The sequence below is a fragment of the Thermus sp. genome (assembly GCF_039793865.1).
GTDB lineage: Bacteria > Deinococcota > Deinococci > Deinococcales > Thermaceae > Thermus.
Window position 1 is genome coordinate 1 of the sequence record NZ_JBAMMI010000045.1, and the last position, 40725, is coordinate 40725.

Below are 40725 nucleotides of genomic sequence, written 5' to 3' on the forward strand. Positions count from 1 at the left end.
GGCTGGCCAGGGCCGCGTAGCTGGCCGTGGAGAGCTTTTACGACAGCCTCTTAGCACAAGGGTTTTTTCTCGGGAACCCCGGGGCGGCGGGGGTAGGCCTTGGGGGTGGGCGCCACCTTGGAGAGGACCACCAGGGCCCGCCCCTCCTCCAGGAAGGGCAGGCGCAGGGGGCGCACCTCCTCCAGGGTGCCCCCGAGGAGGCCCAGGGCCCGGGGAAGGGGCTTTAGCTCCTCCGCCACCCTAGGCCCCTTCTGAGCCACCATCCGCCCCCCCACCCGGAGGAAGGGGAGGGAGAGCTCGGAAAGGGCGCAGAGGGGGGCCACGGCCCGGGCCACCACCCGGTCGTAGGCCTCGCGATGCTCCGGGCGGTGGGCAAGCTCCTCCGCCCGGCCCCAAAGGGGGTAGGCCCCCCTCAGCCCCAGGGCCTGCACCGCCTCCCCCAGGAAAGCCACCTTCTTGCGAACCGCGTCCAGAAGGACCACCTCCAGCTCGGTCCGCACGATCTTCAAGGGAAGCCCGGGAAACCCCGCCCCCGTGCCCAGGTCCAGCACCCGCAAGGGCCCTTCCCAGAGGGGAAGCCGGAGGAGGGTGAGGGAGTCCAGGAAGTGCTTGACCACCACCTCCTCCTCGGTGCGGAGGGCGGTGAGGTTGACCCTCTGGTTGGCGGCCATGAGGAGCTGGTAAAGGAGGGAAAAGGCGGGAAGGTGGGGCCTCAGGTCCAGGCCCAGGGCCCGCCCCCCCTCCAAAAGAAGCCTCTCCCCTTCCTCCGTCAGGCCCATCCCGCCCCCTGTTTCCCGTGAAACACTACCCCCACCGCCTCAGGTGGACCAAGAGGGCGGTGAGATCGGAGTCCCGTAGCCCGGGGATCCGGGCGGCCTCGGCCAGGGTGCGGGGCCTTGCCCGGGAGAGCTTCTCCACCGCCTCCCGGGAAAGCCCCGGTATCCGAGGGAAGTCCAGGCCCTCGGGGATGCGGTGAGCCTCGAGGTCCCGCATCCTCTCCCGCAGGCGCTCCTGCCGCTCAATGTAGCCCGCGTATTTGGCCCGGATCTCCACCTGGTCCGCCTCCTCGGGGGAGAGGGGGGAAGGGGGCGGGAAGCGCTCGGCCAGGGCCCGGTAGGTGTTCTCGGGGCGCCTAAGCCACTGGAGGCCCGAAACCCCCTCCACCCGCAAGGCCTCGAGGCGCCTAAGCTCCTCCGCCACCCTCCGGTACTTGGCCTCCACCCGCTTGAGGTCCTCCCTGGACCTCAGGCCCCAGGACACGGCCAAGGGGGTGAGACGCTCGTCGGCGTTGTCCGCCCGGCAAAGGAGGCGGAGCTCCACCCGGGAGGTCATCATCCGGTAGGGCTCGTCCGTGCCCCGGCCCACCAGGTCGTCCACCAGGACCCCGATGTAGCCGCTTTCCCGGGGAAGGTGGACCTCGGGGAGCCCCAGGGCGAACCGGGCGGCGTTCAGGCCCGCCAGCACCCCTTGGGCCGCCGCCTCCTCGTAGCCGGAGGTGCCGTTCACCTGCCCGGCGCTGAAAAGCCCGGGGAGGAAGCGGGACTGGAGGCCCCGGGTGAGCTCCGTGGGGTCTAAGCTATCGTACTCCACGGCGTAGGCGTAGCGCTGAATCACCGCCCGCTCAAACCCGGGGAGGCTTCGCACCATCTCCTCCTGGAGCCCGGGGGGAAGGCTAGAGGAGAAGCCCTGGAGGTAGACCTCGCTGGTGGAAAGCCCGTCCGGCTCCACGAAGAGGAGGTGGCTCTCCTTGTCGGCGAAGCGCACCACCTTGTCCTCAATGGAGGGGCAGTACCGGGGGCCGACGCCCTGGATGTCCCCGGCGTAGAGGGGGGAGAGGTGGAGGTTCTCCCGGATGAGGCGGTGGGTCCTCTCGGTGGTGCGGGTCTGCCAGGTGGGAAGCCTCTCGGCATGGGGCCCCGGGCTTCCCGTGAAACTCCCGGGCGGCACCTCGGGCGGGACCACCTCGAGGCGCCCGAAGTCCACGCTGTCGGCCCGAATCCGGGGCGGGGTCCCCGTCTTGAAGCGCCTTAAGGTGTGGCCCACCGCCTTTAGGCTTTGGGAGAGGAAGCGGGCCGGGGGCTCCCCCTGGCGCCCGGCGGGGCGGCTCTTCCTTCCGTACCAGACCACGCCGGAAAGGAAGGTCCCCCCCGCCACCACCACCGCCTTGGCGGGGATTCCCCGCCCGTCCACGGTGCGGACGCCCAAAAGCCTCCCCCCCTCCACCCAGAGGGCCGCCACCTCGCCCCGGAGGACCTCCACGGGCCTTTCCGCGAGGATCTCCTGGGCCTTTAAGGCGTAGAGGTCCCGGTCCACCTGGACCCTGAGGCTTTGCACCGCCGGGCCCTTGGAGCGGTTCAGGACCCGGGTGTGGATGGCGGCGGCATCCGCCGCCCGGCCCATGAGCCCGCCCAGGGCCACCACCTCCGCCACCAGCTGGCTCTTCCCCGGCCCCCCCACGGCGGGGTTACAGGGCATCATGCCGATCCGGTCGGGGTTTACCGTGACTAGGGCCACCCGAACCCCCAAAGCGGCCGCCGCCCAGGCCGCCTCAATGCCCGCGTGGCCCCCACCCACCACCACCACGTCGTACCCCATCCCGCCCTCCACTTTACCCAAGCCCCTGGCGTAGAATGTTCCTCCGGACGACGGGGGTGGCCTTGACCCACGAGGCGGTTTGGCAACACGTCCTGGAGCACATCCGGCGCAACATCACCGAGGTGGAGTTCCACACCTGGTTTGAAAGGATCCGTCCCCTGGGCGTTCGGGACGGGGTGTTGGAGCTCGCCGTGCCCACCTCCTTCGCCCTGGACTGGATAAGGCGGCACTACGCCGAGCTCATCCAGGAAGCCCTAAGCCTCCTCGGGGCCCAGGCCCCCCGCTTTGAGCTCAAGGTGGTGCCGGGGGCCGTGGTCCAGGAGGACATCTTCCACGCCTCCCCCAAGCCGGAAAGCGAAAAGCCCAAGCTCAACCCCAAGTACACCTTTGAGAACTTCGTGGTGGGGCCCAACAACTCCATGGCCCACGCCGCCGCCGTGGCCGTGGCCGAGTCCCCGGGCCGGGCCTACAACCCCCTCTTCATCTACGGGGGGGTGGGGCTGGGGAAGACCCACCTGATGCACGCCGTGGGCCACTCCGTGGCCAAGCGCTTCCCCCACCTGAAGATCGAGTACGTCTCCACGGAGACCTTCACCAACGAGCTCATCAACGCCATCCGCGAGGACCGCATGGCCAAGTTCCGCGAGCGCTACCGCTCCGTGGACCTCCTCCTGGTGGACGATATCCAGTTCATCGCCGGCAAGGAGCGCACCCAGGAGGAGTTCTTCCACACCTTCAACGCCCTTTACGAGGCCCACAAGCAGATCATCCTCTCCTCCGACCGCCCCCCCAAGGACATCCTCACCCTCGAGGCCCGCCTCCGGAGCCGTTTTGAGTGGGGCCTCATCACCGACATCCAGCCCCCCGACCTGGAAACCCGCATCGCCATCCTCAAGATGAACGCCGAGCAAAGGGGCCTCCGCATCAGCGAGGACGTCCTGGAGTACATCGCCCGCCAGGTGACCTCCAACATCCGCGAGCTGGAGGGGGCCCTCATGCGCGCCATCGCCTACGCCTCCCTGAACGGGGTGGAGCTCACCCGAAGCGTGGCCGCCAAGGCCCTCTCCGACATCTTCGCCCTGCAGGAGGTGAAGGTAGACCCCAAGGAGATCGTACGCACGGTAGCCGAGCACTTCGCCCTCCGCCCCGAAGATCTCCTGGGAATCGGCCGAAGGAAGGAGGTGGTGCTTCCCCGCCAGATCGCCATGTACCTGGTGCGGGACCTGACCAGCTCCTCCCTCCCCGACATCGGCCAGCTCTTCGGGGGTCGGAACCACGCCACGGTCCTCTACGCCATTCAGAAGGTCCAGGAGCTTTCGGAAACCGACCGGGAGGTGCAAGCCCTGCTCCGGGCCCTCCGGGCGAAGCTGGGGTGAGGCCTGTGGATAACCTGTGGATAACCCTGTGGATAACCCACCCTTCCCTGTGGATAACCTTGTGGACAACCTGTGGACAACCCAGGGGGGTCGGGACCCTGTGGATAACCCGCCGGTTATCCACAGGTTATCCACAAGGGGGCCTGGGTTTTCCACAAGGGTTATCCACAAACCCTATGCCCTCCAGGAGCGGTTTTTCCCCCACTTATCCACATATCCACAGGCCCTACTACTACAGCTACGGATCTTTAAAATCTTTAAAAGCACTTGGTAGTAACAGTAAGGAGAGGAGCGAGAGATGAAGCTAGCCCTTCCAAAAAACCTCCTAGCCGAGCAGATCGCCCTTCTGGAGCGGGTCATTCCCTCTAGGAGCTCCAACCCCTTGCTTACCTACGCGGGCCTGGCCGCGGGGCCGGAAACGTTGGTCCTCTTCGGTTCCAACGGGGAGGTGGACTTGGAGATCCGCCTTCCCGCCCGGGTTCAGGGGGAGGGGGCTTACCTCGTTCCTTCCCAGCCCTTCTTCCAGCTGGTGCGGAGCCTCCCAGGGGAAGAGGCGGTCCTTTCCTTGGAGAGGGAGCTGGAGCTTTCCTCGGGGCGCTTCACCACCCGGCTGAGCCTGGCTCCCGTGGAGGGTTACCCCGAGCTTCTCTTCCCCGAACCCGAGGGGCCCAGCGAAGCCTTTCCCCTGCAGGCCCATATCCCCGCGGGCGACCTTCTCCGCCTCCTTACCCAGGTCCGCTACGCCGCCAGCAACGAGGAGTACCGGGCCATCTTCCGGGGGGTGCAGCTGGAGTTTTCCGAAGGGGGCTTGAGGGCGGTGGCCTCCGACGGCTACCGCTTGGCCCTTTCCGAGCTTCCCAAGCCCCAGCCCTTCGCCAAAAAGGCGGTGGTCCCCGCCCGGAGCGCCGATGAGGTGGTCCGGGTCCTAAAGGCCCTGGGGGAAGGGGAGGTGGCTTTAGCCCTGGGCCCCGGGACCTTGGGCCTGGCGGTGCGGGGGGAGGGTGCGGAGGTGCGGATGGCCGTGCGCCTCATGGAAGGGGAGTTTCCTGACTACGAAAAGGTGATTCCCAAAGACTTCCCCTTGAGGGTGCGCCTCGAGGTGGACCCCTTCCGCGAGGCCCTGCGCCGGGTGAGCGTGCTCTCGGACCGGCAGAACCACCGGGTGGACCTCCTCTTCCAGGAGGGCCGGGCGCTCCTTTCCGCCGAAGGGGACTACGGGAAGGGCCAGGAGGAGGTGGCGGTGGCCATGGAGGGCACCCCCATGGGCCTGGCCTACAACGCCCGCTACCTCCTGGAGGCCCTGGCTCCTCTGGAAGGCGAGGCCTTTCTGGAGATGAGTGGACCCACCAGCCCCAGCCTGGTGCGCCCTTCCGGGGAGGGGGGCTACCGGGCGGTGGTGGTGCCCCTGAGGGTGTAGGCTTGGAAAGGAGGGGCGTGAAGCGCTTCCATAGGAGGGATCCATGACCACGATTGTCAGCGTGAAGGCGCGGGAGGTGCTGGATTCCCGAGGCTTCCCCACGGTGGAGGCGGAGGTGGAGCTGGAAGGGGGGGTGCGGGGCCGGGCCCTGGTGCCCTCCGGGGCCTCCACGGGCGCCCATGAGGCCCTGGAGCTAAGGGATGGGGGCGGGCGCTACCTGGGCAAGGGGGTGCGCCGGGCGGTGGAGAACGTCAACGAGCGCATCGCCCCCGAGCTCATCGGCCGGGATGCCCTGGACCAGGAGGGGGTGGACCGGGCCATGCTGGAGCTGGACGGCACCCCCAACAAGGCGAACCTGGGGGCCAACGCCATCCTGGCCGTCTCCTTGGCCACGGCCCGGGCGGCGGCTTTGGCCTTGGGGCTACCCCTCTACCGCTACCTGGGTGGGGTTCAGGGAGTGGTCCTTCCCGTTCCCTTGATGAACGTCATCAATGGCGGTAAGCACGCCGACAACCGCCTGGACTTCCAGGAGTTCATGCTGGTGCCCGCCGGGGCGGAAAGCTTCTCCGAGGCTTTGCGCATCGGGGCCGAGGTCTTTCACGCCCTCAAGGGCGTGCTGAAGGAAAGGGGCTACAGCACCAACGTGGGGGACGAGGGGGGCTTCGCCCCGGACCTGAAGCAGAACGAGGAGGCGGTGGAGCTCCTCCTCCAGGCCATTGAGCGGGCGGGGTACACCCCTGGGGAGGAGGTCTCCCTGGCCCTGGACCCCGCGGCGAGCGAGTTTTACCGGGACGGGAAATACCACCTGGAGGGGGAGGGCAAGGTCCTGACCCCTGAGGAGATGGTGGCCTTCTGGGCGCGGTGGGTGGAGAAGTACCCCATCCGCTCCCTCGAGGACGGGATGGCCGAGGACGACTGGGAGGGGTGGAGGCTTCTCACCCAGGAACTCGGGGAGAAGGTGCAGCTGGTGGGGGACGACCTCTTCGTCACCAACCCGGAAAGGCTCCGCATGGGCGTTGAGCGGGGCGTGGCCAACGCCATCCTGGTCAAGGTGAACCAGATCGGCACCCTCTCCGAGACCCTCGAGGCCATCCGCTTGGCCCACCGGTCGGGCTACCGGGCGGTGATCAGCCACCGCTCCGGGGAGACGGAGGACCCCTTCATCGCCGACCTGGCCGTGGCGGTGAACGCCGGCCAGATCAAGACCGGCTCCCTTTCCCGCTCCGACCGCTTGGCCAAGTACAACCAGCTTTTGCGCATCGAGGAGGAGCTGGGCCAGGCGGCCCGCTTCCTGGGCTATGGGGCCTTTTAAGCGCACCAAGATCGTGGCCACCCTGGGCCCGGCCACGGACACCAAGGAAACCATCCGGGCCTTGGCCGAGGCAGGGGCCGATGTCTTCCGCTTGAACTTCAGCCACGGCACCCCTGAGGACCACAGGAGGCAGGCGGCCTGGGTACGGGAGGTGTCCCAAGAGCTTGGCAGGACCCTGGCCATTCTCCAAGACCTGCAGGGCCCCAAGATCCGCATCGGCCGCTTTCAGAAGGGCCGGGTGGAGCTCAAGCCGGGCCAACCCTTCGTTCTTACCCGGCTCCCCGTGGAGGGGAACGAGACCCGGGTTTCCCTCACCTACAAGGGGCTCCTCGAGGACGTGCGCCCTGGGCAGGTGCTCCTTTTGGACGATGGCCGGATCCGCCTCCGGGTGGAGAAGGTGGTGGGGGACGAGATCCACACCCTGGTGGAGGTGGGGGGCATCCTCTCCGACCACAAGGGCATCAACGTCCCGGGGGCCGACCTCTCCATCCCCGCCCTCTCGGAAAAGGACATCCAGGACCTGGCCCTGGGGGCGGAGATCGGGGTGGACTGGGTGGCGGTCTCCTTCGTGCGCACCCGGGACGACCTCCTCCTCGCCCGGCACTACCTCTCCCGCTACGGCTCCCGGGCCCGGCTCATGGCCAAGATAGAGAAGCCCTCGGCCGTGGCCCGCTTTGAGGAGATCCTGGAGGAGGCCGACGGCATCATGGTGGCCCGGGGGGACCTAGGGGTGGAGATGCCCCTGGAGGAGGTCCCCATCGTCCAGAAGCGCCTCATCCTCCGCTGCATCGCCGCGGGCAAGCCGGTGATCACCGCCACCCAGATGCTGGAGTCCATGGTGCAAAACCCCAGCCCCACCCGGGCCGAAGCCTCGGACGTGGCCAACGCCATCTTTGACGGCACGGACGCGGTGATGCTCTCGGCGGAGACCGCCGCCGGGGCCTACCCCGTGGAGGCGGTGGCCATGATGAGCAGGATCGCCAAGGCGGTGGAGACCTCCCCCGAGTTTGTGCAGAAGCTCAACGTCCTCAGGCCCTCTCCCACCCCCACCACCCAGGACGCCATCGCCCAGGCGGCCGACGACATCGTGGAGGCCGTGGGAGCCCGGGCCATCGTGGTCTTCACCGCCACGGGAAGCTCGGCCCGCAGGATCGCCCGCACCCGGCCCCAGGTACCCATCCTGGCCCTCACCCCTAGCCCCGAGGTGGAGCGCCAGCTGGCCTTGGTCTGGGGGGTGGTGCCCCACCTGGCCCCGGACCCCCAGGACACGGACGACATGGTGCGCATCGCCCTTAGGGAGGTGAAGGCTTTGGGCCTCGCCCAGGTGGGGGAGCGGGTGGTCATCGCCGCCGGGGTGCCCTTTGGGGTCCGGGGGACCACCAACCTCCTCCGGGTGGAGCGGGTGGCCTAGGGGAAGAGGGCCAAGGCGCTCACCACGGGCCTGGGGGAGCCCGGGTAAGGGCTTCTGAGCCGCCCCTTCACCCAGAGCTGGGCCGAGCCGCCCCCGTCCATGCGGAGGGCGTTCCAGGCGCCTAAGGAGAGGAGGGCCCGGGCCAGGACCCCGGGGGTGGTGGGCTCGGAGACGAGGAGCCAGAGCCTCCCCTCCTTGGTCCAGGCCACCGCCGCCTGGGGGGCCACGGCCTGGAGGGGCCTAGGGTCCTTGAAGTTCTCCTTGCTGGGGTCGTAGGCGTACCGCCCCTCCTTGAGGAGGAGAGGCCCCCCTTCCAGGGCGTAGCGGAAGGGGGGGTTGAGGGCGCCGTAGAGGGCGAGCCGGTCCCCCACCCCAAGGGGAAAAGGGGGAGCCTCCTTGGGGAAGGTGAGGGCCCAGGCTCCTGGGGGAAGCTCGGCCGGGGCGGGGAGGAGGGCCACCACCCGGTCCTCCCGCACCAAGGCCACCCCTTCCCCCTCCCGGCCTACGGGGCCCGGCACCGTGTGGGCGGTGTAGCGGGCGCGGGAGGCGTTCACCCCCACCCGGACCCGGTTTCCATCCGGCCCCACCGCCTCGGCGAGGAACCTAGGGTAGTCCAGGAAGAAGGCGAACCCGTCCCAAAGGAGGGCCACCCGGCCGTAGGGGTAGGAGAGGGTCACCCCGTCCTGCACCCAAAGCCCGATGGGGGTCCCGCTCTTGGGGTCAAAGTAGCCCCCGTTCAGGACGGCGAGGGCGCCCGGGGCCAGGTCCTGGGGAAGCGCCCTCTTCCCCGGAGTGCCCACGGGGAGGAGCCTTCCCCTTTCCGCCTCCACCAGGTAAAGCCTCAGGGGCTCGGGGGTGAAGGCGTAGACCTCCCGGTAGCGCACCCCCGGGGCCAAGGCCTCCTCCACCTCGGGGGCGAGGAGGTAGAGGTCCAGGACCAGGCGGGGGGGGTCCTCGAGGGGGAAGAGGCGGTAGTAGAGGCGGCCCTGCTCCGCCCTCAAGGCGAGCTCGGTGGCCTCGGGGAGGAGGCGCACTTGAGCCCTTAGGCCCGCGGGCCAGGGGGCCTCGAGGAGGTCCGGGGCGAGGTAAGGCAGGTGGAGGGTGGTCCCCGCCTTCCCCCGCTCCTCTTGGGGCTCGGCCGGGTAAGGAGCGGGCAGGTCCAGGACCACCCTCAGCCCCGAAGGCTTGTTCCCGAAACGCGCCCCCGCCTCGGGCACCCGGAAGTGGCCCAGGGATTTAAGGGCCTCCAGGGGAAAGCGGTCCCCCTGGGGCGGCGGGAGCTCCCCCCCCAAGGGCTCGGCCCAGCCCACCCCGGGGATGTAGGCGTAGCGCTTCCCAAATCCCTCGTACACCCAGGCCCCGGCCTCCTCCCGGAAGGTGAGGCCGAGGCTTTCCGCGGGAAGGAGGGTCTGGCCCAGGGCGAGGCCGCAAAAGAGGAGGAGGGCGAAGGACCTCATCCCCCACAGGAAACCAGGCCCGGGTGAGAAGCGGGTTATCCCTTCACCACGATGAGGGGCCTGAGGCGGGCCGCCTTTTTCCCGATCCCCGCCCCCTCCACCGCCTCCACCACCAAGGAGACGTCCTTGTAGGCCTCGGGCATCTCCTCGTCCACCGTGGCCCGGGTGGCGGCCCGGACCAGGATGCCCCTTTCTGCGAGCTCCTTCACCAGGTTCCGCTCCCGGGCCACCTTTTTGGCCTGGTGGCGGCTCATCTTCCGCCCGGCCCCGTGGCAGCTGCTTCCGAAGGAGACCGCCATGGCCTTCTCCGTGCCTGCGAGAACATAGGAGTAGCGCCCCATGTCCCCCGGCACCAGGACGGGCTGGCCCACCTCCCGGTACTCCTCGGGGATCTCCGGGTGGCCGGGGCCGAAGGCCCGCGTGGCCCCCTTGCGGTGGACCAGGACCCGCCTCCTTCCGTGCTCCTCAAACTTGGCGTTGTTGTGGGCGAGGTCGTAGAGGACCCTAAGGCCGTGGTCCTTGGGGTTAAAGCCCACCTTCTCAAAGGCCTCCCGCACGAAGTGGGCGATGAGCTGGCGGTTGGCGAAAGCGAAGTTGGCGGCGGCGGCCATGGCCTGGAGGTAGTCCTGGCCCTCGGGGCTCCCTATGGGGGCCGCGGCGAGCTGTTTGTCCACGAGCTCAATGCCGTACCGGGGGGCGGCTTTGAGGAAGCGCTCCACGTAGTCCTGGCAGACCTGGTGGCCGAGGCCCCGGCTTCCCGTGTGGATGAGGACGGTGATCTGCCCCTTGAAGAGGCCGAAGGCCCGGGCGGCCTCCTCGTGGTAGACCTCGTCCACGTACTGCACCTCCAGGAAGTGGTTCCCGCTCCCCAGGGTGCCGATCTGGGGGGCCCCCCGCTCAAAGGCCCTTTCCGAGACCTTTTCGGGGTTGGCCCAGGGGAGGCGGCCCTCGGACTCAATGAAGCGCAGGTCCTCGGGGTAGCCGAAGCCCCGCTTCACGAGCCAGCCCGCCCCCTCCTTGAGGATCTCCTTGAGCTCCTTTTTGCTGAAGCGCACGTCCCGCCGTTCGCTCCCCACCCCGGAGGGCACCAGGCGGTAGAGGGCGTCGGCGAGTTCCTTCTGCCGGGGCAGGAGGTCCTCCAGGGTGAGGTGGGAAAGAAGGAGGCGGACCCCACAATTTATATCAAAACCAACTCCGCCCGGGCTCACCACCCCGCCCTCCTCCGGGTCAAAGGCCGCCACCCCCCCGATGGGGAAGCCGTAGCCCCAGTGGATGTCGGGCATGGCCAGGGCGGGCTCCACGATGCCCGGGAGGGTGGCCACGTTCATGAGCTGCTGCAAGGAGGCGTATCCCTCGGCCTCGAGGTCCTTCAGAATCTCCTCCGAGGCGAAGAAGACCGCGTCCACCCGCATCTTCCCCTGCCGGAGGATGCGGTAGGTGAAGGGGGCGATCCTCTCAAAGCGCATGGCGCCCTCCCAAAAAAACCGCCGGGCTTTTGGGCCCGGGCTTACCTTCAGGCTACCCCGGTATGCGGTATGCGTCAAGGCTATGCGTCCGGGTGTAGGCTTAGGCCATGCGCGGCCTTCTCTTAAGGCTTCTTCTCAACACCCTGGCCCTTTGGTTGGTGAGCCTTTTCTACCCCGGGGTGGCCTTCGCTCCCGGGGCGGGGCTTTTGGACTACCTGGTGGCCGGAGCCATCTGGGGCCTGGCCAACGCCTTTCTCCGCCCCCTTTTCCTCTTCCTCGCCCTCCCCCTCAACCTTCTCACCCTGGGGCTTTTCACCTGGGTGGTGAACGGCGCCCTCCTTTACCTGGTGGCCCAGGCCACGGCCCTGGAGGTCCAGGGCTTCCTCGAGGCCCTCCTGGGAGCTTTCCTCCTTTCCCTGGTGAGCCTCTTCCTCAACTGGCTCTTCCGGGACTAGCGGTTTTCCATCACTTGGACCTTATCGGGCGGTGAGGACCGGCCCCACGGCGTGGCGGACCACGTATTCCGCCGTGCTTCCCAGGAGGAACCTCTGCACCGGGGCCCCCAGGACCAGGAGGTCCGTGGGGTTTTGCAGGGCCAGAAGGTGCTCGGCGGGGTCCCCGGAGAGGGCCAGGGCCTCCGCCTCGAGGCCTTGGTCCTTCAGGTAAGCCTCCGCCTCCAGGGCCCAGGAGCCCGCCTGCACGGGATCCTCGTGGACGCTCACCACCCGCACCCTAAGCCCCAGGGGCCTGGCCAGGGCGGCCAGGGTGTGCATGGCCCGCACGGCGCTCTCCGAGGCGTTGTACCCGAGGAGGGCCCCCTCCAGCGCCACGTAGTCCACGGGGGCCACCACCACGGGGATGGGGGAGGCCCGGAGCACCCGGTCCACGGTGCTCCCCAGGCCCAGGAAGCTTCCCCCGTGGGCCTCGCCGCTTCGGCCCAGGACCAGGAGGTCCGCCCCCCGGGCGTGGCGCAGGATGACCTCGTGGGGAAGGCCGGTTTCCATGAGGGTCTCGGTCTCTATGCCCGCCTCCCGGGCACTTTTTTGTAAGCTATCTATTATAGCCTCGCCCTTGAGGGTCAGGACCCTCTCCAGCTCCTGGCGGTAGACGGGGAGGGGGATGGTGAGGGCTCCCAGGTCCAAGGGCTCGAGGCCCCGCAAAAGGCGGACGTCTCGCACGTAGAGGAGAAGGAGCTTGGCCGAGAGCTTGTAGGCCAGCCACTCCGCCAGCACCTCCGCCCCCTTGGCCTGGGGCGAGCCGTCCGTGGCGAGGAGGATCCGCATGCTTCCATCTTACGCCGCCTTGCGCTCGGGTTCCCTCACCCCCCTGGCCAGCGCCCAAGCGGGCAGGATCAGGCTTCCCAGGGCCAAAAGGACGGGCATGACCCCCAGGGTTTCTATGAGGTGGCCGATGGGGGCGTAGAAAAGCCCGGCGAACCCCCAGGTGAAGTCCATGAGGAGCCCGGACACCGTGGCCGTCTGGGCCGGCTCCAGCTCCTGGGCCAGGGCCACGGCCACGGGAATCCCGGCGTTCATCAGGGCCCCGGTGGCGGCGAGGAGGAGCAGGTACAGGGGGTTTTCCGGCGGGAAGAGGAGGAGGCCGAGGTAAAGGGGAAGGCCAAAGGAGAGGGTGCTGAGGAGCACCGCCTTCCGCCCCAGCCGGTCCGAGAGGGTGCCCCCGAGGAAGGTGCCCAAGGTGGCGGAGAAGCTGTAGACGGAGAGGCTTAAGGCGGTGTAGGCGTCGGAGAGACCCCTCTGGGCGAACCAGTAGGGCAAGGTGGTGGAAAAGCTCATGAAGACCAGGCTCCTCAGGGTGGCCATGCCCCAAAGCCGGGCCACGTCCCCCCGGAAGACCCGGAGGAAGTCCTTCACCCCGGCGGGCTTGCCTCGGCGCCGCACCGGGGGAAGGCGGAGGAGGGCCAGGGCGGGAAGAAGGGCCAAGGGGGTGAGCCAAAGGAGTCCCCTAAGCCCCAGGGCCCCCACGGTGAAGAGGGCCACGATGGGGCCCAGGGAAAGCCCCAGGTAGCCCGCGGAGCCGAAGAAGGAAAGCCAAAACCCCCTGCGCTCCTTCGGGGCGAACTCCCCCACCAGGCTGGCCCCCGAGGCGTGAAAGAGGGCCGAGCCCAGGCCCGCCAGGCCGAGGGCCAAAAGCAGAAGCTCAAAGCGAGGCCAAAGGCCCATGGACCCCATCCCCAAGGCCACCAGGACCGGCCCCAAAGCCGAAAGGAGCCTCCGGTCCATCCGGTCGGCCACGAGGCCGGCGAAGGGCTGGAGGAGGCTTCCCGTGAGGGAGTAAACGGAGACCAAAAGCCCCGCCGTTCCCAGGCCCACGCCGAAGTGGGCCATGAGCTTGGGGAGGAGGGGGGTGAGGAAGTTCCCGAAGAGGTCGTTGACCGTGTGGAGCCAGGCGAGGAGGAGGGGCAGCACCCCTCCATGCTAAACCCGCTTCTCAGGAAGGGTGTGTTAGAATCCCCACGTGCTTGGGGCTTTCCGGAAGCCAAGGAAGGGCCAAAAGAAAATGGCGCGCCCGAGAGGACTCGAACCTCTGACCTTCGGCTCCGGAGGCCGACGCTCTGTCCAGCTGAGCTACGGGCGCACTCAAGCGGGAGTACTATAGCACGGGAAGAAGGAGGCGGTCAAGTGTTTGGCATCAACAAGAGGCTCGTCACCATCCTTTTCGGCTTGCTGGCCCTGGCCTTCGCCGTGGGGGCCATCCTCCTCTTTACCCCCAAGGCGGGGCAGACGGCCCGGGGCAAGCCCGTCCTTTGGGTCAACGGCAAGGCGGTCTACGAGCTGGACCTCCTCAGGCTCCAGGGCAATGACCCCCTCTACGCCGCCAACCCCCAGGGGCTTCTCAAGACCCTGGTGGACACCCACTTTCTGGAGCAGGTGATCCTCACCGAGGCCCTAAGGCAAGACGCCGCCCGCATCCGGGTGGGGAGCGCCGAGGTGCGCAAGGAGGTGGACCGCATCCGCGAGCAGTACGGCCTGAAGGACAAGAAGGCCTACGAGCAGTTCCTCAACCAGGTGGGCTACACCGACGCCGAGCTTCGCCAGGAGATCAAGGCCCAGCTCCAGATCCAGAAGCGCCTGGAGCAGATCCGCTCCGCCGCCAAGCCCACCCCGGAGGAGGCGCGCTTTTACTTTGAGGTCCACCGGGAAAACTACAAGACCGAGCCTCGAGTCCTGGCCCGGCAGATCGTGCTGGACGACAAGAAGCTGGCGGAGGAGCTCCTCGCCAAGCTGAAGGCGGGGGAGGACTTCGCCCTCTTGGCGAAGCAGCACTCCAAGGTGGGGGCCGAGCAAGGAGGGGCCCTAGGGGCGGGCCCCGGGGAGACGGAGCCCAAGCCCGTGACCCAGGTGGTCTTCCCGGAGGCGGTGGCCCAGGAGGTCTTCGCCCTCAGGGGCCCGGGCCTGGTGGGGCCCGTAGAGGCCGCGGGGCGGTACTACCTGGTGAAGGTGGAGGCCTACCTGCCCCCCAAGGTGCCCGCCTTTGAGGAGGTGAAGGACCGGGTGGAGAAGGACGCCCAGGAGGCCAAGGGGAACGGGGCCCTGGAGGCCTACCTGGAGGACCTGCGCAAGAAGGCCCAGGTGCGCTTCGCCGAGAACATCCCCTACGCCTACAAGAACCCGCCCGTGGCCAAGGTCAACGCCAAGGAGATCCTCCTCAGCGAGGTGCTCCAGCCCGTTTTCTCCAGCCAGCAGACCCAGGCCCTGGTTCAGCAGGGCCTGGGGGAGCTCGCCGTCCAGTTCTTTCTTCCCCAGACCCTGGAGAGCCTCATAGACCGGGAGCTTCTGGTGGAGGCGGCGGGGAAGAGTGGGAAGCCCTTCATCGGCACCAAGGACGCCATCGCCCAGGCTTACCTCCTCTACGAGACCCGAGACGCGACCGCCACGGAGGCCGAGGCCAAGAAGTTCTACGCCGAAAACCCCGCCCTCTTCACCCTTCCCGCCAGCGCCCGGGTGGTGGAGGTGGTCTTCAAGGAGGAGGCCAAGGCTAAGGCCTTCCGCGAAGCGGCCCTGAGGGCCCAGGACCTCGAGGCCCTGGCCAAGGCCCACGAGGGCAGCGTCACCGACCACGGCACCGTGAGCCCCAACCAGCTCCCGGCGGTGCTGGACCGCCTGGTCTTCAAGGTGAAGGAGGCCTTCCCCAAGGGTCCCCTGGGGGAGGTGAGCGAGGTGGTGAAGCTGGAGGACGGGACCTTCGCCGTTCTCCTCATCAAGGACCGCAAGCCGGAGGTCCTGAAGCCCTACGAGGCGGTCAAGGAGGAGGCCCTGGATAGGGTGGTGGCCAAGAAGCGCCAGGAAAAGGCCCAGGCCCTCCTCCAGGCCTTGCGCAAGGAGGCCAGGATAGAAAACCGCCTGAGCCAGGTGCTGGCGGAGCTCACCCCCAAGACGGAGGAGAAGCCTAAGGAGGCTCCAGGGGAAACCCCGGCGAAACCTTGAGCGTGGTGCGGTCAAGGCCCCGGGGGCTCCCCTTGGTTAGGATGGAGCCATGGAACCTAACGAACTCCTCCGGCTCCTCACCCTCTACTACGAGGCCCAGCTGGACCCGGAAAACCCCTTAGAGCGGGTGGCCTTCGGCACCAGCGGCCACCGAGGCACCAGCCTCAAGGCCACCTTCACCGAGGCCCACGTGCTGGCCATAGCCCAGGCCATCGCCGACCTAAGGGCAGGCTTTGGGGCCACCGGGCCCCTTTTCCTGGCCAAAGACACCCACGCCCTCTCCGAGCCCGCCTGGGCCACGGCCCTAGGCGTCTTCGCCGCCAACGGGATAGAGGTGCGGATAGAGGCGGAAGGGGGCTACACCCCCACCCCCTTGGTCTCCCTGGCCATCCTGGAACACAACGCCCACCACGGGGCCAAGGCCGACGGGGTCCTCCTCACCCCGAGCCACAACCCCCCGGAGGACGGGGGCTTCAAGTACAACCCCCCCACGGGGGGGCCGGCGGACACCCGCACCACCCGGGCCATAGAGGAAAGGGCCAACGCCCTCCTCAAGGAGGGCCTCAAGGGGGTGAAGCGCCTCTCCCTGAAGGAGGCCCTTTCCCGGGCCAAGCCCTTTGACTACGCCGGGCTTTACGTGGCGCGGGTAGGGGAGGCGGTGGACCTCGATGCCATCCGGGCCTCGGGCCTCCGGATCGGGGTAGACCCCTTGGGCGGGGCGAGCCTTAAGGTGTGGGAGCGTCTCGCCGAGGCCCACGGGCTCAACCTGGAGGTGGTGAACCCCACCCTGGACCCCACCTTCCGCTTCATGCCTCCTGACCACGACGGCAAAATCCGCATGGACTGCTCCAGCCCCCACGCCATGGCGGGCCTCCTTGCCCTAAGGGAGCGCTTTGACCTCGCCATCGGCAACGACCCCGACGCCGACCGCCACGGCATCGTCACCCCGCGGGGCCTGATGAACCCCAACCACTACCTGGCGGCGGCCCTTCATCACCTCTTTGCCACCCGGGCTTGGCCCAAGGCCAAGGCGGGCAAGACGGCGGTGACCAGCGCCCTCCTGGACCGGGTGGCCCAGGCCCTGGGGCGGGAGGTCTACGAGACCCCCGTGGGGTTCAAGTACTTCGTGGAGGGGCTTCTTGCGGGATGGCTTGGCTTTGGGGGGGAGGAGAGCGCCGGGGCGAGCTTTCTTCGCTTTGACGGCAGGCCCTTCTCCACCGACAAGGACGGGATTCTCATGGGGCTTCTCGCCGCCGAGCTCATGGCCAAGCGGGGAAAAGCCCCGGACGAGCTCTACGAGGACCTGGCCGAGGCCCTGGGCCGCCCTTACTACCTGCGCAAGGACCTTCCCCTCGCCCCCGAGGCCAAGGCCAGGCTCTCCCGCCTTACCCCGGAGGCGGTGCGGGCAAAGGAGCTCGCCGGGGAGCCCATTCTGGCGGTGCTCACCCGCGCTCCCGGAAACGGGGAGCCTCTTGGAGGCCTCAAGGTGGTGGCGGAAAACGCCTGGTTCGCCGTCCGGCCCAGCGGCACCGAGGACGTGGCCAAGGTCTACGCCGAAAGCTTCAAGGGGGAGGCCCACCTCCAGGAGGTCCTGGAGGCGGCCTTGGCCCTGGTGGTCCAGGCCCTCGCCTGAGTACCTGCGCCTTGGTTTCCAGCACGGGGCGCGTTGACAGCTCTACGCCCCCCGGGTAGGATAGGGCAGGTTTACACCGGGAGGTTAAAACATGCGTAGCCTGCTCGCCCTTTCCAGAGCTATAGACGCCCTGAACGAGGGCGTCGGTCGGTTCAACGTCTGGCTGGTCCTCATTGTAACTCTTCTCTCGGCCGGGAACGCCCTTATGCGCTACGCCTTCCGCTATAGCTCCAACGCCTACCTCGAGGCCCAGTGGTACCTCTTCGCCCTCATCTTCCTCTGGGGCGCGGGCTGGACCCTGAAGCACAACGGCCACGTGCGGGTGGACGTGATCTACAGCAAGCTCCCCAAACGGGCCCAGCTCTGGATAGACCTCCTGGGTACCCTCTTCTTTCTCCTGCCCATGGTGGGCCTCGTCCTCTGGCTCTCCTGGCCCATCGTGCTGGAGTCCTTGAAGATCCGGGAGATGTCCCCTGACGCCGGGGGCCTCCCCCGCTGGCCCATCAAGCTGGCGGTGCCCGTGGGCCTCGCCCTCCTGGGCCTCCAGGGGATCTCGGAGCTCATCAAGCGCATCGCCGCCCTCACGGGGCACCTGGAGCTCGCCGCCGAAGCCCAAGAGGAGGTGGTGTGATGTCCTTTGAGCTGATGGCCCCCCTGATGTTCTTGAGCCTGGTGGTGGTCCTCCTCCTGGGCTACCCCGTGGCCTTCTCCTTGGGGGCGGTGGGCCTTGGGTTCGCCTTCTTGGGCATGCACTACGGCTACCTCAACCTGGGCCTCCTGCAGAACATCCCCTTGCGCATCTTTGACACCATGCAGAACCAGCTCCTCCTGGCCATCCCCTTCTTCACCTTCATGGGGCTCATCCTGGAGCGGAGCGGCATGGCCGAGGAACTCCTGGACACCATCGGCCAGCTCTTCGGCTCCGTGCGGGGGGGGCTGGCCTACGCGGTCATCTTCGTGGGGGCCCTCCTCGCCGCCACCACGGGCATTGTGGCGGCGAGCGTCATCGCCATGGGGCTCATCTCCCTGCCCATCATGCTCCGCTACGGCTACTCCACCCGGCTCGCCACGGGGGTCATCGCCGCAAGCGGCACCCTGGCCCAGATCATCCCCCCAAGCCTGGTCCTCATCGTCATGGCCGACCAGCTTGGGGTTTCCGTGGGGGACATGTACAAAGCGGCCTTCGTTCCCGGCTTCATGCTCACGGGGCTTTACGTGCTCTACGTCTTCCTCACCACCCTCCTCAACCCCAAGGCCGCCCCGGCCCTGCCCCCGGAGGCCAGGCCCTTCGCCGGGTACGAGCGGGGCGCCCTCTTGGGGCTTCTCGGCTACCTGGTCCTGGCCCTGGTCCCCTGGGGGCTCTCCGCCTTCGGGGCCTCCCCTAGCCCCGGGCTAGACCTCTTCCTCCTCGCCCTGGCGGCCCTCCTCACCCTCTACCTCTACCGGACCAACCCCCTCTTCGCCCGGGTCTTCCGGGTGATGATCCCTCCCCTGGTCCTCATCTTTCTGGTGCTCGGCACCATCTTCCTGGGAATCGCCACCCCCACGGAGGGCGGGGCCATGGGGGCCGTGGGGGCCCTCCTCATGGCCCTAAGCCGCCGCCGCCTGAACCTCGAGCTCCTCACCCAGGCCCTCCGGGAAACCGCCAAGCTCACCAGCTTCGTGGTCTTCATCCTGGTGGGCTCCCGGATCTTCAGCCTGGTCTTCTACGGCATTGACGGGGACCTCTGGGTGGCCGAGCTCCTCAAGAACCTCCCGGGGGGCCAGCTCGGGTTCCTCCTCCTGGTGAACCTCTTCGTCTTCTTCCTGGCCTTCTTCCTGGACTACTTTGAGATCGCCTTCATCATCCTCCCCCTCCTCGCCCCGGCGGTCAAGGCCATGGACATCAACCTCATCTACTTCGGGGTGCTTCTTGGGGTCAACCTGCAGACCTCCTTCATGCACCCTCCCTTCGGCTTTGCCCTCTTCTACCTGAGGAGCGTGGCCCCAAAGAGCGTGAGCACCGTGGACATCTACTGGGGGGCCGTGCCCTTCATCCTCATTCAGTTCCTCATGGTCTTGATCCTCCTCCTCTTCCCCGGGATCGTCTACGCCTTCATCGGGTAGCGCCTCCGGGGTGGCGTAAAGAACCCCCTGGCCTTTAGGCCAGGGGGAGACCGCCTTCCTTAGGGCCTAGACCCCGGGGAAGGCGAACTGCTCGTAGCCCAGCTCGGCCACGGCGAACCAGCGGTACTGTTCCTCCCGGAACTTCTTCCAGGCCGTGTAGACCTTCTTGTAGGTGGCGTCCTTGGCCGCCTCCTCCTCGTACCAGTCAAAGGCTGCCTTCTGGGCCGCCTTCATCACCTCGGCGGGCCACTTGCGGAGCCTGACCCCGTTTTTGATGAGGCGCTGGAGGGCGGGGGCGTTCACCCGGTCGTACTTGGCCATCATCCACTGGTTGGCCTCGGCGGCGGCCACCTCAAAGGCCTGCTGGTACTCCTTGGGCAGCTTCTGCCACTCCTTGAGGTTCACGTAGAAGGAGAGCATGGGCCCGGGCTCGTGCCAGCCGGGGTAGTAGTAGAACTTGGCCACCTTGTAGAACCCCAGCTTCTCGTCGTCGTAGGGGCCCACCCACTCCGTGGCGTCAATGGTGCCCCGCTCCAGGGCCGGGTAGATGTCCCCGCCCGCCAGGACCTGGGGCACCACGCCGAGGCGGCTCATCACCTGCCCCCCGGGGCCGGGGATGCGCATCTTGAGGCCCTTGAGGTCGGCGAGGCTCTTGACCTCCTTCCGGAACCAGCCCCCCATCTGGACCCCGGTGTTGCCCCCCGGGAACTGGATGATGCCGAAGTCGGCGAAGATGGGGCGGAAAAGCTCGATCCCGCCCCCGTGGTACATCCAGGCGTTCTGCTGCCGGGCGGTGAGGCCGAAGGGCACCGCGGTGTCAAAGGCCAGGACCTGGGCCTTGCCCACGTAGTAGTAGCTCGCCGTGTGCCCCGCCTCCACCGTGCCCTGCTGCACGGCGTCCATCACCTGGAGGCCCGGCACGATCTCCCCCGCCTGGTAGGCGCGGATCTGGAACCTCCCCCCGGTGAGGGCGGAGACCCGCTCCGCCAGCACCTCCGCCGCCCCGTAGATGGTGTCCAGGCTCTTGGGGAAGCTAGAGGCCAGGCGCCAGCGCACCGTGGGGGACCCTTGGGCGAAGACCGGGCCGAAGGCCGCGCTCGCCGCTATGCCGATACCCGCCTTCTTCAGAAAGTCGCGCCGCTTCATTTTGACCTCCTTCGCGCTCCGGGGGGATTATACCCCGCCCCCCCGCTGGAAGCGCAAGACCCTTCCCAAGGCCTCGGGGCTAGCGCACATAAAAATACGTTTCCGCCACGTCGTAGCGCCGGGCCCCGGAGGCCTCGAGGTACACCCTTAGCCGGGCGTCCCAGTTGGTGTAGACCCCTTGGAGGCGCACCCCGGCTGGGGGGCTCTCCGTGTAAACGGCCCGCACCCGGTGGAGGCCCGGGGGCGGGGCCGTGGTGTAGCGGTAGGGCCCAGGGGGCAGAACGTGGGTGCCCCCCTCCAGGTAGAAGCGGTCCAGCTCGTAGGTGTAGCCGTCCGGGTCCTGCACCACCAGGCTCACCCAGCCGGGCTCGGCCAGGGTGAGGAGGAAGCGGACCTCCTCCCCGAGGAAATAGGTGGCCCCCGCGCCCCGGTCCGGCTCAAAGCGCAGGATGGCGGGGCTATAGCCAAAGCGGTAGGTGAGGGTGAGGCCCTCGAGGGTCACGGTGCAAGCGGAGAGGAACCCCGCAAGGAGCACCAAGAGGAAGCGCATGCCGACCTCCTCCCTTAGGGTACGCCCTCCTAGCCCTCCCCGCCTTCAGGAAACCTTAAGGGGGCCCGGGCCACGGGGGCGAAGCGCCTCCGGTGGACGGGAGAAGGCCCCAGGGCGAGGAGGGCTTCTTGGTGCTCGGGGGTGCCGTAGCCCTTGTGCCGGGCGAAGCCGTAGCCCGGGTAAAGGCGGTCCAGCTCGGCCATGATCCGGTCCCGGTGGACCTTGGCCAGGATGCTGGCCGCGGCCACCGTGGGGCTTTGCTCGTCCGCCTTGGGCGGGGCGAGGAGGGGAAGGGGGGTGGAAAGGGCGAGGTAGTCGGTGACCAGGGCCTCTGGGGGCGGCCTTAGCCCGGCGAGGGCCCGCCTTGCGGCGAGGAGGGTGGCCTCGAGGACCCCGAGCCGGTCCACCTCCTCCACCTCCGCCACCCCCAGGGCGAAGCCCAGGGCCACCTCCTTGACCTTTTCCGCCAGGCGCTCCCTCTCCTTGGGGGAGAGGAGCTTGGAGTCCCGGAAGGGGTAGGCCCCGGGGAGGAGGACCACCGCCCCCACCACGATGGGCCCGGCCCAGGCCCCCCGGCCCGCCTCGTCCAGGCCCGCCACCTTGAGGCCCTGGGCCCAAAACCCCGCTTCCAGGGGAGCCAAGCCCTCCACGGGGGGATTATACGTTCGGGGCCTATAGAATGAATCCATGCGCCTTGCCCCCATTTTCCTCCTCGGAAGCCTGGGCCTGGCCCAGGGCTTCCTGGCCGCCACCGGGAACCTCCAGGCCATGCCCTTCCTGGTTAGTTAAAGCGCACATTTCTGTACGCCGACCCCCCACCAGGATGGGGGCCTAGGCTTCCCTTCCACCTCTCCCACGGTCCCAGAGTCGGTGGAGCTAGGTTCAGGACGGGCTTGAGGGGAGAGAGGTCTCTCGGCACCTCGCGCCCGAGGAGAGGAAGGAAAAGGGCCTCCCTCAGGACCCGCCAGGGATTGGCGCCAGGGGGGTTCCTTCCAACGGTTGACCCCCTTAGGCTCCCTGGAGAACCCCGAAAGGCAGAAAGAAGGGAAAGCGCTCGGCGGGCCTTCCCCATCTCCCGGGAAAGCCTCCGCCTGAGGTAGCGGTTCTTCTCCGCCTCTTTCAGGGTAGCGAGTTCTTGGAGGCGGCTTGGGTAGAACCCCTCGGCGTGGGCGAGGAAGGATGGGTCGCGGAGAAGGGCTTCGTACCCTTTGGGAAGCTTCTCGGCAAAGCCCAAGGCCCGCCTCCCAATGACGAAGGCGGCGGCGACGTCTTTGGACAGGGAAAGCTGAGGGGCGTACTTGAGCATCCCGATGGTGGAGGTGTCCTGAGGATTCACCTCCACCACCTCCACGCCCCGCTTACGGGCCAGGGAGTGAATCTTCTCCAAGAGGGAACGGTGGGCGAAGCGGTGCTGCTTCCTGCGGAACCAACGACCGGAACCGTCGCCCCTCCGGGACTTCCTGAGATGCTTCAGCCTCTCCGTGGCGATGGCCGTGCCCTCCTCCTCCGCCACCGCCACCAGCTGGTGGGCGATCTTCCAGAGGAGCAGCTCCTTGGCCCCCTTGTTGGGGGCGGCGTCTACTTCTTCCAGAGAGATCGTCAGGTAGCGCTTCAGGTTCCCGTCGGGGGAGACCACGGCGAGGGCGAGGTGGTAGGGGTCGCTGTTCACGTCCATCCCCAGGACCCCGTTCTCCTTCGTGTGGACGGGAGGGGGAAGGGCTTCGCCCCAGGAGAGGTGGGCGTAGACCTTGCCGTCCCGCAAGGAGAGCTCCACGTTGTAGGGCAAGGAGGCGTAGACCCTCTCCAGGAGGAGGTTCAGGTGGGGGTGGCCCGTCTTCACCAGGGCATAGGCATGGCTCCCGTCCCCCAGGTTGACCCGGAGCCACAGGGCCCCATCTTTAGGGAGAAGCCTCAGGTTGAGGTTGCCTCCCTTGGTCCCGTCCCCTCGGGAGTAGAGGGTACCTTGGCGCTTCTCCTTCCACCTGCGCTTGAGGTGTTCCAGGGGCCTCCCCGAGAGGTGCTTACGCTTCAGTTGCTCAAAGAGTCCCCTCCCCCCGAAGACCACCTTGCGGGGGTCGTTTCCGAGCTCCTCCGCCGAAGCGAGGAGGGCCTTGGCCTTCTCTATCGCCCCGTCGGCGTAGCGGGTGTTCAAGCGGAAGAGGGTGCAGAGGGGCCGGTCCGCCCGTTTGAGCTCTTTCCGGTCCTTTCCTTCAAGGAGGCGGTTGTAGGCGAACCTCACCGCGCTGGAGAAGCGGCGCATCAGGTCCAGGACCGCCTTCTCGTCTTCGGGGTCGGGGAAAACCAGGCGGGCGTGGATACCTAGAAAGAGCTTTGGGGCTTCGCCCTTGCGCATTCCTGGCCTCATTTTACCCCTCTCCGCCTCAAGATAGCTTCGCTGATCAAGATAGCTTCGCTGACCTTTTGCCGACCTCCGTGAGCTTTTGCGCTTCTGAACGAAGCGAGCGTGGAGGAGAGGAAGTATGCGGTTTTGTGGGATATTTTTCAACTGTTTGCACCTCCCCCTCTTCCTCGGGGAGAAGGCCCGGGAGGAGGCGGAGCACCTGGGCCGGAAGATGCGCCGCTACTGGACGGCCTTCGCCCGGGAGGGGGAGCCCGGGGGGTGGCCCCGCTGGCCCCTCTACCGGGAGGGCCAGGTCCTGCGGCTGGACGTCCCCGTGGGCCTCCTCCCCGACCCCTACGGGGAGCGGTGCCGCACCCTCGAGGCCCTTGGGCTACTCTAGGGGCATGAAGGGAAGGGCCACCTGCCCCCTGGACTGCCCGGACGCCTGTAGCCTCCTCCTCACCCTGGAGGAGGGCAGGCTGGCGAAGGTGGAGGGCGACCCCCGCCACCCCGTCACCCGGGGCTTCGCCTGCGCCAAGACCTACCGCTACCCGGAGAGGGTGCGGGAAAGGCTCCTCTACCCCATGCGCCGGGTGGGAAGGAAGGGCGAGGGGAGGTTCGTGCGGGTCTCCTGGGAGGAGGCCCTGGAGGAGATCGCCCTAAGGCTCAAGGAGGTCCTGGACCGGGAGGGGGGCGAGGCCGTCCTCCCCTACCACTACGCCGGGACCATGGGCCTCATAGAGAACCAGCACCCCCTGGCCTTCTTCCGGGCCATCGGGGCCTCGGAGCTCTTGGAGACCATCTGTTCTTCTGCGGGAAGCGCCGCCTGGGAGATGACCTACGGCCCCCGCCTCAGCCCCGACCCCGAGGAGGTCCCCGAGGCCCGCTACCTCCTCCTTTGGGGCATCAACAGCCTCTCCACCCATAGCCACCTCACCCCCTTCCTCAAGGAGGCGAGGAGGCGGGGGGCCAAGGTGGTCCACATAGACCCCTACGAAAACCTCACCTCCCGCTTCGCCGACCTCCACCTCAAGCTCCGCCCCGGCACGGACGCCGCCCTGGCCTACGCCTTGGCTCACGTCCTCTTCCGGGAGGGCCTGGTGGACTGGGACTACCTGGAAAGGGTGGCGGTGGGCTTGGAAGAGTACCAGAAAGCGGCGGAAAAGTGGACCCCAGAGAGGGCGAGCGCCCTCACCGGGGTGCCCGAGGAGGCCATCCTGCGCCTGGCCCGGGAGATGGGGGAGGCCAAGCGGGTTTTCTTGCGGGTGGGCTACGGCATGACCCGCCACCCGGGAGGGGGGAACGCCCTAAGGGCGGTGATCCTCCTCCCCACCCTCCTCGGGGCCTGGCGCTACCCGGGGTGCGGGGCCATGCTCTCCACCAGCGGGGCCTTTCCCCTAAACCGCCGCTTCCTCGGGGGGCGGCACCTCCTCGAGGGGGACCACCCCCACGAGGGCTACTTCCGGCCGAACCCCAAGGCCCGGGCCGTGAACATGAACGGGCTCGGCACCGCCCTCACCGAGCTCAAGCCCCCCATAAGGGTCCTCTTCGTCTTCAACAGCAACCCCCTGGTGGTGGCCCCCAATACGGGGAAGGTGAGGGCGGGGCTGGAGCGGGAGGACCTCTTCACCGTGGTCCTGGAGCAGGTGATGACCGAGACCGCCCGCTTCGCCGACTACCTCCTCCCCGCCACCCTCTTCTACGAGCACCCCGACCTCTACACGAGCTACGGCCACTACTACCTCTCCTGGAACGAGCCCTTAAGCCCCCCGGAAGGGGAGGCCCGCCCCAACACCTGGGTCTTCCGGGAGCTGGCGAAGAGGCTTGGCCTGAAGGAGTCCACCCTCTACTGGACGGCCGAGGAGGTGGCGAAAAGCCTCCTCGCCTCGGACCACCCCTACCTGGAGGGGATCACCCTGGAGAGGCTCAAGCGGGAGGGCTTCGTGAAGCTCCACCTCCCCAAGCCCTTCCTCCCCTTCGCCCAAGGGAAGGTGCGCTTCAGCCCTCCCCCTGAGGTGATCCCCACCGAGCCCCTGCCGGACTACCCCCTGATCCTCCTCACCCCCCCGGCCCACCGCTTCCTGAACACCACCTACGGGAACGTGGAGGCCCTGGTGGAGGCGGAGGGCGGAGAGCCCAGGCTTCTCCTCCACCCCGAGGACGCCCGGGCGCGGGGGATCCAAAGCGGCATGCTGGTCCACATCCTTTCCCCTTGGGGGAGGATCACGAGAAAGGCGGTGGTGAGCGAGGCCCCCATCCCGGGAACGGCGGTCCTGGAGGGCACCTGGTGGGAGAAGTGGGCCCCGGACGGCAAGGGCGTGAACCACCTCACCTCGGAAAGGCTCACCGACCTGGGCGGGGGGAGCACCTTCCACGCCACCCCCGTGGAGGTGGAGCCCCTCAGGCTGGCCTAGGGGAGATTTGCGCCTGGGCTACAATCCTGCTACCTTGAGGGGGTGCGCGAGGCTCCAAGAAAGCGCTCCCTGGCCCTGGCCGCCTGGGGGGAGGAGGGGCTTCTTCTGGTCCTTCGCCCCCAGGACGACCCCGAGTTCGCCGGAGCCTGGGGCCTGCCGGCGGTGAGCCTAAAACCAGAAGAGGCCCTGGAGGAGGCCGCCCAAAGGGTGGCGCGGGAGAAGCTTGGGACCGAGGTGGCCCTCCGCTTCCCCGTGGCCTTTGGCCGGGAGGAGCGAAAGGCCTACACCCTGGAGCTTTGGGTGTACGAGGCCGAGCTTCTCGCCCCTATTCGCCTCCCCAAGCCCAAGCCCGGCAAGACCTACTACACCGCCTTCCGCTTCGCAAGCCTCGAGGACCTGCGGGAGGCCGCCCGGCGGGGCTCTTTGTGCAGCCGGCTCTTCCTCGCGGTCAAGGGGCTTTGCCCTTAGAAAAGACGCATGGAAACCCTGCTTCTCGTCCGACTCTTCCACGAGCTCGCCCTCAAGGGGAAGAACCGCCCCTTCTTCCTCAAGCGGGCCAAGGCCCACGTGGGGCGGGCCCTAAGGGGCCTGGGGGCGGCCCTCGAGGCCGAGTGGCCCATGGCCCTCCTCTTCCGCCTCCCGGGGGAGGCCTGGCCCGAGGCCAGGGCCCGCCTCCGGGAAACCCTCGGGGTGGAGGGCTTCGCCCGGGTCTTGAGGACCTTCCCGGACCTCGAGGCCCTGAAGGCCGCCCTGGAGAAGGCCCTGGAGGGCGAGGCCTTCCTTAGCTTCCGCATCACCGCCAAGCGCACCGACAAACGCTTCCCCCTCACCTCCCCGGAGATGGAGCGCCTCCTCGGGGCTTTCGTGAAGGAAAGGACGGGAGCCCAGGTGCGGCTTAAGGGGGCGGAGCGGGAGTTCGTGGTGCGCCTCCTCCCCGGGGCGGCCCTTTTGGAGGTGGAGCGCCACCCGGGCCCCGGGGGCCTTCCCCCCGGGGTCTCGGGGCGGGTGGTGGCCCTCCTCTCCGGGGGGATGGACTCCCCCGTGGCCGCCTACCGCCTCATGCGCCGGGGGGCGGAGGTGGTCCTCGTCCACTTCCACCCCTTCCCCCTCCTCTCGGGGGCGAGCCGGGAGAAGGCGAGGGCCCTCGCCGAGCGCCTCTCCCGCTTCCAGCACCGCCTGAGGCTCCACCTCGTCCCCTTCAGCGAGGTCCAGCGGCACATCCTCGCCGAGGCCCCTCCGGCCTACCGGGTGGTCCTCTACCGCCGCTACATGCTGAGGATCGCCGAGGCCATCGCCAGGGAGGAAGGGGCCCTCGCCCTTTGCACCGGGGACAGCCTGGGCCAGGTGGCCTCCCAGACCCTGGAAAACCTCCACGCCGTGAACCAGGCGGCCACCCTCCCCGTTCTAAGGCCCCTCATCGGTTGGGACAAGCAGGAGATCGTGGCCGAGGCCAAGAGGATCGGCACCTACGAGACCTCCATCCTCCCCGACGAGGAGTGCTGCACCCTCTTCGCCCCCAAGCACCCCGTGACCCGGGCGAGGCTCGAGGTGGTCCTGAAGGCCGAGGCCCGCCTGCCCACGGAGGACCTCCTCGCCCTGGCCCTAAAGGAGCGGGAGGTCCTCACCTACGTCTGGCCCGGAAAGCCCCTACCCAAGGAGCCGGAAGGCGCGCTTATAATGGAGCATGGACCTGCTTGAAGCGAAGCGGCTTCTGGAGACCGGGGCCACCACCCCCCTCGCCCTCCTGGAGGAGGCCTTGGAGCGGGCCAAGGCCTTCCAGGACCGGAACGCCCTCGCCTACCTGGACGAGGAGGCCGCCAGAAAGGAGGCCCTCGCCCTCACCGAGGAGCTCAAGCGGGGCCAGGTGCGGGGGCCCCTCCACGGCCTTCCCCTCACGGTGAAGGACCTCTTCCCCGTGAAGGGCATGCCCACCCGGGCGGGGACGAAGGCCCCCCTTCCCCCCCTTCCCGAGGAGGCCCGGGCGGTGCGGCGCCTAAAGGAGGCGGGGGCCCTCCTCTTCGCCAAGACCAACATGCACGAGATCGCCCTGGGGATCACCGGGGAGAACCCCTGGACGGGCCCCGTGCGGAACGCCATAGACCCCACCCGCCAGGCCGGGGGGTCTAGCGGCGGGAGCGCCGTGGCCGTGGCCCTGGGGATCGGCCTCGCCTCTTTGGGCACGGACACCGGGGGGTCCATCCGGATCCCCGCGGGCTTCAACGGGGTGGTGGGCTTCAAGCCCTCCTACGGCCGGGTGAGCCTGGAAGGGGCCCTCCCCCTCTCCCGCTCCACGGACCACGCCGGGCCCCTCGCGAGGAGCGTGCGGGACGCCCACTTTCTCGCGGAGATCCTGGCGGGGGAGAGCCTCCCCCTGGAGGGCCCCCAGAACCCCACCTTCGGGGTGCCCCTGGACTTCCTGGAGGGGAGGCTTGGGGTGGGGGTGCGGAAGGCCTTCACGAGGCTTCTGGAAGACCTTCCCGCCCTCCGGGCCAAGGTGCGGGAGGTCTCCTTGCCCCTTAGGGGGGTCTACGAGGTCTACACCCGGCTCGTGCGCTACGAGGCGGCCCGCATCCACGAGAAGGCCCTGAAGGAGCATCCTGAAGGCTTTTCTCCCCAGGTGCGGGAAGCCCTCCTCGCGGGCCTTGCCCTCACGGAGAAGGACTACCGGGACGCCGTGGCCGAGCGGGAGGCCCTGAGGCTGGAGCTGGTGAAGGCCCTAAGGGGGGTGGACGCCCTCCTCCTCCCCGTCCAGCCCCTCCCCGCGCCTCCCCTGGGCACGGAGGAGGTGGAGCTGGAATCGGGGAAGAGGAGCCACCGGGAAGCCTTCATCACCCTCACCCTCCCCTTCAGCCTCCTCGGGGTGCCCACCCTAGCCCTCCCCTTCGCCAAGGTGGAGGGGATGCCCGTGGGCCTCCAGGTGGTGGGGCCCTATGCCGAGGACGGGAGGGTGCTCGCCATCGGGGGCTGGCTCGAGGCCCGGCTCACCTGAGCCAGAGGTAAAGGAGCGCCAGGGAAGCGAGGGTGAGGGGTAGGCCTAGGCGGAGGTGCTCCAGGAGCCCCACCCGCACCCCCTCCCGCCCCGCCCCCTCGGCCACGATGAGGTTGGCCACGCTGGCGAGCAGGGTGAGGTTCCCCGCCAGGGTGCTCCCCCCGGCGAGGAGGAGCCACTCCTCGGGGGTCTTGGCCAGGGGGGCGAGGAGGAGGACCGCGGGCACATTGGAGAGGAGGAGGGAGAGGAAGAGGGCGGCGAGGAGGAGGCCAAGGGGGCTTCCCGCCAGGGGCAGGAGGGCTTTGGCGAGCCCCAGGCGGCGCACCCCTTCCGTGAGGACGAAAAGCCCGCCGAACATCACGAGGAGCTCCCAGTCCACCCTCTGGAAGTAGCGCTCCGAGCGGAGCCTCCGGGTAAAGAGGAGAAGTCCCGCCGCCACCAGGGCCCCCTGGGCCATGGGGTAGCCCAGGAGGAAGGCGAGAAGGAGCCCCGAGGCCACGAGAAGCCCCTTGCGGAGAAGCCCGGGGTGGAGGCGGTAGCGCAAGGGGGGAAGGGGCGGGAGGGGCTTTAGGGAGCGGACCTCGGGGTAGAGGAGGGCGAGGAGCGCCACCTGGAGGGCAAGCCCCAGGAGGGCCACGGGGAAAAGGGCCCGGAGGAAGTCCAGGTAAGCCATCCCCGAAAGGCTCGCCACCAGGATGTTCTGGGGGTTGCCCGTGGGGGTCATGAGGCTTCCCGTGTTCACCGCGGCCATGAGGGCGAGGAGGTAGGGCACGGGGTTCAGGCCCAGGCCCCGGGCGAGGCGCAGGACGAGGGGGGTGAGGAGGAGGGCCATGGTGTCGTTGAGGAAGAGGGCGGAAAGCCCTCCCGCCCCGAAGGAGAGGAGGACGAGGAGGGAAAAGGGGGTGCGGGCGAAGCGGAGAAGGCCCTGGGTGGCGAGGCCGAAGAAGCCCGCGTAGCCCAGGTGGGCGTTCAGGACCATGACCCCGAAGAGGAAGACCAGGGTGGGGGCGTCCATGGCCTGCCAAGCCTCCTGGAGGTCCATCCCGCCAAGAAGCACCAGGAGGCTCGCCCCCACCAGGGCCACCCCCGCCCGGTTCATGCGGTAGCCGGGGAGGCCCCCCAGGGCGAGGCCCAGGTAGGCGAGGAGGAGGACGAGGAGGCTAAGGGCTTCCCGGAGCGCCATAGAGCCTTTCCTGAAGCCCCTTCTTTACCTGGGGCCACTCCTCCCGGAGGATGCTGTAGACCACGTCGTCGCGGAAAGTGCCATCGGAAAGCCTCCGGTTTCTCCGCAACACCCCTTCCCGCACCGCCCCCAGAGCCTCCAGGGCCTTCTGGCTCCTTTCGTTCCTCAGGTCCACCTTGAACTGGACCCTTTCCGCCAAGAGAACCTCAAAGGCGTGGCGGAGGAGAAGGTACTTGGCCTCCTTGTTGGCGGGGCTTCCCCAGAAGGGCTTGAAGAGCATGGTGCCGATCTCAAGCCTTCCGTGCTCGGGCTCGGGGGCGATGACGGAGATCCGCCCCGCAACCTCCTCGCCGAGGAGGATGGCCCAGTTCACCCGCCCGGGTTCCCCGAGGAGCCCCTCCAGGTGGGCCTGTAGGGCCTCTTCCGGGGGCTCCCCGGCCCTTGGGGCGCGGCTTAGGAAGCGGTAGACCTCGGGGTCAAAGTGGCGGAGGAAGTGGGGAAGGTGGGCGAGGCCGAGGGGCTCCAGGCGCACGTACTGCCCGGTGAGGACCTCGGGGAAGGTCCACATGGGGCCATTATCCTGGAAGGGTGGACCTCCTGGAAGAGGTGTTGGCCCTCCTCAAGCTCCCCCACCGGGGAAGCGCCACCCCCCTCGAGGCCGCCCGAAAGACCCCGGGGGCGTGGCCCCTGCGCTACCGCCTGGCCTACTTTGACGCCCTGCCCATAGCGCAAAAGGGCTTCCCCGCCCTCACCCTGGTCCGCCTGGAAGGGGGCGTCCCCCCGGACTGGCACTGGCCCACGGACACCTTCGCCCGGCTGGACAGGAAGGCCCTTCAAGAAACCCGGGCCTACGCCAAGGCCCTGCTTTCCGCCCTCTTCCAGGGCTCCCAAGGGCCTGTGGTACCTTAAGGGCAATGTTCCGCGTGGGCATCCTCACGGTTTCCGACAAGGGCTTCCGCGGGGAGCGGGAGGACACCACCCACCTGGCCATCCGCGAGGCCCTGAAGGGGGGGCCCTTTGAGGTGGCGGCCTACGAGATCGTCCCCGACGAGCCCCCCATGATCAAGAAGGTCCTCAGGCTCTGGGCCGACCGCGAGGGCCTGGACCTGGTCCTCACCAACGGGGGCACGGGGCTCGCCCCCCGGGACCGGACCCCCGAGGCCACCCGGGAGATGGTGGAGCGGGAGGTCCCGGGCCTCGCCGAGCTCATGCGCTTGGTAGGCCTCCGGAAGACCCCCATGGCCGCCCTCTCCCGGGGCATCGCCGGGGTGCGGGGCAAGACCCTCATCCTGAACCTCCCGGGAAGCCCCAAGGGGGCGAGAGAGTCCTTGGAGGCGGTGCTTCCCGTTCTGCCCCACGCCCTCTCCCTGGTGACGGGCAAGCCCTGGAAGGAGGGGCACCATGAGTAGGGTCCCGGAGCCCTCGGTCTTCCTGGTGGTGGACGAGGCCAAGCGGAAGGCCCGGGAGAGGGGGGTGAGGCTCATAGACCTCTCCATCGGCTCCACCGACCTCCCGCCCCCCGAGGCCCCCCTAAGGGCCCTCGCCGAGGCCCTGAAGGACCCCGCCACCTACGGCTACTGCCTGAGAAGTTGCACCCTCCCCTTCCTGGAGGAGGCGGCCCGCTGGTACGAGGGGCGCTACGGGGTAAGCCTTGACCCCAGGCGGGAGGCCCTGGCCCTCATCGGGAGCCAGGAGGGCCTGGCCCACCTCCTCCTCGCCCTCACGGAGCCTGGTGACCTCCTCCTCCTTCCCGAGGTGGCCTACCCGAGCTACTTCGGGGCGGCCCGGGTGGCCTCTCTAAGGACCTTTTTGATTCCCCTAAGGGAAGACGGCCTGGCCGAACTGAAGGCGGTGCCGGAGGGCGCGTGGGGGGAGGCCAAGGTCCTCCTCCTCAACTACCCCAACAACCCCACGGGGGCCGTGGCCGACTGGGCCTACTTTGAGGAGGCCCTGGCCCTCGCCCGGAGGCACGGCCTCTGGCTGGTCCACGACAACCCCTACGTGGACCAGGTCTATGACGGAGAGGCCCCCTCCCCCCTGGCCCTTCCCGGGGCCAGGGAGCGGGTGGTGGAGCTCTTCTCCCTCTCCAAGAGCTACAACCTGGCGGGCTTCCGTCTGGGCTTCGCCCTGGGGAGCGAGGAGGCCATAGCGCGCCTGGAGCGGGTCAAGGGGGTCATAGACTTCAACGCCTACGCGGGGATCCTCCGCATGGGGGTGGAGGCCCTGAAGACCCCCCGGGAGACTACCCGGGGCTACGCCCGGGTCTACCGGGAGAGGGCCTTGGGGATGGCCGAGGCCCTTCGGGGGGCCCTAAGCCTCCTTCCCCCCAGGGCCACCATGTACCTCTGGGGGAGGCTTCCTGAGGGGGTGGACGACCTGGAGTTCGCCCTAAACCTCGTGGAACAGGGGGTGGCCCTCGCCCCCGGGCGGGGGTTCGGGCCCGGGGGCGTGGGATGGGTGCGCATCGCCTTGGTAAGGCCTCTAGAAGAGCTTTTGCGGGCGGCGGAGACCCTCCGGGAAGCGCTGAAGCTTGGACGGCCTTAGCCCGCCCGCAGGCCCAGGAAGAACCCCCCCACGAAGCTCGCCCCGAAGGGGAGGTTGTAGGTCAGGGTGGAAAGGAGCCTCTCCCAGAGGCGAAAGATGGGCTCCACGTCTTTCTGGATGCGGTTCCAGTCCACCTGGACGTAGCCTCCCTGGGCCAGAAGCTGGAGGGCCATGAAGGAGAGGCCGAGGAGCAGGGCCAAAAGGCGGCCCACCTTTTTGAAGACGTAGCCCACGGCGTAGCCGGCGAGGCCGCCGAAGGTCATCTGCCCGAGGTAGGGGGTGAGGTCGGGGAACTCCACGGCTTTCACCCTAGCGCGGGTAGGGCGGCGGGGCAAGCGCCCCGGACGCTATGCGCCCTCCAGGCCGAGGAGTCGGGCCTCCTTCTTCATGGCCTCGAGGACGAAGGCCATGTGCTCCTCCAGGGCAACCCCCAGTTCCTCGGCCCCCAGGCGGATCTCCTCCCGGTTCACCCCCTTGGCGAAGGCCTTGTCCTTGAACTTCTTCTTGAGGCTGGGAAGCTCCAGGCCGAGGATGGATCGGTCGGGCCGCACGTACACCGCGGCGGTGATGAGGCCCGTGAGCTCGTCCACGGCGAAGAGGGCCTTGGCCATGAGGCTTTCCCGGGGGACCCCGGTGTAGCTGGCGTGGCCCAGGATGGCCTTCAGCACCTCCTCGGGGTAGCCCAGGCGCTTTAGCTCCTCCACCCCCCGATAGGGGTGAAGCTCGGGGTACTTCTCGTAGTCCATGTCGTGGAGCACCCCGGCGATGGCCCAAAGCTCCTCGTCCTCCCCGAAGCGCCTCGCGTAGGCCCGCATGGCCACCTCCACCGCCCGCATGTGCCGCCTTAGGGACTCGCTTTCCGTCCAGGCCTCCATGAGGGCCAGGGCTTCCTCAAAGCTCGGCATGCCCTAAAGTATACCCATGCGCATTGGCTACGGCGAGGACAGCCACCGCCTGGAGGAGGGAAAGCCCCTTTACCTCTGCGGCCTCCCCATCCCAAGCCCCGTGGGGGCCCTGGCCCACTCCGACGGGGACGCCGCCCTCCACGCCCTCACCGACGCCCTCCTTTCCGCCTACGGCCTCGGGGACATCGGCCTCCTCTTCCCCGACACCGACCCCCGCTGGCGCGGGGCGCGGAGCGAGGTCTTCCTGAGGGAGGCCCTGCGCCTGGTGGCCGAGCGGGGGGGGCGGCTTTTGCAGGCGAGCCTGGTCCTCACCCTGGACCGGCCCAAGCTCGCCCCCCACCGGGAGGCCCTGGTGGGGAGCCTGGCCCGGCTTTTGGGCCTCCCGGTGGACCGCGTGGGCCTCGCCTTCAAGACCTCCGAGGGCCTGGCGCCCTCCCACGTCCAGGCCCGGGCGGTGGTGCTTCTGGATGGTTGAGGCCCTGGTCTGGCTCGGCACCCTGGTCTTCGCGGCCACGGGGGCCCTGAAGGGGGTGGAGAAGGGGTTTGACCTCCTCGGGGTCCTGGTCCTGGCCACGGTGACGGCCGTGGGGGGCGGGTCCATCCGGGACGTCCTGGTGGGCACCCTGCCCCCCACGGCCCTCAGGAACGAGCCCCTCCTTTGGGGTGTGGTCCTCACCGGGCTTCTCGTCTTCCGCTTCCACCCCCGGGTGCAGGCCCTGGGGCCTTTGATCTACTACCTGGACACCCTGGGCCTAGGCCTCTTCGCCGCCTTGGGGGCGGAGAGGGGTCTTCAGGCGGGCCTCGGTCCCTTTGGCGTGGCCCTGGCGGGCACCCTCTCGGGGGTGGGGGGTGGGGTGCTCCGGGACGTGCTCTCGGGGGAGGTGCCGGGCATCCTCTACCGGGCGGGGGACCTCTACGCCTCGGCGGCGTTGGTGGGGGCCTTGGTGGTCTACGCCCTCCACGGAAGCCACCCGGAGGGGGCCCTCTTCCTGGGGGCCTTGACCACGGTCCTCCTCCGGGTCTTCGGGCGGAGGCTCGGCCTCCGCCTCCCCACCCCCAGGTGAGGCCTACCTCAGCTTGGCGAGCTCCTGGCGGGCCCTCTCCTGGTCGTAGCGGTCGGCGGCGGTTCTGGCGGGAAGGGAGAGGGCCACTTCCAGCTGCTTTCTGGCCTCCTCCGTCTTCCCCCAGGCGGAAAGCACCCGGGCGTACTCCACCCGGTGGATGATGCCCTCGGGCTCCAGCTCAATGGCCCGCCGCATGAGGGGCTCCACCTTGCCCCCATCGGCCCCCTGGGTGGCGGCCACCAGCCAGCCCTTCTGCACCAGCTCAAAGTGCCATAGGGCCAGGGCCACCATGGCCCCGGCGTGGTCCGGCTTGAGCTTGAGGGTCTTTTCCAGGTCGCCCCGGATCCTTGGGGCGAGGCCCTCGGCCAGGGCCTCGAGGATCCCCTTGTACTGGGAAAGCCTTCCCAAGGCTCGGGCCCGCTCAAAGTAGCCCTCCGGGTAGTCGGGGGCCTTGGCGATGGCCTGGGAGGCGGCCTTCTCCGCCCGCTCAAACCAGGCGCGCTTCTCGGCGTCCTTGGCCTGGTACATGGCGTAGAAGCTGGCCCCCTTGGCCGCCAAGGCCAGGGCCTCGGGGGTGGCGAGCTTGAGGCCCAGCTCATAGGCCTCCTGGAACCGCCCGGCGTCCAGGAGGGCCTCCACCTGGGAGGCTTGGGCCAGGGCCAAGGGAAAAAGGCTCGTCAAAAGCAGGACAAGGGAACGCTTCATGGGCTTCACCCCGGGGGATTATACCCGGTCCAAAGCCTGGGGCAAGGGGCGGGCGTAAACTGGAGGACATGAGGCTTATCCTGGGGCTTGCGTGGGTATTGGGCCTCCTGGGCCTGGCCCAGGGGGCGGGGGAGTATTACGCCCGTTGCGAGCGCCTTTACCAACAAGGCGCCCTGGAAAGCGCCCAGGCCACCTGTGAGCTGGCCTTGGTGGCCGATCCCGAGTACCGGCCCGCCCTGCGCCTGCTGGCCCGCATCCACCTGGAGAGGAAGGACGCGGCCCAGGCCGCCGCCTACCTGGAGCGCCTGGGGGAGGACCCGAAGGCCCTTCCCCTTCGGGCGCGGCTTCTCCTCCTGGAGGGGAAACCGGAAGAGGTCCTTAGGCTTTCCCTTCCCGAAACCCCGGAGGGGCGGCTCCTTCGGGCTTTGGCCCTCGAGGCCCAAGGCCGCCTCGAGGAAGCCCTCCAGGAGGCCCGGGGCCTTCCCCCCACCCCGGAGGTGCGCCTTCTTCTGGCCCGGCTCCACCTGGCCTTGGGCAGGCCCGAGGAGGGGCTTGCCGTTTTGGGGTCCACCCTGGAGGAGCGCCTGGAGCGGGGCCGCCTCCTCTTCCTTTCGGGAAGGCCTAGGGAGGCGGTGGCCCTTTTGGAGGGGGTCCTGCCGGACCTTTCCGGCCGGCCCGACCTCCAGCGGGAGGCCCTTTCCACCCTGGTCCTGGCCTACTTCGGCCAGGGGGACTGGGCCCGGGGGCAGGCGGCCTTGGGGCAGCTTTCGGGGCTTCTGAACCTTCCCGGGCTTCTCCTCGCCCGGGTGTGGCCCTGGCTCCTGGCCCTTTTGGCCTTTTTGGTTCTGGTGATCCTCGGGGAAAGCCGCATTGAGCCCCTGCGCACGGTGGAGGTGGTGGAAAACCCCCTCCCGGGGCCGGGGAGCCTCTACCTTCTGGTCCTCCTGGCCTTGGCCTTGGCCCTGGGGGTGGCCCTTTTTCTGGGCAAGGCCCTCTTCGCCAACCTCCTGGCCCTCTTCACCCCGTACCAGAAGGTCCAGGTCCTCCCGAGCTTCTTTTTCGCGTACGGCTTCTTTCTTTTGGTGGGGCTTCTCCTCTGGCAGAGGCGGCGCCTTCCCCAGGTGCTGGGGCCCCTCGAGGGCTGGGTGGAAGGGTTCTGGGTGGGGCCTTTCCTGGTCCTGGTCCTCTTCGCCTACGGGCTGGTGCGGCCCTTCTTGGGGCTTTCCACCTTGCCCCTTCACCTCCTGGCCTTCTTGGGCCTCGCCCTCATGGAGCCCTTCTTCCGGGGCTTAGTTCCTTGGGTGTTTAGGGAGCGCTACCGGGACCTGGCCCCCCATCTCTCCACCCTCTTCTTCGCCCTGGCGGTGCCCGGCCCCACCTTTCTTCTCCTCCTCTTGGGGGCCGGCCTCCTTTGGGCCAGGGAGCGTACGGGGGGCGTCTTGGGGGTGGCCTTGGGCTGGGTGGTGGCGGGGGTGGTCCTGGCCCTCTTCCCCCCGGCCTGGTTGCGAAAGTTCTAGATGAGACCGGTCTTCTTCCTCTCCGACTTCGGCCTGGAAGACCCCTACGTGGGGGTGGTCAAGGCGGTGCTCCGGGAGCGGGCCCCAGGGGTTGCCGTGGTGGACCTGGCCCACGACCTCCCTCCCCAGGACCTCCGGCGGGCCGCCTACGCCCTCTTTGAAGCGGTTTCCTACCTGCCGGAGGGGGCCGTGGTCCTGGCGGTGGTGGACCCCGGGGTGGGAACCTCCCGGCGGGCCGTGGCCGTCCGGGGGAGGCGGTGGTACGTGGGCCCGGACAACGGCCTCTTCACCCTGGCCTGGCTCCTGGACCCGCCCCAGAGGGCCTTCCTCCTGGAGCGGGTAACCCCGCCCAGGCCCAGGGGCGTGGAGCCCCTCCTTGGCTGGGCCCCGGGGGCGTACACCTTCCACGGCCGCGACCGCTTCGCCCCCGCCGCGGCCCACCTGGCCCTGGGGCTTTCCCCTGAGGCCCTGGGGCCGGAGGTGGCCCCGGAAGGCCTTCTCCGCCTGCCCCTGGCCCTGAGCCACGGCCCCAGGGGGGAGATCCTCACCTTTGACCGCTTCGGCAACGCCATCACCACCTTGCTCTGGGCTCCCTTGGGCGGCTTCGTGGAGGTGGCGGAAAGGCGGCTTCCCGTCCGGCGCACCTTCGGCGAGGCGGCTTGGGGAGAGGCTCTGGCCTACCTGGGGAGCGCCGGCCTTTTGGAGATAGCCCTTCACGGGGGAAGCGCCCGTGAGGCCCTCGGCCTAAAGGAGGGGATGCCCGTAGCGCTCCTAGAGGTCCTGGACTAGGCGGGCCAGCTCTGGGAGGAAGTCGCTGGCGGTGAAGTCCAGGCTCACCGGGGTAAGGGAGATGTACCCCCGGCGCACCGCCCAAAGGTCCGTTCCCTCCTCTTCCTCGCCCACGGGGGTGCCCGCGATCCAGTAGTAGGGCCTGCCCTCCGGGTCCAGCCGCTCCACCACGGTGCCCTCAAAGTGGTGGGTGGAAAGCCGGGTCACCCGGAGGCCTCGAGGAGCCCCGGCGGGGAAGTTCACGTTGAGGAGCACCCCCTTGGGAAGGCCCCGCTCCGCCACCCTCCCGGCGATGCGCACCGCCCACTCCGCCGCGTGGGCGAAGTTCAGCTCTTCTCCCGAGGTGTCCAGGCTGAAGGCGATGGAGGGGATGCCCAAGGAGGTGCCCTCCAGAGCCGCCGCCACCGTGCCCGAGTGGGTGAGGTCCAGGCCCAGGTTCACCCCGAGGTTGATGCCGGAGACCAGAAGGTCCGGCTGCCCCAGGAGGTGCACCCCCAGGACCACGCAGTCCGCCGGGGTGCCGTCCACCCGGTAGGCGGGGATCTCCCCGAAGCCAGCGCTTTGGGTGTGCTTGAATCGCAAGGGCCGGCGGACGGTGATGCCGTGGCCCACCGCCGACTGCTCCACGTCGGGGGCCACCACGTACACTTCTCCCAAGGCCCGCATGGCCAGGCCCAAGGCCTTGATGCCGGGGGAAAAGATGCCGTCGTCGTTGGAAACGAGGATGCGCATGCCCTAAGCCTAAAAGAAAAGGCCCCCCTCTGAGAGGCCTTTCCGAGCCGCCTTTTAGATGCGGCGGACCCTCTTGGCCTGGGGGCCCTTGCCGCCCCGGCCGGGCTCCTCCTCAAACTCCACCCGCTCCCCTTCCCTGGAGCGAGGCCTCCGTCTCGCGGTAGGTGAGGCGGAAGAAGGTGCGGTAGTCTAACGGAGAAGAAAGCGCCCTGCGCCCCTTCACGGGCCCCCGGCGAGAAGAGGGGCCAGGGTCTCCTTGAGGGCCAGACGGCGGGGGTAGGCCTTGAGGAAGTTCTGGGCCATGGCCCGGGCCGCCTTGGGGTCCAGGCGAGAGGCCTTCGCAAGAAGCCTCGCCGCTTCCTGGTAGGCCCTCCGGGTGCCCTTCTCCACCTCCCGCCCCGCCGCCTCCAGGTAAAGCCGCACCGCCTCCTCGGGAAGCCTCGCCTCCAGGGCCTCGGCCAGGGCGGGGTAGGCCTCCGGGGAAGCCCGCTTGAGGAGGCGGTCCAGGGCCTTCCAGTCCTCCTCCAGGAGGTAGATGCGGGCGAGGAGGGCGGGGTCTTGCACCTGGCGAAGGAGGCGGGGTCTTTCCTCGGCGAAGGCCCGGCCCAGCTTGGCCTTGAGGGCCAGGTAGTCCTCGAGGTTGGGCCTTAGGAGAAAGCGGGCCCGGTGGTCCTCCGGGCTTCCCCGGTGGGCGGCGAGGAGGTCCAAGAGGGGAAGAAGCCTCGGGTCCTTGCCGAACCAGGCCACCGCCTCCTCGGCGTACCTCAGGGCCTCCTCCCTCCTGCCCAGGCGCAAGAGGCGCTCCACGAAGGCCAGGTAGTCCTCCACCCCATGGAGGCCCTCCCGGAGAAGGGCGAGGGCCTCCTCCTCCCTCCCGAGGGCGAAGAGGAGCTCGGCCCGGAGGGCGCGAGCGATGGGGGAGCGCTCCTTCTCCAGGAGGGGAAGAAGGGCCTCGGGGCGCTCCTTCCCCAGGGCGAGGAGGGCCTCCTCCAGGGAAGGGGAAGGGGCCTTGAGGTAGAGGCGGAGGAGAGGAGCGGGGTCCCCCCCGAGCTCCAGGTAGCGGGCGAGGGCCACCCGGAGGTAAGGCTCGGGGTCAAAGGGGGCCTCGAGGAGGACCTCTATAAAGCGCCCCACCTCCCTTTCCCCCGCCTGAGGGAGCCGCAAAAGGAGCCCCTTGGCCTCCTCCTCTCCCCCGCCCAGGCGAAAGGCCTGCCTGAGGCGCAGCACCCCTTCCGCAAAGGCCTCCTCGGGGAAAAGGGCCTCCTTGAGGAGGAAGGCCACCTCGGGAAGCCCGGAAAGCCTCAGGAGAAGCCCCTTGGCCTCCTCGGGGGAAAGGGCCTCGAGGCGGGGCCTCAGGTCCTCGGGGCGCCTTTCCAGGTAGGCGTAGAGGAGGGCGGCGGCGTGCTTGCAGGGAAAGAAGGGGTAGGGGCAGGTGCAGCTCCCCACAAGCCCGGGCCCCACCCCCACCCGGTAGGGCCTGGGCTCCGAGCCCTGGACCTCGCCCAAGAGCCTCTCCCCCACCCGGAAGACCCTCTTGACCCGGCCCTCCTTGGCGTAGGCGAGCCCCCGGGCCAGGATCTCCTCGGGGAAAAGGGGGGCGAAGTCCTCCTCCTTCTCCGGGGGAAAAGGGACCACGGCCCCAGTTTGCTACAATGAGGCCAGCGGTATCAAATGCTCGCCGCCACCCTGAGGGAAGCCGATCTCTTCCGCCCCTTTCCCAAGGGCTTTGTGCCAGTGTGAAACCTGCTTAACTACCACAGAGCCCAACCCCCGGGAGCGCCCTTGAGAAACGCTCAAGCCGGGGGTCAGAAACCTTACTTGCTGCAAGACTAAGGAACTTGGTAGGAACCCCCCACACCCGCCCCTTTGCGGTCTAGATTGGGGGTGTTCGTCCTGATAATCCCTATGCTCCCGCTCACGGCAAGTATTTCGGCAACGCTTTGGGCTGAGAAGGTCGCACCAGCGGAGTAAGAAGCGTTTAATCCAGAAGAAGGCCTAGCCGCAGAAAAGCCAAGCGATGACAAATCGGGGAGGTTATAGGCATCTTGGGAACCCAGCCATTTGGCAGAAGCGAAGGCATTCACGCTTTGCCAAACGTTCTTGCTTGGGTCTGGTTTCCAGGATACGCTAACGAAGTAACCAATCAAGTTGACACCTGTAGCCCTAAGCCCAGAAACCCTAGGCAAGGCCGAAGAAACGTCCACGCTCGGGCTGAAAGGGGCAGCGAGCGTCGGAGTAAAGGAGCTTCCGCTGAACGCCTTTGCTGTGAGGAGAAAATGTTTTTGATCGTCTTCCAGCCATACCCAAGCTACATATTGTCCTTGAATGCCCGGCGGCACAAGCGGATAGAAAAGGCGGTTTCCGAAATCAGCATAGCGCGGCTCAAACACGTAGGCACCCAAGGGGGTAACGAATAAGAGATTGGTGTAGCCTGCGGAGAAACCGGTAGGGGCAACAGGAGGCTCAACAACCCCCTGACCAGAGAAGCGGTCCTGGCCCGTAAAACTAAAGGTCAGCTTCATGCCGTCCTTGACCTCCTGGTTGTAGAGCACCTTCGCGGCTAGGGGGTTATTGTTAACCCAAGTTGCTACCTATCCCTGGGCCTGAAAAAATAGTGGCCGCTATGCT

Annotated in this window: 37 protein-coding genes, 1 tRNA gene and 3 pseudogenes; 21 read left to right on the forward strand and 20 right to left on the reverse strand. The window is 68.3% G+C overall.

Going from position 1 to position 40725, the window contains the following annotated elements; genetic code table 11:
• Window positions 1-50: 50 nt before the first annotated feature.
• On the reverse strand, window positions 51-779 hold the full coding sequence (rsmG, locus tag ABJK26_RS04230) for a 16S rRNA (guanine(527)-N(7))-methyltransferase RsmG (RefSeq protein WP_347240995.1): 729 nt from the start codon (window positions 777-779) through the stop codon (window positions 51-53).
• Between the two features lie 25 nt (window positions 780-804).
• Entirely contained in the window at window positions 805-2595 is a 1791-nt protein-coding gene (gene mnmG, locus ABJK26_RS04235; RefSeq protein ID WP_347240996.1) for a tRNA uridine-5-carboxymethylaminomethyl(34) synthesis enzyme MnmG, read from the reverse strand.
• 62 nt (window positions 2596-2657) lie between these two features.
• On the opposite strand from mnmG, the gene dnaA reads away from it, so the two are divergent.
• The 4 genes from dnaA (at window position 2658) to pyk (ending at window position 8111) form a co-directional block, all read left to right on the forward strand.
• The gene (gene dnaA, locus ABJK26_RS04240; protein ID WP_347241037.1) at window positions 2658-3971 is read left to right on the forward strand and encodes a chromosomal replication initiator protein DnaA; all 1314 of its coding nucleotides are present in this window, start codon (window positions 2658-2660) and stop codon (window positions 3969-3971) included.
• 298 nt (window positions 3972-4269) lie between these two features.
• On the forward strand, window positions 4270-5388 hold the full coding sequence (gene dnaN, locus ABJK26_RS04245) for a DNA polymerase III subunit beta (RefSeq protein ID WP_347240997.1): 1119 nt from the start codon (window positions 4270-4272) through the stop codon (window positions 5386-5388).
• A gap of 43 nt (window positions 5389-5431) precedes the next feature.
• On the forward strand, window positions 5432-6700 hold the full coding sequence (gene eno, locus ABJK26_RS04250; protein WP_347240999.1) for a phosphopyruvate hydratase: 1269 nt from the start codon (window positions 5432-5434) through the stop codon (window positions 6698-6700).
• Complete coding sequence (gene pyk, locus ABJK26_RS04255) at window positions 6687-8111, forward strand: pyruvate kinase (RefSeq protein ID WP_347241001.1); 1425 nt, start codon at window positions 6687-6689, stop codon at window positions 8109-8111. Before eno ends, pyk begins: the two co-directional genes overlap by 14 nt.
• Here pyk and ABJK26_RS04260 read toward each other — a convergent pair.
• Both ABJK26_RS04260 and rtcB read right to left on the reverse strand, forming a co-directional pair.
• Complete coding sequence (locus ABJK26_RS04260) at window positions 8108-9568, reverse strand: phosphodiester glycosidase family protein (RefSeq protein WP_347241002.1); 1461 nt, start codon at window positions 9566-9568, stop codon at window positions 8108-8110. The genes pyk and ABJK26_RS04260 overlap by 4 nt on opposite strands.
• Window positions 9569-9603: 35 nt before the next feature.
• Entirely contained in the window at window positions 9604-11034 is a 1431-nt protein-coding gene (gene rtcB, locus ABJK26_RS04265; protein ID WP_347241003.1) for an RNA ligase RtcB, read from the reverse strand.
• Between the two features lie 107 nt (window positions 11035-11141).
• On the opposite strand from rtcB, the gene ABJK26_RS04270 reads away from it, so the two are divergent.
• Window positions 11142-11489, forward strand: a complete 348-nt coding sequence (locus ABJK26_RS04270) for a phage holin family protein (protein ID WP_347241004.1) — start codon at window positions 11142-11144, stop codon at window positions 11487-11489.
• A 21-nt stretch (window positions 11490-11510) separates the two neighbouring features.
• Here the strand turns inward: ABJK26_RS04270 and ABJK26_RS04275 are convergent, their stop codons facing one another.
• From ABJK26_RS04275 to ABJK26_RS04285, 3 genes are all read right to left on the reverse strand, one after another.
• Window positions 11511-12317, reverse strand: coding sequence for a universal stress protein (locus tag ABJK26_RS04275; protein ID WP_347241005.1), 807 nt, complete (start codon window positions 12315-12317; stop codon window positions 11511-11513).
• A gap of 9 nt (window positions 12318-12326) precedes the next feature.
• Window positions 12327-13460 (reverse strand): MFS transporter, encoded by a 1134-nt coding sequence (locus ABJK26_RS04280; protein ID WP_347241006.1) that lies wholly within the window; start codon window positions 13458-13460, stop codon window positions 12327-12329.
• 92 nt (window positions 13461-13552) lie between these two features.
• A tRNA-Arg gene (locus ABJK26_RS04285) sits at window positions 13553-13629 on the reverse strand.
• 44 nt (window positions 13630-13673) lie between these two features.
• Between ABJK26_RS04285 and ABJK26_RS04290 the strand changes: the two genes are divergently transcribed.
• The 4 genes from ABJK26_RS04290 (at window position 13674) to ABJK26_RS04305 (ending at window position 19218) form a co-directional block, all read left to right on the forward strand.
• A complete protein-coding gene (locus ABJK26_RS04290) occupies window positions 13674-15479 on the forward strand; it encodes a peptidyl-prolyl cis-trans isomerase (protein WP_347241007.1) in 1806 nt (601 codons plus the stop codon).
• Between the two features lie 49 nt (window positions 15480-15528).
• Window positions 15529-17112 (forward strand): phosphoglucomutase, encoded by a 1584-nt coding sequence (locus ABJK26_RS04295; RefSeq protein WP_347241008.1) that lies wholly within the window; start codon window positions 15529-15531, stop codon window positions 17110-17112.
• A gap of 91 nt (window positions 17113-17203) precedes the next feature.
• Window positions 17204-17743, forward strand: a complete 540-nt coding sequence (locus tag ABJK26_RS04300) for a TRAP transporter small permease subunit (RefSeq protein WP_347241009.1) — start codon at window positions 17204-17206, stop codon at window positions 17741-17743.
• Complete coding sequence (locus ABJK26_RS04305) at window positions 17743-19218, forward strand: TRAP transporter large permease subunit (protein ID WP_347241010.1); 1476 nt, start codon at window positions 17743-17745, stop codon at window positions 19216-19218. The genes ABJK26_RS04300 and ABJK26_RS04305 overlap by 1 nt, the downstream gene beginning before the upstream one ends.
• Window positions 19219-19284: 66 nt before the next feature.
• On the opposite strand, the gene ABJK26_RS04310 is transcribed toward ABJK26_RS04305, so the two are convergent.
• From ABJK26_RS04310 to ABJK26_RS04325, 4 genes are all read right to left on the reverse strand, one after another.
• Window positions 19285-20364: a TRAP transporter substrate-binding protein gene (locus tag ABJK26_RS04310; RefSeq protein ID WP_347241011.1), complete on the reverse strand. Its 1080-nt coding sequence runs from the start codon at window positions 20362-20364 to the stop codon at window positions 19285-19287.
• Window positions 20365-20443: 79 nt separating this feature from the next.
• Window positions 20444-20914, reverse strand: a complete 471-nt coding sequence (locus tag ABJK26_RS04315) for a DUF4384 domain-containing protein (protein WP_347241013.1) — start codon at window positions 20912-20914, stop codon at window positions 20444-20446.
• A gap of 29 nt (window positions 20915-20943) precedes the next feature.
• Window positions 20944-21564: a ribonuclease HII gene (locus ABJK26_RS04320; RefSeq protein ID WP_347241014.1), complete on the reverse strand. Its 621-nt coding sequence runs from the start codon at window positions 21562-21564 to the stop codon at window positions 20944-20946.
• Between the two features lie 131 nt (window positions 21565-21695).
• Window positions 21696-23279 carry an IS200/IS605 family accessory protein TnpB-related protein gene (locus ABJK26_RS04325; RefSeq protein ID WP_347241015.1) on the reverse strand — a complete coding sequence of 528 codons (1584 nt, stop codon included), beginning with the start codon at window positions 23277-23279 and terminating at the stop codon, window positions 21696-21698.
• Window positions 23280-23430: 151 nt separating this feature from the next.
• Between ABJK26_RS04325 and ABJK26_RS04330 the strand changes: the two are divergent.
• The 5 genes and pseudogenes from ABJK26_RS04330 to ABJK26_RS04350 form a co-directional block, all read left to right on the forward strand.
• A pseudogene (locus tag ABJK26_RS04330) lies at window positions 23431-23655 on the forward strand (carboxylesterase/lipase family protein); the annotation flags it as partial.
• A 4-nt stretch (window positions 23656-23659) separates the two neighbouring features.
• Complete coding sequence (locus tag ABJK26_RS04335; protein ID WP_347241017.1) at window positions 23660-25669, forward strand: molybdopterin oxidoreductase family protein; 2010 nt, start codon at window positions 23660-23662, stop codon at window positions 25667-25669.
• A 42-nt stretch (window positions 25670-25711) separates the two neighbouring features.
• The gene (locus ABJK26_RS04340; RefSeq protein ID WP_347241018.1) at window positions 25712-26137 is read left to right on the forward strand and encodes an NUDIX domain-containing protein; all 426 of its coding nucleotides are present in this window, start codon (window positions 25712-25714) and stop codon (window positions 26135-26137) included.
• Window positions 26138-26146: 9 nt separating this feature from the next.
• On the forward strand, window positions 26147-27367 hold the full coding sequence (gene thiI, locus ABJK26_RS04345) for a tRNA uracil 4-sulfurtransferase ThiI (protein ID WP_347241019.1): 1221 nt from the start codon (window positions 26147-26149) through the stop codon (window positions 27365-27367).
• Window positions 27354-28658, forward strand: coding sequence for an amidase (locus ABJK26_RS04350; protein ID WP_347241021.1), 1305 nt, complete (start codon window positions 27354-27356; stop codon window positions 28656-28658). The genes thiI and ABJK26_RS04350 overlap by 14 nt, the downstream gene beginning before the upstream one ends.
• Here ABJK26_RS04350 and ABJK26_RS04355 read toward each other — a convergent pair.
• Together ABJK26_RS04355 and ABJK26_RS04360 are read right to left on the reverse strand one after the other, a co-directional pair.
• A complete protein-coding gene (locus ABJK26_RS04355) occupies window positions 28651-29841 on the reverse strand; it encodes an anion transporter (protein ID WP_347241023.1) in 1191 nt (396 codons plus the stop codon). The two genes, ABJK26_RS04350 and ABJK26_RS04355, sit on opposite strands and share 8 nt — an antisense overlap.
• Window positions 29819-30409, reverse strand: a complete 591-nt coding sequence (locus ABJK26_RS04360; RefSeq protein ID WP_347241024.1) for a GNAT family protein — start codon at window positions 30407-30409, stop codon at window positions 29819-29821. The genes ABJK26_RS04355 and ABJK26_RS04360 overlap by 23 nt, the downstream gene beginning before the upstream one ends.
• A gap of 56 nt (window positions 30410-30465) precedes the next feature.
• Here ABJK26_RS04360 and ABJK26_RS04365 point away from each other — a divergent pair.
• From ABJK26_RS04365 to ABJK26_RS04375, 3 genes and pseudogenes are all read left to right on the forward strand, one after another.
• A pseudogene (locus ABJK26_RS04365) lies at window positions 30466-30750 on the forward strand (aminopeptidase); the annotation flags it as partial.
• Window positions 30751-30755: 5 nt separating this feature from the next.
• Window positions 30756-31250: a MogA/MoaB family molybdenum cofactor biosynthesis protein gene (locus ABJK26_RS04370; protein WP_347241025.1), complete on the forward strand. Its 495-nt coding sequence runs from the start codon at window positions 30756-30758 to the stop codon at window positions 31248-31250.
• A complete protein-coding gene (locus tag ABJK26_RS04375; RefSeq protein ID WP_347241026.1) occupies window positions 31243-32385 on the forward strand; it encodes an aminotransferase class I/II-fold pyridoxal phosphate-dependent enzyme in 1143 nt (380 codons plus the stop codon). Before ABJK26_RS04370 ends, ABJK26_RS04375 begins: the two co-directional genes overlap by 8 nt.
• Here ABJK26_RS04375 and ABJK26_RS04380 read toward each other — a convergent pair.
• Together ABJK26_RS04380 and ABJK26_RS04385 are read right to left on the reverse strand one after the other, a co-directional pair.
• A complete protein-coding gene (locus ABJK26_RS04380) occupies window positions 32382-32684 on the reverse strand; it encodes an FUN14 domain-containing protein (RefSeq protein WP_347241027.1) in 303 nt (100 codons plus the stop codon). The genes ABJK26_RS04375 and ABJK26_RS04380 overlap by 4 nt on opposite strands.
• Window positions 32685-32732: 48 nt before the next feature.
• On the reverse strand, window positions 32733-33290 hold the full coding sequence (locus tag ABJK26_RS04385; protein WP_347241028.1) for an HD domain-containing protein: 558 nt from the start codon (window positions 33288-33290) through the stop codon (window positions 32733-32735).
• Between the two features lie 16 nt (window positions 33291-33306).
• On the opposite strand from ABJK26_RS04385, the gene ispF reads away from it, so the two are divergent.
• Entirely contained in the window at window positions 33307-33765 is a 459-nt protein-coding gene (ispF, locus tag ABJK26_RS04390; protein WP_347241029.1) for a 2-C-methyl-D-erythritol 2,4-cyclodiphosphate synthase, read from the forward strand.
• A complete protein-coding gene (locus tag ABJK26_RS04395; RefSeq protein ID WP_347241030.1) occupies window positions 33758-34354 on the forward strand; it encodes a trimeric intracellular cation channel family protein in 597 nt (198 codons plus the stop codon). Before ispF ends, ABJK26_RS04395 begins: the two co-directional genes overlap by 8 nt.
• Before the next feature lie 3 nt (window positions 34355-34357).
• Here ABJK26_RS04395 and ABJK26_RS04400 read toward each other — a convergent pair whose 3' ends face one another.
• The gene (locus tag ABJK26_RS04400; protein ID WP_347241031.1) at window positions 34358-35059 is read right to left on the reverse strand and encodes a hypothetical protein; all 702 of its coding nucleotides are present in this window, start codon (window positions 35057-35059) and stop codon (window positions 34358-34360) included.
• A 68-nt stretch (window positions 35060-35127) separates the two neighbouring features.
• Here ABJK26_RS04400 and ABJK26_RS04405 point away from each other — a divergent pair, with 68 nt between their 5' ends.
• Together ABJK26_RS04405 and ABJK26_RS04410 are read left to right on the forward strand one after the other, a co-directional pair.
• On the forward strand, window positions 35128-36576 hold the full coding sequence (locus tag ABJK26_RS04405; RefSeq protein WP_347241032.1) for a tetratricopeptide repeat protein: 1449 nt from the start codon (window positions 35128-35130) through the stop codon (window positions 36574-36576).
• On the forward strand, window positions 36577-37365 hold the full coding sequence (locus ABJK26_RS04410) for an SAM-dependent chlorinase/fluorinase (protein WP_347241033.1): 789 nt from the start codon (window positions 36577-36579) through the stop codon (window positions 37363-37365).
• On the opposite strand, the gene surE is transcribed toward ABJK26_RS04410, so the two are convergent.
• From surE to ABJK26_RS04430, 4 genes and pseudogenes are all read right to left on the reverse strand, one after another.
• Window positions 37348-38097, reverse strand: a complete 750-nt coding sequence (gene surE, locus ABJK26_RS04415; RefSeq protein ID WP_347241034.1) for a 5'/3'-nucleotidase SurE — start codon at window positions 38095-38097, stop codon at window positions 37348-37350. The two genes, ABJK26_RS04410 and surE, sit on opposite strands and share 18 nt — an antisense overlap.
• A gap of 54 nt (window positions 38098-38151) precedes the next feature.
• A pseudogene (locus ABJK26_RS04420) lies at window positions 38152-38232 on the reverse strand (cold-shock protein); the annotation flags it as partial.
• 84 nt (window positions 38233-38316) lie between these two features.
• On the reverse strand, window positions 38317-39732 hold the full coding sequence (locus tag ABJK26_RS04425) for an SWIM zinc finger family protein (protein WP_347241035.1): 1416 nt from the start codon (window positions 39730-39732) through the stop codon (window positions 38317-38319).
• Between the two features lie 194 nt (window positions 39733-39926).
• Window positions 39927-40649, reverse strand: a complete 723-nt coding sequence (locus ABJK26_RS04430; protein WP_347241036.1) for a hypothetical protein — start codon at window positions 40647-40649, stop codon at window positions 39927-39929.
• Between the last annotated feature and the right edge of the window lie 76 nt (window positions 40650-40725).

Coding starts and splice junctions, on each gene's coding strand:
- thiI (WP_347241019.1), top strand. CDS start 26,147: ATGGAAACCCTGCTTCTCGTCCGACTCTTCCACGAGCTCGCCCTCAAG.
- ABJK26_RS04335 (WP_347241017.1), top strand. CDS start 23,660: ATGAAGGGAAGGGCCACCTGCCCCCTGGACTGCCCGGACGCCTGTAGC.
- ABJK26_RS04375 (WP_347241026.1), top strand. CDS start 31,243: ATGAGTAGGGTCCCGGAGCCCTCGGTCTTCCTGGTGGTGGACGAGGCC.
- ABJK26_RS04385 (WP_347241028.1), bottom strand. CDS start 33,290: ATGCCGAGCTTTGAGGAAGCCCTGGCCCTCATGGAGGCCTGGACGGAA.
- dnaN (WP_347240997.1), top strand. CDS start 4,270: ATGAAGCTAGCCCTTCCAAAAAACCTCCTAGCCGAGCAGATCGCCCTT.
- ABJK26_RS04305 (WP_347241010.1), top strand. CDS start 17,743: ATGTCCTTTGAGCTGATGGCCCCCCTGATGTTCTTGAGCCTGGTGGTG.
- mnmG (WP_347240996.1), bottom strand. CDS start 2,595: ATGGGGTACGACGTGGTGGTGGTGGGTGGGGGCCACGCGGGCATTGAG.
- rsmG (WP_347240995.1), bottom strand. CDS start 779: ATGGGCCTGACGGAGGAAGGGGAGAGGCTTCTTTTGGAGGGGGGGCGG.
- ABJK26_RS04360 (WP_347241024.1), bottom strand. CDS start 30,409: ATGTGGACCTTCCCCGAGGTCCTCACCGGGCAGTACGTGCGCCTGGAG.
- ispF (WP_347241029.1), top strand. CDS start 33,307: ATGCGCATTGGCTACGGCGAGGACAGCCACCGCCTGGAGGAGGGAAAG.
- eno (WP_347240999.1), top strand. CDS start 5,432: ATGACCACGATTGTCAGCGTGAAGGCGCGGGAGGTGCTGGATTCCCGA.
- ABJK26_RS04350 (WP_347241021.1), top strand. CDS start 27,354: ATGGACCTGCTTGAAGCGAAGCGGCTTCTGGAGACCGGGGCCACCACC.
- ABJK26_RS04260 (WP_347241002.1), bottom strand. CDS start 9,568: ATGAGGTCCTTCGCCCTCCTCCTCTTTTGCGGCCTCGCCCTGGGCCAG.
- ABJK26_RS04295 (WP_347241008.1), top strand. CDS start 15,529: ATGGAACCTAACGAACTCCTCCGGCTCCTCACCCTCTACTACGAGGCC.
- pyk (WP_347241001.1), top strand. CDS start 6,687: ATGGGGCCTTTTAAGCGCACCAAGATCGTGGCCACCCTGGGCCCGGCC.
- ABJK26_RS04410 (WP_347241033.1), top strand. CDS start 36,577: ATGAGACCGGTCTTCTTCCTCTCCGACTTCGGCCTGGAAGACCCCTAC.
- rtcB (WP_347241003.1), bottom strand. CDS start 11,034: ATGCGCTTTGAGAGGATCGCCCCCTTCACCTACCGCATCCTCCGGCAG.
- surE (WP_347241034.1), bottom strand. CDS start 38,097: ATGCGCATCCTCGTTTCCAACGACGACGGCATCTTTTCCCCCGGCATC.
- ABJK26_RS04400 (WP_347241031.1), bottom strand. CDS start 35,059: ATGAAGCGTTCCCTTGTCCTGCTTTTGACGAGCCTTTTTCCCTTGGCC.
- ABJK26_RS04370 (WP_347241025.1), top strand. CDS start 30,756: ATGTTCCGCGTGGGCATCCTCACGGTTTCCGACAAGGGCTTCCGCGGG.
- ABJK26_RS04395 (WP_347241030.1), top strand. CDS start 33,758: ATGGTTGAGGCCCTGGTCTGGCTCGGCACCCTGGTCTTCGCGGCCACG.
- ABJK26_RS04270 (WP_347241004.1), top strand. CDS start 11,142: ATGCGCGGCCTTCTCTTAAGGCTTCTTCTCAACACCCTGGCCCTTTGG.
- ABJK26_RS04325 (WP_347241015.1), bottom strand. CDS start 23,279: ATGAGGCCAGGAATGCGCAAGGGCGAAGCCCCAAAGCTCTTTCTAGGT.
- ABJK26_RS04275 (WP_347241005.1), bottom strand. CDS start 12,317: ATGCGGATCCTCCTCGCCACGGACGGCTCGCCCCAGGCCAAGGGGGCG.
- ABJK26_RS04405 (WP_347241032.1), top strand. CDS start 35,128: ATGAGGCTTATCCTGGGGCTTGCGTGGGTATTGGGCCTCCTGGGCCTG.
- ABJK26_RS04310 (WP_347241011.1), bottom strand. CDS start 20,364: ATGAAGCGGCGCGACTTTCTGAAGAAGGCGGGTATCGGCATAGCGGCG.
- ABJK26_RS04315 (WP_347241013.1), bottom strand. CDS start 20,914: ATGCGCTTCCTCTTGGTGCTCCTTGCGGGGTTCCTCTCCGCTTGCACC.
- ABJK26_RS04300 (WP_347241009.1), top strand. CDS start 17,204: ATGCGTAGCCTGCTCGCCCTTTCCAGAGCTATAGACGCCCTGAACGAG.
- ABJK26_RS04355 (WP_347241023.1), bottom strand. CDS start 29,841: ATGGCGCTCCGGGAAGCCCTTAGCCTCCTCGTCCTCCTCCTCGCCTAC.